Source organism: Bacteroides faecichinchillae JCM 17102 (assembly GCF_000614145.1).
Classification (GTDB): Bacteria; Bacteroidota; Bacteroidia; order Bacteroidales; family Bacteroidaceae; genus Bacteroides; species Bacteroides faecichinchillae.
Window position 1 is genome coordinate 1 of sequence record NZ_BAKK01000008.1, and the last position, 57,671, is coordinate 57,671.

The 57,671-nt window shown below is 37.8% G+C and carries 36 protein-coding genes and 5 pseudogenes (1 of these 41 running past the window's edge); 28 read left to right on the forward strand and 13 right to left on the reverse strand.

The genetic code is table 11. The annotated features are described in order from the left end of the window. Window positions 1-700 (forward strand): hypothetical protein (locus tag JCM17102_RS30615; RefSeq protein WP_033886573.1); only part of this gene is annotated, 700 nt, incomplete at its 5' end. 497 nt (window positions 701-1,197) lie between these two features. Here the strand turns inward: JCM17102_RS30615 and JCM17102_RS26385 are convergent. The 3 genes and pseudogenes from JCM17102_RS26385 to JCM17102_RS05825 all read right to left on the reverse strand — a co-directional run bounded on the left by JCM17102_RS26385 (window position 1,198) and on the right by JCM17102_RS05825 (window position 8,556). Continuing rightward, window positions 1,198-2,534, reverse strand: a pseudogene (locus JCM17102_RS26385) (RagB/SusD family nutrient uptake outer membrane protein). A 20-nt stretch (window positions 2,535-2,554) separates the two neighbouring features. Beyond that, window positions 2,555-5,888, reverse strand: a pseudogene (locus tag JCM17102_RS26390) (SusC/RagA family TonB-linked outer membrane protein). A gap of 31 nt (window positions 5,889-5,919) precedes the next feature. Beyond that, window positions 5,920-8,556, reverse strand: a complete 2,637-nt coding sequence (locus JCM17102_RS05825; protein ID WP_025074368.1) for a zinc-dependent metalloprotease — start codon at window positions 8,554-8,556, stop codon at window positions 5,920-5,922. A gap of 199 nt (window positions 8,557-8,755) precedes the next feature. On the opposite strand from JCM17102_RS05825, the pseudogene JCM17102_RS26395 reads away from it, so the two are divergent. From JCM17102_RS26395 to JCM17102_RS05855, 6 genes and pseudogenes are all read left to right on the forward strand, one after another. Then, window positions 8,756-10,407, forward strand: a pseudogene (locus JCM17102_RS26395) (M23 family metallopeptidase). Between the two features lie 25 nt (window positions 10,408-10,432). After that, window positions 10,433-12,073 (forward strand): C69 family dipeptidase, encoded by a 1,641-nt coding sequence (locus JCM17102_RS05835; RefSeq protein WP_025074369.1) that lies wholly within the window; start codon window positions 10,433-10,435, stop codon window positions 12,071-12,073. 274 nt (window positions 12,074-12,347) lie between these two features. Beyond that, window positions 12,348-13,811, forward strand: a complete 1,464-nt coding sequence (locus tag JCM17102_RS05840) for a tetratricopeptide repeat protein (protein WP_245798474.1) — start codon at window positions 12,348-12,350, stop codon at window positions 13,809-13,811. A 30-nt stretch (window positions 13,812-13,841) separates the two neighbouring features. Beyond that, a complete protein-coding gene (locus tag JCM17102_RS05845) occupies window positions 13,842-15,020 on the forward strand; it encodes a DUF4934 domain-containing protein (protein ID WP_025074371.1) in 1,179 nt (392 codons plus the stop codon). Window positions 15,021-15,022: 2 nt separating this feature from the next. Continuing rightward, a complete protein-coding gene (locus JCM17102_RS05850) occupies window positions 15,023-16,195 on the forward strand; it encodes a 6-bladed beta-propeller (RefSeq protein WP_025074372.1) in 1,173 nt (390 codons plus the stop codon). A 162-nt stretch (window positions 16,196-16,357) separates the two neighbouring features. Next, window positions 16,358-18,103: a phospho-sugar mutase gene (locus JCM17102_RS05855; RefSeq protein WP_025074373.1), complete on the forward strand. Its 1,746-nt coding sequence runs from the start codon at window positions 16,358-16,360 to the stop codon at window positions 18,101-18,103. 252 nt (window positions 18,104-18,355) lie between these two features. Here JCM17102_RS05855 and JCM17102_RS05860 read toward each other — a convergent pair whose 3' ends face one another. The 8 genes from JCM17102_RS05860 to cdd all read right to left on the reverse strand — a co-directional run bounded on the left by JCM17102_RS05860 (window position 18,356) and on the right by cdd (window position 28,683). Further along, window positions 18,356-19,360, reverse strand: coding sequence for a hypothetical protein (locus JCM17102_RS05860; RefSeq protein ID WP_025074374.1), 1,005 nt, complete (start codon window positions 19,358-19,360; stop codon window positions 18,356-18,358). 35 nt (window positions 19,361-19,395) lie between these two features. After that, on the reverse strand, window positions 19,396-21,978 hold the full coding sequence (locus JCM17102_RS05865) for a DUF4062 domain-containing protein (RefSeq protein ID WP_025074375.1): 2,583 nt from the start codon (window positions 21,976-21,978) through the stop codon (window positions 19,396-19,398). A 293-nt stretch (window positions 21,979-22,271) separates the two neighbouring features. Beyond that, window positions 22,272-23,069, reverse strand: coding sequence for an NAD(+) diphosphatase (gene nudC / locus JCM17102_RS05870; protein ID WP_025074376.1), 798 nt, complete (start codon window positions 23,067-23,069; stop codon window positions 22,272-22,274). Between the two features lie 119 nt (window positions 23,070-23,188). Then, the gene (locus tag JCM17102_RS05875) at window positions 23,189-24,814 is read right to left on the reverse strand and encodes an ABC-F family ATP-binding cassette domain-containing protein (RefSeq protein ID WP_025074377.1); all 1,626 of its coding nucleotides are present in this window, start codon (window positions 24,812-24,814) and stop codon (window positions 23,189-23,191) included. A 422-nt stretch (window positions 24,815-25,236) separates the two neighbouring features. Then, window positions 25,237-26,610: an FAD-dependent oxidoreductase gene (locus JCM17102_RS05880; protein WP_025074378.1), complete on the reverse strand. Its 1,374-nt coding sequence runs from the start codon at window positions 26,608-26,610 to the stop codon at window positions 25,237-25,239. A 78-nt stretch (window positions 26,611-26,688) separates the two neighbouring features. Beyond that, a complete protein-coding gene (locus tag JCM17102_RS05885) occupies window positions 26,689-27,270 on the reverse strand; it encodes a DUF417 family protein (RefSeq protein WP_025074379.1) in 582 nt (193 codons plus the stop codon). 88 nt (window positions 27,271-27,358) lie between these two features. Further along, a complete protein-coding gene (locus JCM17102_RS05890; protein WP_025074380.1) occupies window positions 27,359-28,198 on the reverse strand; it encodes an AraC family transcriptional regulator in 840 nt (279 codons plus the stop codon). Between the two features lie 2 nt (window positions 28,199-28,200). After that, a complete protein-coding gene (gene cdd / locus JCM17102_RS05895) occupies window positions 28,201-28,683 on the reverse strand; it encodes a cytidine deaminase (RefSeq protein WP_025074381.1) in 483 nt (160 codons plus the stop codon). A 111-nt stretch (window positions 28,684-28,794) separates the two neighbouring features. Between cdd and JCM17102_RS05900 the strand changes: the two genes are divergently transcribed. The 15 genes and pseudogenes from JCM17102_RS05900 to JCM17102_RS05975 all read left to right on the forward strand — a co-directional run bounded on the left by JCM17102_RS05900 (window position 28,795) and on the right by JCM17102_RS05975 (window position 49,240). After that, a complete protein-coding gene (locus JCM17102_RS05900; protein WP_025074382.1) occupies window positions 28,795-29,700 on the forward strand; it encodes a glucosaminidase domain-containing protein in 906 nt (301 codons plus the stop codon). Window positions 29,701-29,816: 116 nt separating this feature from the next. Continuing rightward, window positions 29,817-31,205 carry an NAD(P)/FAD-dependent oxidoreductase gene (locus JCM17102_RS05905; protein WP_025074383.1) on the forward strand — a complete coding sequence of 463 codons (1,389 nt, stop codon included), beginning with the start codon at window positions 29,817-29,819 and terminating at the stop codon, window positions 31,203-31,205. An 81-nt stretch (window positions 31,206-31,286) separates the two neighbouring features. Beyond that, window positions 31,287-33,899: a sensor histidine kinase gene (locus JCM17102_RS05910; protein WP_025074384.1), complete on the forward strand. Its 2,613-nt coding sequence runs from the start codon at window positions 31,287-31,289 to the stop codon at window positions 33,897-33,899. 82 nt (window positions 33,900-33,981) lie between these two features. Next, window positions 33,982-36,534 (forward strand): DUF5686 family protein, encoded by a 2,553-nt coding sequence (locus JCM17102_RS05915; RefSeq protein ID WP_025074385.1) that lies wholly within the window; start codon window positions 33,982-33,984, stop codon window positions 36,532-36,534. A gap of 108 nt (window positions 36,535-36,642) precedes the next feature. Further along, window positions 36,643-37,932 (forward strand): inositol-3-phosphate synthase, encoded by a 1,290-nt coding sequence (locus tag JCM17102_RS05920; RefSeq protein ID WP_025074386.1) that lies wholly within the window; start codon window positions 36,643-36,645, stop codon window positions 37,930-37,932. Window positions 37,933-38,189: 257 nt separating this feature from the next. Further along, window positions 38,190-38,669: a phosphatidylglycerophosphatase A family protein gene (locus JCM17102_RS05925; RefSeq protein WP_025074387.1), complete on the forward strand. Its 480-nt coding sequence runs from the start codon at window positions 38,190-38,192 to the stop codon at window positions 38,667-38,669. A gap of 14 nt (window positions 38,670-38,683) precedes the next feature. Next, a complete protein-coding gene (locus tag JCM17102_RS05930) occupies window positions 38,684-39,151 on the forward strand; it encodes a GtrA family protein (protein WP_025074388.1) in 468 nt (155 codons plus the stop codon). A 22-nt stretch (window positions 39,152-39,173) separates the two neighbouring features. Beyond that, a pseudogene (locus tag JCM17102_RS26400) lies at window positions 39,174-39,841 on the forward strand (CDP-alcohol phosphatidyltransferase family protein). Between the two features lie 2 nt (window positions 39,842-39,843). Next, the gene (locus JCM17102_RS05940; protein ID WP_025074389.1) at window positions 39,844-40,779 is read left to right on the forward strand and encodes a phosphoinositol dihydroceramide synthase; all 936 of its coding nucleotides are present in this window, start codon (window positions 39,844-39,846) and stop codon (window positions 40,777-40,779) included. A 33-nt stretch (window positions 40,780-40,812) separates the two neighbouring features. After that, window positions 40,813-41,814 (forward strand): lysylphosphatidylglycerol synthase transmembrane domain-containing protein, encoded by a 1,002-nt coding sequence (locus tag JCM17102_RS05945; RefSeq protein WP_025074390.1) that lies wholly within the window; start codon window positions 40,813-40,815, stop codon window positions 41,812-41,814. A 64-nt stretch (window positions 41,815-41,878) separates the two neighbouring features. Beyond that, the gene (locus tag JCM17102_RS05950; RefSeq protein ID WP_025074391.1) at window positions 41,879-43,051 is read left to right on the forward strand and encodes an iron-containing alcohol dehydrogenase; all 1,173 of its coding nucleotides are present in this window, start codon (window positions 41,879-41,881) and stop codon (window positions 43,049-43,051) included. A 507-nt stretch (window positions 43,052-43,558) separates the two neighbouring features. Further along, entirely contained in the window at window positions 43,559-44,497 is a 939-nt protein-coding gene (locus JCM17102_RS05955; protein WP_025074392.1) for a tyrosine-type recombinase/integrase, read from the forward strand. Between the two features lie 447 nt (window positions 44,498-44,944). Then, entirely contained in the window at window positions 44,945-46,039 is a 1,095-nt protein-coding gene (locus JCM17102_RS05965; RefSeq protein WP_025074394.1) for a hypothetical protein, read from the forward strand. Between the two features lie 56 nt (window positions 46,040-46,095). After that, window positions 46,096-48,006, forward strand: coding sequence for a hypothetical protein (locus JCM17102_RS05970; RefSeq protein ID WP_025074395.1), 1,911 nt, complete (start codon window positions 46,096-46,098; stop codon window positions 48,004-48,006). Window positions 48,007-48,148: 142 nt separating this feature from the next. Further along, window positions 48,149-49,240 (forward strand): OmpA family protein, encoded by a 1,092-nt coding sequence (locus JCM17102_RS05975; protein WP_025074396.1) that lies wholly within the window; start codon window positions 48,149-48,151, stop codon window positions 49,238-49,240. 192 nt (window positions 49,241-49,432) lie between these two features. On the opposite strand, the gene JCM17102_RS05980 is transcribed toward JCM17102_RS05975, so the two are convergent. Together JCM17102_RS05980 and JCM17102_RS05985 are read right to left on the reverse strand one after the other, a co-directional pair. Beyond that, window positions 49,433-51,007, reverse strand: a complete 1,575-nt coding sequence (locus JCM17102_RS05980) for an Rne/Rng family ribonuclease (protein WP_025074397.1) — start codon at window positions 51,005-51,007, stop codon at window positions 49,433-49,435. A gap of 287 nt (window positions 51,008-51,294) precedes the next feature. After that, window positions 51,295-51,570: an HU family DNA-binding protein gene (locus tag JCM17102_RS05985; protein ID WP_025074398.1), complete on the reverse strand. Its 276-nt coding sequence runs from the start codon at window positions 51,568-51,570 to the stop codon at window positions 51,295-51,297. A 768-nt stretch (window positions 51,571-52,338) separates the two neighbouring features. Here JCM17102_RS05985 and JCM17102_RS22295 point away from each other — a divergent pair. The 6 genes and pseudogenes from JCM17102_RS22295 to JCM17102_RS06025 all read left to right on the forward strand — a co-directional run. Then, complete coding sequence (locus tag JCM17102_RS22295) at window positions 52,339-53,088, forward strand: hypothetical protein (protein ID WP_139262173.1); 750 nt, start codon at window positions 52,339-52,341, stop codon at window positions 53,086-53,088. A gap of 13 nt (window positions 53,089-53,101) precedes the next feature. Beyond that, a complete protein-coding gene (locus tag JCM17102_RS06005) occupies window positions 53,102-53,866 on the forward strand; it encodes a hypothetical protein (RefSeq protein WP_136498278.1) in 765 nt (254 codons plus the stop codon). 217 nt (window positions 53,867-54,083) lie between these two features. Next, window positions 54,084-55,133 (forward strand): A/G-specific adenine glycosylase, encoded by a 1,050-nt coding sequence (mutY, locus tag JCM17102_RS06010; RefSeq protein ID WP_025074403.1) that lies wholly within the window; start codon window positions 54,084-54,086, stop codon window positions 55,131-55,133. 86 nt (window positions 55,134-55,219) lie between these two features. Next, window positions 55,220-55,684 (forward strand): single-stranded DNA-binding protein, encoded by a 465-nt coding sequence (locus tag JCM17102_RS06015; RefSeq protein WP_025074404.1) that lies wholly within the window; start codon window positions 55,220-55,222, stop codon window positions 55,682-55,684. A 77-nt stretch (window positions 55,685-55,761) separates the two neighbouring features. After that, window positions 55,762-57,107 (forward strand): annotated as a pseudogene (locus JCM17102_RS26405) (gliding motility-associated protein GldE). 1 nt (window position 57,108) lies between these two features. Continuing rightward, on the forward strand, window positions 57,109-57,671 hold the 5' portion of the coding sequence (locus tag JCM17102_RS06025; protein ID WP_025074405.1) for a 4'-phosphopantetheinyl transferase family protein. 70 nt of this gene lie beyond the right edge of the window; the window shows 563 of its 633 coding nt (coding positions 1-563); its start codon is at window positions 57,109-57,111; its stop codon lies off the right edge, out of view.

The following is a 57,671-nucleotide window of genomic DNA, read 5'->3' on the forward strand; positions in this document are numbered from 1 at the left end:
AGTAATGGGTAGAAAGAATCCTATTTTATTGAGTGTTATTATATTTATAAGTATAATATTTAATGCATGTTCTTCTGCAGAGGAATATGATTTGCCAGTGGATCAAGATTATCTTGATTTTGTCGATGATGATTTTTATGAAATGCAAATTGGTGTAATAGAAAAAGCAGCAGAACGTATGGATAAATATGTGCATTATCAGAATGGCCAGTATGTTATGGTATCTTGTGATCCAGTTCATCTTAATTTATCCCGTCGTTTATATGATTATATGATCACTTTAATGAAGCAACAAAATAAAGAACTTGATCGAAGTGATAATTTATATCAGATGAGTGAAAAGTCGTTTATGCGTATTGATAGTATTCCATTAGCTGTAACTAAGCTTAAGACAAGAAGCGAAACTATAAATGGTGGAATAAACAATGCTGTCGTCGAAATTACATGGTACGCAACATATGTACATATATATATATCTAACGATACATTGAGATATTCTTCATATTTATCAGGTGCTGCAGCTGCCATAGCCGCAGGCTGTCCTGATGGTACCGCAACTAAGGCTGTTGCCTTGGCATGTGGACTTGGATCTGTAGCATGCACTATATTAAAAGATGAATACCCTAATGGTGTAATTGTTTCTTTGATTCATCCATTACATTCTTCTGGCTGTATTCCTTATTCATTACAAAGTCAATAAGCTATGAAAAAAATATTATCTATAATTTATCTAATTACTGGATATCTTATTCTTGCATACGTTTTAAGGGAGATGAGTCTTGAGATTATATGTTTTAGTCTTTTAGGTATATTTTTTATTGCATCTGGTATTTTTTATGTTATCTCAGATTATAACATTCATCAATTATCTTGGTTTCATAAACGAACAGGGTTTCTGTATTTGTTATTTCTAATACCAGTACCAATTTTTATATTTCTATTCCGAACCCTATGACTTGTTTAACAAATTAGGAATTAAAAAAGAGTGTCTTTCCGAATTCCTTGAATTATATAATTGGGTGAATTCAGTAAATATTATTTTTAGCAAATCCATAAAGAGGGTGTCTGAAAGCTTTTCGGACACCCTCTTTTATATGAGTAAATTGATACCACCTGAATGATACAATTTCTATCGTGAGTTACTCAACACAACTATAATAACTAGATTATCTAAATAATCGTATATTAATTTTATACTCAATCCATTAAGTTAGGATTGGCACTGGTTGCACTTAGTGGGATTTGTATTGTATAGCGAACATCATCTTGTTGTAAAATGATAGTTTGTTCATTAAATACTTTCTTAATTTCTGGTCGCGTAGTACGACGTAAATCAAACCAGCGATGACCTTCGAAAGCCAATTCACGAGCACGTTCATTCAATATTTCCGTGATCAAATCAGCTTGATTCATATTGTTTACTTCAGTTTCTTTATGCTCGAATGCAGTTGGAGTATATCGTTTTTCCATTAGTTGTAACAAACGATTACGTGCTTCTGGTAACTTATTTAGATGAGCAGCAGCTTCTGCTGCATTCAGGTATAGCTCCGAAGTACGGAAACTGCATTTGTATTTACTAGTTCCATCATTTTTTATAATAGGATAATTACCATCTGCATTTACTACGTCAATATATTTTGCGAGACGAAGGTCACCCTCTTGGAACATTTGTACAAATGCTTCTGTAGCCTGTGAAGCTTTGAGTGTGCTATTATTGTATATGTTTTCATAAGCAGTAATAGATTCAATCGACTCATAAAGATTTGGCATTTTGAAATCGGGACTATTGTAATCTTCTAATGCCGATTTTTGTGCTAATAAACGTTCGGCTGTATCATAAGCAGTTTTCCAATCGCCTTTATAAAGGCACACTCGTGATTCAAAAGCGTCTACAGCTAAAGTAGTAAAACGATAATTATAACCTGTTTCCCATTCTGTCCGATTGATGAACTTACGTGCATTTTCAATATCGGAAAGAATGGATGTATATATCTGTTCTACTGTATTGCGGGTTGGTAACTCTTCTAAATCAAGTGTTAGTTTCAAAGGAATTGCTTTTGTTTCCGGTGCTCCCTCTTTGGTATATGGTTGCCCAAAAAGATTGACTAGTATAAAGTGCATATATCCTCTCATAAAATAAGCTTCTCCAACCAGTTGGTCAATATCCCCCTTGCTACCTTCTGTAATATCATTTTGCTTATTTATAATAGCATTGGCATAATAGATATTTTCATAATATGAAGACCAGCCAAATTCGGTTCCGGAAGGATTGTTGGCTACCCATCTCTCAATGTCTCTGTAGGTACTTTGATCAAATTCATCATTCCGGATTGTAATATCACCTGTACGCATGTCACAAAGACTTCTATCTATCAATCCATTAGAATAGACAGTAGTATGAGTGCTCTGTATTCTTCCAATGTATTGGGAATTACTTTCCCTGTGGGCTGTATGTCTAAAAAGTTACTGCATGAAGTTATAATAAGACTTCCGGCAAACATGAAGAATATATATAATTTTTGAATTTTATTCATATTCATGATTGTTTTTTAGTTTAAAAGTTAAGACTGAGATTGAATGTAAACGATTTAGCTATAGGAGTAGAATAAAGGTTTCCCATTGATTCTGGATCCATATAATTTTTGTAGCTGGAACCGAAAACAAACAGATTACGTCCTTCCAAAGCAACTGTTGCTCCATGAATGCTGAACTTACGTAACCATTCTTGTGGCAATGTGTATGCTAATCGTATGTTCTGAAGTCGTACGTAGCTAAGACGTTTTACCCATAAATCGAGGTTTCTGTAAAGTGCTCTCTCGTTTCCGAATAGATAATAGTCAGCTGAATAATTATTTCGGTTAAGTAAAGCGGGAAATTGTCCATTTTTGTTTTCTGGTGTCCATCTATTGAGAACATCTCGGTTTGCATTATGTCCCGGATCAAAATCAACAATATCATATGAAGGACTAGTACGAACGTGTGCTCCAAGATTATAAGCAAAGTTGAAACTTAACTCCCAATTACGGTAGTTGAAAGTATTGATAAATCCTCCGGTATATGGTGCTTCAGTTGTTCCAGCAGATGTGTATAAATCCCGTTGGAAATCAGCTCTTTCATTATATGAATAGTAGCCGATGCCACTTTCATCATACATATCGAAGAGCGTTTCAACATTGACTGGTTCGGAACTATCTTTTGGATAGATTAATATACGTCCTGTTTCAGGGTCTACTTTGCTTTTGATAGCGAAAATAGTACCTACTGGATATCCTTGCAGTCCTGGAGTTTTTTCATCTGAAGCGGTTAAGACTTTCAATACCTTATTATAATTATATGCGAAATTGAATGTAGTATACCACGAGAAATTGCGTGTAGTAATGTTACGTGTTTGCAAATTTACTTCTACACCTTTATTCTCCATGCTTGCCCAGTTGATTGTCATACTTTCAAAACCATTCTCCAGAGGTAGATTTTTTTGACCAATAAGATCTGTTCCTTTACGATAATAATAGTCTACACTAAGATTGATAGCAGAATTGAGTATGGAGAAATCAATTCCAGCATTGTACGAAGCTGTTTTTTCCCAGCGTAATTTGTCGTTAGGAGCGCCGGAAATTTCAATATTGGTTTCTGTATTGCCCGGTAGTATAGTTTGGTTTTTGTATATCCCTACAAGGAATGGAGAGGTGTTTTTGTCTATATTTCCTTGCAGTCCGTAGGATAATCGCAGTGACAAATTATCCATCCAATTCTTAGCAGATTCAAGGAATGATTCATTAGAAATACGCCATAAACCACTTATAGAATAAATAGGCAGGAATCTATATTTCTTGTCTACTCCAAAAAGATCAGAGCCATCCATACGGATACTTCCTCCTAATGTGTAACGTTTCATTAAAGTATATGAACCATTTGCATAAAAGGACGCAAAAGCGTTTTCAATATAACTTTTCGTATGTAATGGATAAGATTTGGCTTGGTCTTCATCTTTAAAGATGAGAGGTTTTGTTGTAAGTGTTTTTGGATCATAGCCGTATGCATTGGAGGTCAATGACTCATACCAGTTTTTTCGAATTTCGGAACCAGCCATAATCTGAACTTCATGAATATCTTTAAAGGTTTGATTCCATTCTCCTTGTACTTTCCACGTTACTTGTGATGTTGTAGAGTTAGTTGCTTTATGCATTCCTCCTTCAGGGATGACATATTTATATACCTGTTTACGTTATCCCAGTATTGGCTGCCTTCACGCAAATTACGAGTTGTAAATGTGTTGTTTCCGACATATTGTTCCAACCCTGCCTGTTCCCATTGCAGACCAACTTGAGATGATAGTTTCCAGTGGTCATTGAAGCGTAAATCTGCACTAAAGATTGCATTAATAGCAGTCGTTAGTGTTTCCTTACTTGTATTAGCTCTTTCTTCAAAAATGTTAAATCCTTGCTTAGGATTGGGAATATTACTGCTTGAAATATCATAATCATATAAATAGTTTCCATCTGAATCGAAAGGTTTCAGATATGGATTGGCTGTGCGAGCATAGTAGATAGGATTAGCATAGCCATATTTATCTGTTACATAATTTGTATTCTTTCGGCGGTTAGCAAAAAGGGACATACCAATTTTTAACATATTATTTGCTTGATAGGAGGTTTTGCTTGTCAAATTGAAACGACTCATACTTACTCCTGGGACATTACCATCTTCTTTTGAGTAGCCAAGTGAATTGTAGTATGTAACTTCTCGCTTCCACCTGAAATACTAAAATTATAATCTTGTGTGAAAGCGTCTCTAAACAAAATGTCATTCCAATCTGTATTGATTGTTTTTAATTGGTTAATCGCATTTTGTGCTTCAGCTGTTAAACCGTTCCAACCTTTTTCCTGATAGGTATCAAATAAATTATATTGTTTTAATATGGAAGCTACACCTCCTTTCTGATAGAAAGCTGGAATTCCTAGAATTGGATCTGCTGGTTCTTTCATTAATTCTAGCTCTAAGTCGATCTTCTCTTGTGAGTTAAGTAGGTTTAATCGGGAAGTATCAAGGTTTGGGCTATAAGTCAATCGCGTGTTGAAATTAATTACGGGTTTCCCTGTTTTTCCTCGTTTCGTAGTCACCACAATCACACCATTTGCAGCACGTGCACCATAGATAGCTGTGGCTGCTGCGTCTTTCAAAATAGTAATACTTTCAATATCGTTGGGGCTGAGTCCGGCGATTGAAGATTGTTTCATATCAACGATATTATTATCATTGTCTCCTAAGCTGGGAATATCCGTTCCTTCCAAAGGAATCCCATCTAATACCCACAAAGGATCTTGAGTTCCATTCAAAGAAGCAGTTCCACGAATACGAATACGTGCCGGAGATCCCGGAGCACCGGAAGTGTTGGTAACTGCCACACCGGCAATTTGTCCGGCTAATGCCTGATCGATACTTTTTGCAGAGCCTAACATGGCATCTGTTACGTCTACTTTAGAAATAGCAGCAGTTAATTTTCGGCGTTCCAATTCCTGATAACCTGTAACTACTACATCTCCTAATGTATGTGATGACGTTTGGAGTACAATGCGGTAATCGTTTTTTCCGGTTTGTAGTTTGATTACCTGCTCTTCGTATCCGATATAGCTACAATGAATATTTGTTATATTTTCGGGAACGGAAATAGAAAACTTTCCATCTAAATCAGTAATAGTACCTAAAGAGGTTTCAGAGGCACCGGCTTTTTGTAATTCGTCGGAGGGTACAAATATAGAAGCACCGATCAATGGTTGATCATCTTCACCAGATACTACGACACCTGTGATAGTGCGATTGTTGGCACCAGCCATTGCCAGCGCGTTTGCGAGAAAGCATATAAGTATGCACAAATGTTTTTTTTCCATTAATTGTAGATATGCTTAAGTTAATATTTTCTTATTTGATTCCCAGTGCAGTATTGATACGCAATATCATATCTTCGTAATGATATCGTGTTGCAGTATCAGAAGTGCTGAGACGGTTCTGCAAGAGTTTCTTGATACGTAATAATTCTCCGCGTTTTACAGAAATAGCATCTGAGATACGGTTAAGTTGGCTACCATAAAAATTCAATACTCGTGGAGCACCCATCCGGCTTTCTTCGTGCAGAGTACGCTGTTCGGCAGCATGGCAGCTACAAAAAGAAGTAGAATGATCGAGTAAGAAATGTTCGTCAGCCAGTTTCTTATTGATTTTAACCGCTTCGGGCTCTGCGGCTGCTGTAAGTAAAGCATCCAGAAAGTTTTTCTGTAAAGAGCGTTCCATCACATCTGGAGTTCCTCCCCGTTCGGTAACACCGAAAATGTTTTTGTGAAGCGCATCCATAAATTCTACTACTGTAAATGCTTTCTTGCCATTTACAGACTCATTTTCGATCATACGCATCAATCGATTGTTACCTAGCAGATCCCAAAGGATATATGCCTGCGCATTTTTCAATATTTGTGTAGGTGCGTTCTCTTGTTTACCAACCGGAGTCTTACGAAGTAAATATGTATATTGTCCAACTTCCGTATCAAACAACCATTTGGGATAAGTCAGTACTTCGTCCATCAGGAACTTCAATGAAGCTTGTTGTTTCTCTTTTTCCACAAATGTATATGTCTTAACGCCATCACCTACTGTCGTATTTTCAATATAGATACCACCAATATTAGTCAGTACATGATACAAGTAATTGTTCCATTGATTGATAACAGCGTAATATAATCGTGACGCGTCTTCATACGTTTGTCCTTTTTCTCCGGTAGTAGTCCATTGGAGAATTTGAGGAACGATACGTTTTAGATTTTCGATACCGAGTAGAGAAGAACGAACCGGATCATCTCCTAAATCTTCATTCTGCGCACGCGGATCAACAGCATCACGTATATCTTGTGCTTCACTATACTTGTAAAGGCGGTCTGTATGCTTACTCAGGAAATCGAACAGAAGATTTTTTTCTTCCTCCGGAGTATTTTTACCATACCAACGATACCCATATTCAATAGCAAATTGGTCATAAGGGCCAATATGTGGAGAAAGGACTTTAACTCCATCTCCCGGTTGAGCGATATAATTGAAACGGGCGTAATCCATGATCGATGAAGCGGTGGAGTTCATCTTGGATGTGAATGACTCAGAGCGCAGAGAATCTGTAGGGAATGCAGCTGATCCCATCATATTATGGCGCAGACCTAGAGAGTGGCCTACTTCGTGACAAGCCACAAAACGGATAGCGTCACCCATCAGAGAATCAGGTAATTGTACGCTACGTGCTGCCGGGCAGACTGTTCCGGTTTGTACAGTGATCCATTCGCGTACCATGGAGAGTACATTGTGCCACCACATGATGTCAGCTTCTAGAATTTCTCCTGAACGTGGATCAAGGATGGAAGGTCCCATAGCGTTCTTTTTTTCTGAAGCTGCGTACGTTATTACAGAGTAATTAACGTCATCCATATCAATTTGCATACTGTCGGTAATCTCCTTGGCAATAATTGCATTTTTGAACCCTGCTTTTTCAAAAGCGGCTTGCCAATCTTCGATTCCCTTTTTTATATAAGCACGCCATTGATAAGGTGTTGAGTTATCTATATAAAACACGATAGGTTTAGCCGGTTCTACGAGTTTCCCTTTTAGATATGCTTCCCGATCTTCCGGTTTAGGTTCTAGGCGCCAACGAGTGATATAGTGTTTGGTATCGGTACCTTGCTGTGTATCACTGAAACTTAATAGTGGATTAGTAAAGTATCCTACTTTCTGATTGTCGAAGCGTCCCATCATTGGAATCTCCGGTAACAAAAGGATAGATGAGCTGACCTCTACAGTTACATAAACACTAGTTGTTCCTTCTGTGACTTTAGTTGTCAATTCCGAAGTTGCTACTACATTGTTCGGGAAAGACTTCACAGAAAGAATACGTGAAAGGTTTTTGATGGCTGATGTTCCTAAATTAATATTTGTGAATACATTATTAATGCTGGTTTCTGTTCCATCATAGATATCATTTACTTTAATAACCAAAGCTGTAGAATCCTGATTAATTGCTTCAATTTTGAATGCAGCGATCAAGGGAGAGATAAAGTTATCTTTCACCGATTGATAGATAGCATCAGTTTTGGGAGCTAAAGGTAAAGGGCGTTGCTGACGAAACATTAGTTTTTTGCTGGCTTTGTCCCATTCAGCGCTGATCATTTGATTTTCATAATTTACCCCACGGTTTACACCAGCTTCATTCAGCTCTGCGGGTACACGTTGTAGCTTATTGACCACTAATAGGTCACGACCTAACAAAGAGGTAGGAACTTCGAAATAAAAATCATTTTCTTTCTGGTATACAGTAAACATTCCTTTGGAAATTTTACTGCCTTCTACCAACTTTTCATAGTCTGTTTTTGACTTTTCTTCCTGTTCGGGCTTCTTCTTTTTTTTCTTCTTGAACCAACTCGCTTGTTCTGCGACCGAGGATTCTGCTGATGCCATGTGGGGGCATACAACACCTAGCAGTACGCAGGCAACCACTGTTGCCATTACTCTCTCATAAATTCTCATTGTTTTTTTCGATTAATTAAAAATAAGAAACAGCCTACAAAAATACGAATATAATTCATATGTTACTTTCAAAATGAGAGATAAATACGAAAAATAAAAGAATTATTAACTAGTATTCGGTATATCATTCGCTTCGGGACATTTCGTAATCTACTTAAAATAGTGTACTTTTGTAGAGTTTTTAAAATGTATGTGTTATATGAAACAATATATTGCTGCCTTTTTGCTTGCTTGTTGCATTCAAGGGTATGCGCAAGAGAAAAAGCAAGTGACTTTTACGCCGCCTTTCGATTTCCCTCTCACTTTAAGCGGAAATTTTGGAGAAATCCGTACCAATCATTTCCATGGAGGATTAGATTTTAAGACGGGAGGAGTGATCGGTAAACCTGTACATGCCTTGGCTGATGGTTATATTTCGCGTATCCGCGTCACTAATGGTTCAGGATATGTACTTGATGTTTGCTATTATAATGGATATTCAACTATAAACCGACATCTAAGTGTTTTTCTTTCTCCTATTGCCGAAAGAGTGGAAAAGCTTCAGTATGAAAATGAGAATTGGGAAGTAGAGATTATTCCCGGACCAGAAGAATACCCTGTAAAAGCCGGACAACCGATCGCTTGGAGTGGGAATACAGGATATTCGTTCGGACCTCATCTCCATCTGGATGTATTCGAAACAGAATCGGGTGAATTTATTGATCCTATGCCTTTCTTCAGAACGAAAATAAAGGATACGCGTGCGCCTAAGGCGGATGGTATCATGTTATTCCTCAAGCGGGTAAAGGTGTAGTAGCGGGTAAGCAGGAGAACTTAACGATCCTACCGAATCATGAACAGCCTGTAGAAGCGTGGGGTATAATTGGTACAGGTATTAAAGCGTATGATTATATGGATGGCGTGAGCAATCATTATGGAGTATATTCCGTAGTACTTTCAGTAGATGGAAACGAAGTATTTCGTAGTACTGTAGATCGCTTTTCCCAAAATGAAAACAGAATGATTAATTCCTGGACTTATGGACAATATATGAAATCTTTTATTGATCCGGGAAATACTTTACGTATGCTAAAAGCTTCAAATGGAAATCGTGGTCTGATCACTATCGATGAAGAACGGGATTATCAATTCTTGTATACTTTGAAAGATGTTTTTGGTAATGCCTCCCGTTATCGTTTTACAGTACGTGGACGAAAACAACCGATTCAACCGTTGGAATATCAGGATAAATACTTCTTTGCATGGAATAAAACAAATTTTCTGCATGAACCGGGATTGAGTCTGGCTGTGCCGAAAGGGGCGTTGTATGATGATGTGAATCTTCATTATGAAGTAAAAGCGGATAGCGGGGCTATTGCACTAACTTATCAGTTGAATGATGAATCGACACCTCTTCATGCCGGTTGTGAATTACGAATTGGATTATTGAAGAAACCATTGGCAGACACTACAAAATATTATATAGCCTCAGTTACTCCCAAAGGAACAAGATACAGTGTGGGTGGTATATATGAAAATGGATATATGAAAACAAATATCCAGGAGTTAGGTACTTATACGGTAGATATTGATACTGTTCCGCCAGAGATTATTCCTATCAATAAGAATCAATGGGCAAAAAATAAAAAGATTGTTTATCGATTGAAAGATAAGGGTACGGGAGTCTGTTCTTATCGTGGAACGATTGATGGAAAGTATGCGCTTTTCGGACGTCCCAATATTGTTAAGTCTTATTGGGAATGTGAGCTCGATCCGAAATATATCAAGAAGGGAGGGAAGCATATTGTCGAATTTACCGTAACTGATAATTGTGGTAACAAGACCATTTCTCGGGAAAGTTTTATCTGGTAATTATTAAAAATGTGAATCATATATTATGAAAAGAAGAATTGTCTTTTGTGCTGTAGTATTCCTGACAGCTGTAGCGAATACTTTCGCCTGTACCAATCTGATTGTCGGAAAAAATGCTTCTACCGACGGATCAACTATAGTTTCTTATTCTGCTGATTCCTATGGATTGTTTGGTGAGCTTTATCACTATCCTGCCGCCACATATCCGAAAGGAACGATGTTGAAAGTGTACGAATGGGATACTGGTAAATATCTGGGAGAAATAGAGCAAGCGCGTCAGACTTATAATGTAAATGGTAACATGAATGAATATCAGGTGACTATTGGTGAAACAACTTTCGGTGGTCGTCCTGAATTGGCTGATTCTACCGGGATTATAGATTATGGGAGTTTGATTTATATCGGTCTGCAACGTTCGCGTACGGCGCGTGAAGCTATTAAGATAATGACTGATTTGGTACAACAATACGGTTATTATAGCGAAGGGGAATCTTTTACTATTGCCGATCCTAATGAGGTTTGGATTATGGAGATGATTGGTAAAGGTCCAGGTGTACGTGGAGCGGTTTGGGTAGCTGTACGAGTGCCGGATGATTGTATTTCAGCTCATGCTAATCAATCCCGTATTCATCAATTTGATATGAGCGACAAAGAAAACTGTTTGTATTCGCATGATGTTATTTCGTTTGCACGTGAGAAAGGTTATTTCAATGGAGTCAATAAAGACTTTAGTTTTGCCAATGCGTATGCACCGCTTGATTTTGGTGCCCGTCGATTCTGTGAGGCTCGTGTATGGAGCTATTTTAATAAGTTCACTGATCATGGAAAAGAATACCTTCCTTATATAGAAGGTAAGACAAACGATCCGATGCCTCTTTTCATTCGTCCGAAACAGAAGCTTTCTGTTCAGGATGTGAAAGATATGATGCGTGATCACTATGAAGGAACGCCTCTCGATATTTCTAATGATTTCGGAGCAGGTCCTTATAAAACTCCTTATCGCCTTTCTCCACTGAATTTTAAGGTTGGTGATAAAGAGTATTTCAACGAACGTCCTATTTCTACTCAGCAAAGCGGTTTTGTGTTTGTGGCACAGATGCGTGCGAATAAACCCGATGTGATTGGTGGTGTGCTTTGGTTTGGTGTAGATGATGCAAACATGACTGTATTTACTCCTGTTTATTGTTGTTCAACCCAAGCTCCATTATGCTATACACGCGTAGATGGAGCAGATTATATTACTTTCTCATGGAATTCTGCTTTTTGGATTTTCAATTGGGTGTCGAATATGGTATATCCTCGTTATAGCCTGATGATAGATGACGTTCGTGCTACTCAAAAAGAACTGGAAACGACTTTCAATCAAGCACAGGACGGTATTGAAGAAATGGCAGCTAAACTATTGGCAAAAGATAAGAATGCTGCAATCGAATTTCTGACAAATTATACTAATATGACTGCTCAAAGTACTTTTGATACATGGAAACAACTCGGAACTTTCCTTATCGTGAAGTATAACGACGGAGTGGTAAAACGTATGAAAGATGGAAAATTTGAACGTAACTCTATCGGTCAGCCTGCCGGCGTCATCCGTCCGGGATATCCGAAGGAGTTTCTCGAAGAATATGTAAAACAAACCGGAGAAAGATACATGGTTACGGAATAATTCTGTTATTATCGTCTTTTCTGTTTAAAATGTTGTCCACATCATTCAAATTATTTGAATGATGTGGATTTCTATTTTATTAATAATCAAATGAATACATGCGCTTAATTTGTCCATCTATAATATTTGCTTTCTTTCTAGATACTTCCTACATTTGCATAAACTAGTAAATCATGATAAGATGAAAATCACCTTACTTTTATATATGCTAATTTCGGGAATTTTCTTTTTCTCTTGTCAATCTTCGTCACAAGAGAAAAATATTCAAGAAGAAATGCATTTTTTATTTGAGAAAGGTGATAGTTGTAGGGAACATGGGGATGAAGAAAGTGCAGTAAATTTCTATAATCAATCCTTGAATTTAGTAAAGTGTGAAAATGATTCTTGGTTGGAGGCTACTCTTTATAGTCGGCTTGGTACTATATATATGTATCGCGAGATATATAGTGCTGCTTTAGAAATGTTTAAACTGGGTGCTTCTATATATGCGACTATTCCTCCTTGTGTGGAAAGAGCTATCACATTACGAAATATTGGCAGAGTCAATTTATTGCAGCATCAATCTGATAGTATTTTTTGTTATTATGATCAGGCATTGGAAGTTGCGATGCAGTTATCTGATGAGGAATTACAGCATAAAATATCATCAGAATTAGAGGCTATATATTCGAAAATAGGACTTTTTCATTTTTCTACCAGAATATTATTGAGATTTCTTGATAGTTTGGAAGATAAGGCTTCTACTTATTTGTTACTCGGAGAATATGAATCTTTTCAGAATCGAAAAGATGACGCGAGAAAATGGTTATTGAAGGCTACTCAAACGAATGATATGTATATTTGTTCGAATGCTTACTTGCAATTGTATAATTTGGAGAAAGAAGAACAATGTTGGGAAGCTGCAGTTCATTATGCTGATTCTTATAATCAATGTAGAGATTCTTTGGAACAGCAGTTATCTTACTCTTCTGATATTCGGGCTTTGGGACAAAAATATGAGAAGGAACGTCTTCAGAGCGAAAATCGAGAATTACAGAATGAGCAATTACGACGGAGAATGCACTATCTAATTGGCATATTGGTTGTTTGCTTTTTGTTTATAATCGTTTTGTTCTTTTATTATCGGGAGAAGAGGAAAAAAGAGGAAGAACTCTCTCGAATCATGCAGAGATTGAGAGAAAATGAACAACAAATCGGTGATTATACTTCTTTGTTACAAGAAAATAAACGAATGATTGCCAATTTGTTGAGTGACCAGAAAAAGAACTCTGTGTTGTTGGAGGAGAAGGGGATGGAATATGAAAACCTGAAAGAACGAAATAATCGATTATCGACGGAGCTCAGGACTTTACTTTCAGATAGAGAGGGTATATTACGCCGGCTTAATGTAGGGACTTTTGAAATGAACTTTTCTGAACAGTATATGGCTTATACCCATCTTTGCCAATTGAGGAGTGAACCTTACTATGGACTTCTTGAAACTCAGAAGGAATGGGATCAGTTATATGTAATAATAGACTTGTTGTATGGAGATATTTCCGGGAAGATTAGTAAATACGGATTACTGACAGAACAAGATAAAAGAGTTTGTTACTTGCTTCATATGGGTATTAATAATACGGATTTGGGTCGGCTTTTTAACATTGATTCTCGCTCTGTAACCAAGTCTAAACAACGAATCAAGAAGAAAATGAATCTTGCACCAGACGATTTATTGGAAGAGTTTTTATTAAAATAGTATTTGTTTCACCTTTAAAAATAAAAGACCATGAGAAAACTATTATTGGTATCATTTGCGCTGTGCATGGTGTTTAATACATCTGCACAGACTAAAAAACAACCCAAAAGTAAAGCTTTGCCGGTAATTGATGTTACGAAAGATTATCCGAAGAAGGAAATTACATTGAAAGACTATGTTACAACAGAATTTATTCCGTTGGAGACCACTGATGACGTACTGCTTGATAATCTCGTTTATTATAGAACTACTTTTACAGACCATTATATCGCGACCTGTAATAGACAAGATGGTACTATTTTTGTCTTTGATCGGGCGGGTAAAATTAAGCACCATTTTAATCGTAAAGGTCAGAGCGGGGAAGAGTATATTTATATATTCAGTCTGCGAATAGACGAAAAAGCAAAGGAATTATACTTATTGGATGGCAATAAAGTTTTGGTTTACTCTTTTGAGGGGAATTTTAAACGTCGTTTACCTGTCCCTAGAGATATTAGAATCAGTAAGATGTATATTTATGATGATCAATCGTTGATATGTTATGATAGTTACGATTTGGATAGGACGGGAAAGGTCCCGAATGATTGTCCCTATTTCTTGATGTCAAAGAAAGATGGTACTATTTCACGCCTTCCAATAACAATAAAGAATAGGATTGGTAATATGATTTATACTAAGGATACACCGGAAATGACCTCAACATATTCAATGACTGCTTCACCAATGGTTAGTAATGGAACAGAATTTATTCTTTCAGATTTGGCGGGAGATACCGTTTATCTTTTTAAAAATAAGAAAATTACTCCTTTGTTTGTTCGTACCCCGAAGTCGGCAGAAACCGATCCTCGTGTGATGTTCTATTGTGACTCGAAAGTGGGGAATTACCTCTTTATGTCGGCAATTCCGAAGAGGATGTACAAAGATTCAGAAAGAATTAAAGCAAAAACATTTGTATTCGATCTTTCAACAGGAGAAATATATGGAAGTTTGGAAATAATGAATGCTGATATTTCAAATAAACGTCCGTTTATGATTGACAATTGTGATGTCCAATTACCAGAAAATTGTACTCTTGAGTGTCATGATTCAGAACGTTTGCTCAAAGCTTATAAAGAAAGCAAGCTGACAGGTAAATTAAAAGAGATTGCTTCTAAAATGACTGAGGATGATAATCCTGTATTTGCATTGTCTAAATTCAATCTCAAATAATCATGAGGTTCGTATGGTTTCTTTTCTCACTTAGTCTGTTGGCAGGATGTAGCCGTCAATCGGTAACAGTTAATCCGGACTCTTCATTACCGGTACTGGATATCACCGCTGATTATCCGGAAAGAGAAATAGACTTGGTAGAAGAGGCTGAAATCGAATACATTCCTTTGCAACTTCAAGGAACGGAACGGTTGGAAACATTCGATCTGTTGCGTGGAACAATATCAGAAAATATGATATTCGCATATAACAAGAAAGGAACAGTTTTTGTATTCGATAGGGCAGGGAAACAACTACATCGATTCAATCATACTAGGGGAGAAAAGAAACAATACGACTATATTTTTTCGATTTATGGAGATGAAAAGAATCAAGAGATATTTATAAAGACTTCTCGTTATAGGATTCAGGTTTACTCCTTGGCTGGTGAATATAAAAGGAGTTTGATAGCTTCTTATCCAATATCATTCAATCAAGTTTTCGGGTATAATAAAGATTCTTTGGTTTTTAGTGATGGGATAAGCAAAATCAAAGATAGGTTTGATAATGGAATTTATTATTATAAATTATCCAAGAAAGACGCTGGGGTATCTCCTTTTCCGTTTTATGTGAAGCATCGGATTACGAATACTTTTACTTGTGAAGTACGGGAAGAGAAACAAATTAGTAGTTTGAGTTATACAATTACTATCGAGCCGATGATAAAAAATGGAAATGAAGTGATTCTTTCAGATTTCGCCTGTGATACTATTTTTTTATTTGATGGTGGAACAAAGAAGGCTTTGTTACGCCGAACTCCTGCCGTTCGTTCTACTTTTCCTCTGAAGTTGATAGGAGTCAGTATAAAGACTGATCGTTTTATTTTTATGGATATTATAGAAAAAGTATATATTCCCAATGAGAAAGGAGTAAAAAATAAATCATTATTATTTGATTTGAAGACACAAGAGGTTTCTGTTCCTATACTCATAAATAAAGAGTTTACTCCTCCGTTTCCTGTCAATGTGGGAAATAGCAATGGGAATTTTCCGAAAAATACTTGTATATCCGCAATACATTCGAAAAAACTACTTGAGTTATATAAATCAGGAAGATTATCCGGTAAAGCAAAAGAAGTGGCTTCTCGTTTGCGTATGGATGATACTCTCGTTTTAATCTTGTATCATTTCAAATAATAGTATGGGTAAAATCCCCTTTTAGGTGATTAAATTTAGGTAAAATGTAGGATTTATAAACTTATTCTTTTACATTTGTATGCTCAACTTGCTAGCTGGATTACTTCTAGCGGGACATTGTGTTGAGTTCTGACAAAAATATCAACTAATAATTAAATAGAAATGGAAAATCAAGAACTTATTAAACAGGTTACAGAGAAGGCTGAGAAATGGTTGACTCCGGCGTATGATGCCGAAACTCAGGCTGAAGTGAAACGTATGTTGGAAAACGAGGATAAGACAGAGTTGATCGAAGCGTTTTATAAAGATCTGGAATTTGGTACAGGTGGTTTACGTGGAATCATGGGGGTAGGAAGTAACCGCATGAATATATATACTGTGGGTGCTGCTACTCAAGGACTTTCCAACTATCTAAAGAAAAATTTCAAGGATCTTCCTCAAATATCTGTTGTAGTAGGTCACGATTGTCGTAACAATAGCCGCCTGTTTGCAGAAACTTCTGCTAACATTTTCTCTGCCAACGGTATCAAAGTATATTTGTTCGACGATATGCGCCCAACTCCTGAGATGTCTTTTGCTATTCGACATCTTGGTTGCCAAAGTGGTATTATTTTGACTGCTTCACACAATCCTAAAGAATATAACGGTTATAAGGCATATTGGGATGATGGAGCACAAGTATTGGCTCCGCATGATAAAGGTATTATTGACGAAGTAAATAATATCGCTTCAGCTGCTGATATCAAGTTCGAAGGAAATCCGGATCTGATTCAGATTATCGGTGAAGATATAGATAAGGTTTATCTGGATATGGTGAAAACAGTATCTATTGATCCGGAAGCTATTGCTCGTCATAAAGATATGAAGATCGTTTATACTCCGATCCATGGTACAGGTATGATGTTGATTCCACGTGCATTGAAGATGTGGGGATTTGAAAATGTGTTTACTGTCCCCGAACAAATGATTAAGGATGGTAACTTCCCGACTGTTGTTTCTCCGAATCCGGAAAATGCTGAGGCTTTAACAATGGCAATCAATTTGGCAAAAGAAATTGACGCTGACCTTGTGATGGCTTCCGATCCGGACGCTGACCGCGTAGGTATCGCTTGTAAGGACGATAAAGGTGAGTGGATATTGATTAACGGTAATCAGACTTGTATGATGTACCTTTATTATATCTTGACTCAATACAAGCAATTGGGTAAGATTAAGGGTAATGAATTTTGTGTAAAGACAATTGTAACAACAGAATTGATCAAGAAGATTGCCGATAAGAATCATATTGAAATGCTGGATTGCTACACCGGTTTTAAATGGATTGCCCGCGAAATTCGTTTGCGTGAAGGCAAGAAGAAATATATCGGTGGTGGTGAAGAAAGCTACGGATTCCTTGCTGAAGACTTTGTTCGTGATAAAGATGCCGTATCTGCATGCTGTCTGATCGCTGAAGTTGCTGCATGGGCTAAAGACAATGGTAAATCATTGTATCAGTTGTTGTTGGATATCTATGTTGAGTATGGATTTTCTAAAGAATTCACTGTGAATGTAGTGAAACCAGGAAAGAGTGGGGCAGAAGAGATTAAAGCAATGATGGAAAATTTCCGTTCTAATCCTCCGAAAGAATTGGGTGGCTCGAAAGTTATTCTGAGCAAAGACTATAAGACTTTGAAACAAACAGATGCTCAAGGTAATGTTATTTCAATTGATATGCCGGAACCGTCTAATGTTCTGCAATATTTCACAGAAGATGGTAGTAAAGTTTCCGTTCGCCCATCAGGTACTGAACCAAAGATTAAGTTCTACATGGAAGTGCAAGGTGAAATGGGTTGTCGTAACTGTTATGCTTCTGCCGAGTCGGATGCAATGGAAAAAATTGAAGCAGTGAAGAAATCATTAGGTATTTGATTGAATTCAGATACTTTTATTGATAAATAGTAAAAGAGGCTTTTGGGAAAGCCTTGTCCTATAAGATTTAGGCAATGTGTTAAAATCCACTTTTCAACGAATCACCCTCAATACAACTACTTGTAGCGAGGGTGATTCCTATTTATGAGGTTTTTGATGCTCTCTCTTTCTATATCATTAGTGACTTTTGTGTAGCCTTTTTTATCATATCTCCCTCATTTAACGATAGAAATGAGTGAAAGATAGTTATACTTATTCTTTTTTTTCAAAAACTGCTAAAATGTTATCAGCCCATTTTATGTTTTCCGGATTGGAGTGTACGCCATTCTCTTTGAGCATTGTTAAGACTTGTTTCGCTGAAAGTGCAGCATGGTAACATCTTTCATAGTCTTTTAAATGAAAGCAGGTATGTGAAAAATAAAGATAAATCTCTGCCATAAGTGAGAAGAAAGGAACAGTATTGGCTTTCTTTACCAATTCATTTACGTGATTAATCGCTTCTCCAAATTCTTGTTGAGCGGATTGATAGTTTTCAAGTCGCAGATAACTTTTTCCGGTAGCTTTTAGTGCATTAACCAGACTACTTTGCCATTGTTTACGGCTTGGATTGTTTTCATACAATTCAGCAGCATGCCTTTTGTATTCCTGATAGGAGCTTAATGCTGTGTCATATCTATTGTTTTTGAAGGCAAAGTCTCCTAGAACGCGGGAAATACTTAGTATTCTCATCTTGCCATCTTCAAAATCGGGATTGTGCATATGTATCTCTTTTGCCAATCTTTGTGCCTCTAAATAAGTTGAGAGTGCTATATCGTCCTCTTGCGCTTTTTCGTATAATAAACCGGTAGCCTGAAGAGATAAGATGTATTCGGCAATATCTTCTAAACTCCCAGAGTCTACGCATATTGATCTATACAAAGTACAGGATTCTTGTTGGCAGGCTATTGCTAATTGTTTGTGCATTGGTAATATAACTTTTGCAATATTTTCCATAAATAGAGCCAGGATGGGTACTCTTGCTTCCCAGATGGTAAGAGTTCTTAGATATTCTTCAGAATATTTTTTCTCATGCTTTCCATTAATAATATCCTCCATAAATGCATTATACAACTCTTCAAAGTTTTTTTTATCTTCCATATTTGGATTCTTTAAAGTATAATGTAGCAAGAGTAAACCAAGATAAGCTCTTTCATCTAGCCAATCTGCTTCCCATTTGTCCGGTAATTCCTTATCAATGATTTCGATAGTATCTTGCACAATTTGATTATGATCCTCATTTTCTAACGTGTTGTTTAGTTAGAAAGATCCATAAAGAGGTTGCGGGAGAAATCAAGAGAAGAGATTTCTGTGAGTTCCTTGTATTTTTCGTTATAATATTCTTTTAGTTTTATGTTGTAGCAATGTTCATAGATGTTCCTTAAATTTTTATATGCATTGGGAAGTAAAATCTCCTTTACTACTAAATCATCCATATCCTCCTCCATCATAGGAATAATGATCTGAAGGATTTTTTCGTTCATTTCTTCCTTACCAATAAACATCAGGTGGTTAGACATCGTTCTCACTATGCGGTCGTACATATGACGCGACTGACAAGTATTGTTTTGATATTTGTCTAGAATGTTATCATTATCAGTTGTATTTTGGCTTTCATTCAAATGCTGCGATAAATACTCCTGTGCCTTTTTCCAAGTCTCTTTATTTTCTTGATTACCTCGATATAATTCCTGAATTTCCTCGCAAAACATTTCGAATAATTGCGGATTATTCTCAAATTCATCCACAAGGGTCAATGTTCCGATTTGTATTGCTATGGGGAGGCGGCAGGAATATGTATAGTGGAATAAGAGAAATTCTTTTGCTTTAGCAGCATGATACATTAGCTCTTTGATACGTATGGGATCATCCGGTTTCAGGTTATTTAGATGTCGTAATATTGTTTGGTGAGTATCGCATAGATTCTCTTTATTGAGCTCATTCAGTCTGTTTCTCAATAACTGGTGGGAGATGTTCCATTGTTTATCAATACCATTTTCTATAAAATAAGGACGGAACCAACGGCGTAAGATAGAGAATGTGAGTTCATTCCATTCTTCTTTAAGTAATACGGATAAATCAGATTCACGAAGTCCATAACGTGAAGCTGTCAAATAATACATGACCTGATAAACAAACTTATCTCCAAGATTTTCAGCTGCCCGTTTTAGTAAATAAAGAAACATATCGCCTGGTGTATTTGGAAATTCATTGATAAGTTTGAGCATGTATTGTTCTATTTTCACTTCATTGTCTTCCTCTTCTCTTTCGCGAATGGCTTCGAAATCTGAGATATCGAGTGTAAACAGGGCATGGGTAGCCATTTTCAACCATAAGGGAGAATAGTGTGAAAGATACTTGGAAGTACCATGTTGCAATAGTGCATTGACCACACTGGAATGAACCTCTTTACAATTATAGGTACAAAGAGAAGTGATCATGTCGCGAGTATCTGATTCATCGAATGAGGGAACTTCTATGATAAAACTTTGAGGTATTTTTTGTAGTTCTTCTATTGAATCAGGGATTGTACTTATTAAAGTTGATACGTTGAGCAGAGATAACCATTGTAATGATATTAATTGCGAATGTTTGTTGAAACAGTCATAAGCGTCAATCAGTAATGTTAAATGTATTCCTGCCTTAGTAGCATGATTAACCAACTTCTCGAAATTGTGAAGAACAATCTGATCATGAGACATATAATTAACTTTCTCCTGCCCAATAACATTGAATGTGCTTACCCAACTGGAAAATGCTTTAAATTCTTCTCCTGACATTTCCGCTCCTTCTTCTACGGGTTCGTACGTTTGATTTAAGATAGTTGCTATTTGATGACAGAAACATTCCAGCATATTGCTAACGGATGAAGCATTACCTGAAACGGATGCGCTGTGAAATAGAAGCAAATGTTTCGGATCGTCTTCCCATTCTATTTGTATTTCATTGGCCAGCTGACACATAATCGAACTCTTTCCGGAACCGGATTCTCCTGAAAACAGAATGATAGGGTACTCTGCCTTCTCTAAATTATTTTTAAGCTCTGAAAGAATAGATTCACGTCCTATAAACGAGCGGGTATTCTGTTGGATAAACCCAACTTGTTCTGCAATGTCTTTTTCTATCCAATTCTCATAATTCAGTTGCCTTTCTCCTACATCTTCTAAAATACATTTTTTTAATAGCTCATAGAGTTTTGTGTCGAATTCGTCCAGATTTTCAAAATTTCTTCCGTTCCATGTGGGCGAATAATTCATTAATAATTCATCCATATCATTCCGATGGAAGTACTTAGTAATAATTTCCTTGAGATTGTTGAGTTCAGGTTTATGTTGTGTTTCGATATATTTCTTTTGATATTCTTCGGGAATTTCGTGATTAGCCTCTTCGTTGCGAATACATACGATGCTTCGATTCAGATGATTTTTTTCAAATAAACCGTAATAAAATTCTAATGCAGTTACACTGATTTCGTCAGTTTGTAGCAAATTGCAGCAACGGTCTATATCTAACTGTGGGAGTGAACGTTTGATACGAATATTACCCGGCACCCATCCATAACGTGAACCAAGTAACCCAATAAAGAAAGGACGGCTTCTGTCTATCTCTTCCATACATACTTTCAGTATCTTTGCGTCACGGTCAATTAGACTCTTGTCATCAGTAGTATTTACTCCCCAGCGTAAGTCAATGATTCGAATTGCTACGTGTAGAGGATTGAAGAACTCTTCTAGTTGAGGGATTACTATTCGGCGGATATGATCTCTTTCTGCATCCATGTCTGCAAATGTGCTACTGATAAAGAGTGTTACTGTGGTCCATTCGTCGTTTTGCTTCATAGTTGAATTTTTTCGGTTCGTAATTCACAAATATAAGAAAGTTGGGCGGATATCCAATGAATAATCTCTTTGTTAGTTTCATTTCCTTTGCATTCTTTAAGTTCCCTTTCTAATCCTTCTGCCCTGAATCTTGTTCTATCTGCAACATCTCAATTTAAACATGCAGGCTACGGGGGCACAAGGTTTTTGTTGATGCTTTAGAGTGGATGCGTTTCGTTTCATTCTCATAAGTTGTTCGTTTGTAGTTTGTGTGTACTTCGTAGCCTGTTCTTGTTGTACTAGAATACGATTGATTATATTGCTTCAGAGGTAGGATTTTCTATCCACCAATCAATCATCTTTCTAGCCAAACTCAGTTTATGTGGAAGCTCTGGCAAATTGTCTCTCCTGTAAAAGGCTCCCGAATTCAGTTCCTCTTTTTGTAACTTGATTTCTCCTCCGGCATAATCGGCAATAAAGCCGACCATTAATCCGCTGGGATAAGGCCATGGCTGATTGCCAAAATAAGTGATATGATTTACATCTAGTCCTGTTTCCTCTTTTACTTCACGTGCTACACATTCTTCCAGTGTCTCTCCTGTTTCCAAAAATCCGGCAACAAGGCTATTGAATGTTCCTTTAAAATTATGGGCATGGACGAGCAAGATAGAATCCTCTTTGCGTACCAAAACCAAGATAGCGGTAGAAATAGCCGGATACACTTCTTGTCCGCACTTAGGACAACGCTTCATAATTGTTTCTTTTTGTTCCAGAGGAGTTCCACAAGCAGAACAGAAACGGTTGTTTCTGTCCCAATGTAATATTTCATATGCTTTTCCCGCTGTCTGATAATGAACTACTGATAAATATTCGTACGAAGCACGAAGTCCGACCATTACAAATTGTTCCGATTCTTCGACAGGAGATGTGATGGAAAAGGATTTACAAATACTATTTCCCAGTATGGTAATATCGTGTATTGTAGTTTTCTCTTTGATATTAATAGGAGGTACTTCTCTATAAGGAATAGTGAATGTCCCATTTTCATTCTTTTCAAGTAGTAGCTGGTCTTTATAAAAGATGAACCACCAAAGTCGCATTGTTTGACTCATTTTCTTCTAAGGTTTTTTCGCGGTATTTTCCACAAATGTTTTCGTGGATATTCTTTCACGCAGCGAAGTTATAAAAAACTGATTTGATATTTAAACTTGTGGAGTAAATTATCAGTGGATTATTCTAATAATATTCGTTGTTTTATTCCAATCTCCTTGATAAAATAACTATCATGGGAAATAGCGATAATAGTTCCTGCATAGTTCTTAATCGTTGAAGTAATGATATCGATACTTTGTATATCCAAATTATTGGTCGGTTCATCCAAGATAAACATATCCGGTGTATGGTTATTAATCATTAAGGAACAAAAAGCAAGTCTCATTTTCTCTCCACCACTAAGTTTTTTGCAAGGTTTCTCCCAAACCGTTGCAGGAAATAGATACCGATTTAGAATAGTTTTTAATTCATGCTCTGGAAGATTACGGGTATTAAAGGTATATGCTTGTTCTAAAATACTTTTACGGTCATCAATAATAGAATATTCCTGATTCAGGTAGATATATGTAAACTCGGCTTTGATCAGACTTCCCGTAAGCGGTTGAAGTTGTTTGGTAATTAATTTTAATAGAGTTGTTTTTCCGCTTCCATTATTACCTTCGATCGTAATACGGTCACCGCTTCTTATTTGGAAGCTGATGGGAGAGTGCCAGAGAAAATTCTTAGTTTGATTCGACTCAGGGTAATTATCGGCATTTTGATAACTGAAGTTGATTTCTTTTGCTGTTACTAATATTTTTCCTGTATGTAAGGAAGAACTGCTGAAATCTGTCTTCAATGTTGTAACAGGTGAGAGCGAGTTCTGAAGTTGATTACGTTCATTTGCTATTTTTTCGGTTTTCTCCTGATGGATATTACTCAGTTTGCTTGTACTTTGTTCAGACTTACTTTTAAGAGCATTTAGCATGATGCGCGGGACACCTTTTTTAATGTTGGCTTTTTCACCACGTACATTCTGTTTATCTCTTCGTTCGGCTGTCTCACGCGAAATCTTTTGTGCTAATTTGAGTGCTTTATCTTTTTCTTCAATACGCTGTTGCAAAGCTTGTTGCATGATCATTTTCTGCTTTTTGTAAAACTCATAATTCCCTCCGTAGTAAGTAATCTGATGTTTTTCTAATTCGCAGATTTCCGGAAGAAGATTAAGTAACGTACGATCGTGACTTACTACTAGCAGAGTAGAACGGCATTTTTCTACCCAACTGTATAAACGTTGTCTACCTGATAAATCAAGATGGTTGGTTGGTTCATCCATTAGTATCAAAGATGGATTATGAATAGTTGTTCCTGCTAGAAATACGCGTGTCTTTTCTCCGCCACTAAGCAGATATATTGGATAAGATAAAGTAAACTCTCCTAATCCCCATGTGTTCAGTGCGGCCATAGAACGTTCTTCAATATTCCAGTCATCGTTTAAGATCCTGAAATTTTCGTTAGAAGTATCTCCAGCTAAGATAACCTGTAATGCTTGTTGTTTTTGGTCTATCCGAAGTGCTTGAGCAATGGTTAGTGAATCATACTGTCCGAAATGTTGCGGAATATAATAAATGTCATCTGGGCGGACCACAGTACCGCTGGATGGAGATAGTTGTCCGGCAATGATTTGCAGTAGGGTAGATTTTCCACAACCGTTATTGCCAACAAGTCCTAATCTTTGTCCTTTTCTGATTGAAAAATTGAGATCGCTGAATAATATTTCTTTATCCGGATGGATATAACTAATTTGTTGAATACTGATAGGCATAATATAAACTATTGAGTTTGAAGTTGGAAAACTAGTGAAAACGAATCACAAAAAAGAAGGGAATGACAAACACAATATAGGCTATACAACACGAATTTCGTGATGCTTAACGATGAAAAAGCATGTTAAAAAAGTGATGTTTAAAGAAAGTGTTGTCTTACTTAGATATTCTCATGGGAGTAATTATGAAGTTTAATTTGTGTGCAAAGATAATATTTTCCATCAATATACTCGTGTTTTTTATCAAAAATATAAGTGTGTCCAGATTAAAAGACAAATCTTCAGAATATTGAGCTAGGAAGAGTGAATAAGTAATATTAAAAAATCAAACAGAGGTTGAGCTTGAAATAAACGTACCCTCTGTTCTCCTCATTTACAATTTCTGTTTTCTAAACTATGTAGTTTTTATATATAAATTGACCTTACACATCAAACAACTCATTTAATCCTTCACTCATACTTGGATGTGTGAAGATAAAGTCGCGAAGGAAAGTATAATGCTGCCCAGTTTTCATTGCTATTGCCACGATATTGATTATTTCCGATGCATCCACGCAAAACAAAGTACATCCCATTATCTTTCCATTATGGTTGTTTACAATTGCTTTCAACATACCATCTATCTGTTGTAAAGTACGTGAACGTACCACAGCTGTTGCTGGTAATCGTGAAACCTTGATAGAGTAACCTCTCTTTAGTGCTTCCTCTTCAGTGAGTCCGATATGTGCCAATGGTGGATCAATAAATACTGCGTAAGGAACAGGAGTTCTATCACCAATATCCCGTTTTTTATCTCCAAAAAGCTGATCACGAATAATCCGGAAATCATCCAAGGAGAGGTAAGTAAATTGCGCTCCTCCTTTTACATCACCCATTGCCCATATATGAGGAACATTGGTACGGAGTTGGTCACTGACAGTAATAGCCCCATGAGCATCTACTGTCACGCCTGCTGCCGAGAGGTTCAGGTCTTTAATCATCGGTTTGCGTCCCGTTGCTATCAGGATAGCGTCCCCATCTATAAAATAAGGAGTGCCGTCAGAAACATCGGAATACGTTAGCGTTACTCCGTCATTCGTGTCATGAATGGATTGCGCACGCGAATTCAAGCGGATTTCAATTCCTTTCCTTTTCATGACATCTTTCACACTGTTGGCAATATCACGATCTTCATTAGGCATAAACTTATTTCCTCCTTCAAGTATTGTAACTTTACTGCCGAATCCTGCATACATAGAAGCGAATTCCAGTCTGATATATCCTCCACCAACGATAATTAAATGTTTAGGTAATAAATCTACTTCCAGCATTGTTGCACTTGTGTACACTTTCTGGCTTTGTTTGATTCCATCTATTGCTGGAATTATAGGTGTAGAACCAGTGTTGATAAAAATCTCTTTACCCTGCAGTTCAATATCTCCGTCAGGTAGAGCAACTTTAATCGTATTGGCCGATGTGAATGAACCTACACCTGTATAAATCGTAACATTAGGACGTTTACTCAGCTTTTCGTAGTTGCTATCCCGTAAGAACGAAGTTAGTTTATTCTTGCGGGATATTGCTTGTTTATACATATTTGCCTGTTTAGGATAGTCTTCATGAAAAAACAGACTGGAAATATCAGCTTCATGTATCAGAGCCTTCGTAGGAATACAAGCTATATTGGGGCAACTTCCTCCGTACATCGTCTTGGAACGCTCTACGATGGCAACTTTCCATCCCCGGTTTGAAAGTTCGGCAGCAAGAACTTTGCCTGCTTTTCCGAACCCTATAATAATAGCATCATATTGTTTCATAAATTATTCGCTTTAACTGTTTATACTCAGCCATATAAACAGCAGAAGAGAATATTTGTTTATGTTGTGAAAGGCTGCTTATACGTTTTTAAGTGTTTTGAGTACGCGTTGTGACGAATTGGAAAGTAATACGACTGCTCCGGCAAGAATTACGATATCTTTAATCACCAATCTACCGGCACCGGACAGTAACGGGAAACCGAATTCATCACCCCCAAGATTAGGTACCCAGACTTCCGGTGTAGTGACAAGAAAGGAAAGTGTACCAAGCGTCATAATAATAGCTAGTGTATCACCTATCAGTCCAATTTTCGGGAAGAAAATACCTAGAAAAACAAGAACACCGATACTCATAATTAGTGCTCCTAATCCATAAGAGAAGATATAAGTATGATTGGTTTCATGCCATGCTCTGTGTTCTGGAACAAAAGCTCCTTCCGGATTCTTAAACTCTTTGTATTCGGGTGCCTCCTTGGCATAGAAAAAGCTCATAAATGGGCTGTTGGCAACAAACGGTACAATACCGTCAGCTTCATAATGGAAATACTTTAATCCGCCGATCCAAACAAATACAACCAAAATAGCGATACGGATAAACTTGATCCCGAAATTCTGAAGACCTGAAGTAAAGGTAAGTAATGTGATAAATTTTTCTTTCATCTTAATTGAGTTTTTATGAGTTTAACCTACCCTGCAAAGATCGTGCTTTCCTCATAACTGCTCAATGGCAATACTTCCGTTTTACTTATCAATTCTTCCTTTCAGTCTCATTTCTGAACTGTACAGCACTCTGTCCTGTCATATTTTTGAAAAAACGACTAAAAGAAGCTTGGTCTTCAAACCCTAGAATATCAGCAATTTCCTTGGCACTTTTGTTACTGTAAAGCAGTAGACGTTTGGCTTCTGCTTCCACTCTTTCGTGGATAACTCTCAGTGGAGATGGCAGTTTGCAAGTCGAAAATATGTTGGAAAGCGTCTTGGGAGACTTATGCAACATATCTGCATAATCTTGTACCTGTTTTTTAGTCCGGTAATGCTCATCTACCAAATTATAGTATTGGCGTACTATCTCGAAACTGGATTCTTTCTCTCGCGTGATATCTAACCGTTGCCGAGCAATGCGGGTACATTGGATGATAAACCGTTTCAGCAGGATACGTAACATTTCTTCCTGAAGACTGTCGGAAACTGTGAATTCACTTTCCATAGCCTTAGTGATGTCATTCAACTGCTGGCGTTCTTTTTCATTCAAAGTAAAACGGATAAGATGTGAAGAGCCGTTGAAAAGAAAACCGCTGCACGATACTTCATGATCATTGCCGTAGATACAATAGAAATTACTATTGAATAATAAAGTCAGATATTCTCCGTCAATAGATTTGAATTCGAGATGTTGCAGGTGAGTCAATGAAATTACGTCATTTTCTGAGATTAATATCTCTTGGTGGTCAATTTCCACAGTGATACTTCCTTTACGTACCCAGATGAACTTATAAAGCCCTTTTTCTTTTTGAAGAGCTTTTTCCATCAAATAAGAATCTGTGAGTGCGAGTGTTCCTTTTAGTTTGGTGTGATACTGTTGTAGCATATTTATTCCTCCATAGCTGATGCGTCAAATGATAATGGAAGTAAGTCGCAAATACTTTTTACTTCGTAGATACATTCTTTACCATATAGCAACATACGGATGGGTTGCCCGTAACGTTTTTCTGTTTCCAGAATTACCTGTCGGCAAGCACCACATGGCGGAATCGGTGTTTGGATAAAGTCTTTCTCTGTTTTAGCGGCAATGGCAAGTACTTTTACCGCTTGGTCAGGATATTGTGAATTAGCGTAAAACAGGGTAGTACGTTCTGCACATAACCCCGAAGGATATGCGGCATTCTCCTGATTGGTTCCAGTTATTATTGTTCCGTTATTCAGCAATGCCGCTGCTCCCACTGAAAAATGGGAGTAGGGAACATAACTGCGGGCAGTTGCTTCCATAGCTGTTTTTATTAGCTTTTGGTCGTCTGTATTTAGTTCATCGAACTGATATACTCTGATAATAGCGGTTATTTGAAGCTCTTTCATATCGACTGGAGAATTAGTTTCTACAATTAATGTTACAAAGTTAGAAAAGAGATTGGTAATCCCAATTATTTTTCAGATTTTTGTGCCTTATAATTCACTATTAGAATAAAAATGGAGAATAAACTGTATAGACTTGTTTTTTTAACGGTTATTTTATTCTTTGCCATAGGAGTACAGGCACAACGACGAAATTCCCGTTATGTAGAATATATAAATAAATATAGCGATTTGGCTGTGGAGCAGATGAAACTCCATAAGATTCCTGCTAGTATCACATTGGCACAAGGGCTTTTGGAAAGTGGAGCCGGATATAGTGAGCTTGCCCGTAAAAGTAACAACCATTTTGGAATTAAGTGCGGTAGTAGTTGGCGAGGACGTTCGGTTCGTCACGATGATGATGCACGTAATGAATGTTTTCGTGCGTATAAGCATCCGCGTGATTCTTATGAAGACCATTCCGATTTCTTAAGACGCGGAGCCCGTTATGCTTTTCTTTTCAAACTTAATATAACAGATTATAGAGGCTGGGCTCGAGGACTGAAGAAGGCGGGATATGCGACCGATCCTTCTTATGCTAACCGTTTGATAACCATCATCGAAGACTATGCCTTGTACAAATACGATACTAAGGGAGTCTATTCGGTGCGTAAATTGAAAAAAGAGCCTTGGTTGTTGAACCCGCATCAGGTGTATATTGCAAATGGCATTGCTTATATTATAGCACGTAATGGTGATACATTTAAGAGCTTGGATAAAGAGTTTGATATCAGTTGGCGTAAACTTGTGAAGTATAATGATCTGCAGCGTGATTATACATTGATGGAAGGGGATATTATTTACTTAAAAAGTAAAAAGAAGAAAGCTTCCAAACCATATACTGTATATATAGTAAAAGACGGTGATTCTATGCATGGCATTTCTCAGAAATTTGCTATTCGTCTGAAGAATCTGTATAAGATGAATCGTAAGGATGGTGAATATATTCCTGAGGTAGGAGATCGTCTACGCCTTCGTTAATGTAACGTGTATTATTAGAGAAAGTGATGCCTTGAGTGAGACAAAAATATTCATGATTTATAAGTAAACTAAAAGTATACCTTATTTGTTATTAAGAGAATAAACATGCTTAAGGTATGAGTCTCAACATTGCAAAAACAGATAAGAAACGCGTTGTTATAGTAGGCGGTGGTTTCGGTGGCCTGAAATTAGCTAATAAGCTTAGAAAATCAGGCTTTCAGGTCGTATTGATTGATAAGAATAACTATCATCAATTTCCTCCATTAATCTATCAGGTAGCTTCGGCTGGTATGGAACCTACTTCCATCTCTTTTCCTTTCCGCAAGATATTCCAACATCGGAAAGATTTTTATTTCCGTATGGCAGAGGTTCGTGCTATTTATCCTGAGCGAAATATGATACAAACTTCTATCGGGAAAGCGGAGTACGACTATCTGGTACTTGCCGCAGGTACTACTACTAATTTTTTTGATAATAAACATATCGAAGAAGAAGCTATGCCGATGAAAAATGTATCTGAAGCGATGGGCTTGCGAAATGCTTTGTTGGCTAATTTGGAGCGTGCTGTTACCTGCTCAAATAAGCAAGAACAACAAGAATTATTGAATATCGTTGTGGTAGGAGGTGGAGCTACCGGAGTAGAAATAGCGGGTGTACTTTCTGAAATGAAAAGGTTTGTACTTCCGAATGACTATCCGGATATGCCCAGTAGCTTGATGCACATCTATCTGATTGAGGCAGGACCACGTCTGTTAGCCGGAATGTCCGAAGATTCATCAGCTCATGCAGAACAATTTCTCCGTAAGATGGGAGTGAACATTTTTCTAAATAAACGAGTTGTTGATTATCGCGATCATAAAGTCATACTCGAAGATGGAAGTGAAATTGCTACACGTACATTTATTTGGGTGAGCGGTGTTACCGGAGTTGCTATCGGTAATATGGATACCTCAATAATCGGTCGTGGTGGTAGAATTAAAGTAGATGCATTTAACCGGGTGGAAGGAATGAAAAATGTGTTTGCTATTGGTGATCAATGTGTACAATTTGCTGATAAAAACTATCCGAACGGGCATCCTCAATTGGCACAGGTAGCCATCCAACAGGGAGAACTGTTAGCTAAGAATCTGATTCGTCGGGAAAAAGGAAAGGAGATGAAACCTTTTCATTACCGGAATTTAGGAGCAATGGCAACTGTTGGACGTAATCGTGCTGTGGCGGAATTCAATAAAGTGAAGATGCAAGGTTGGTTTGCTTGGGTGATGTGGCTGGTAGTTCATTTGCGTTCTATCCTTGGAGTTCGTAATAAAGTGGTAGTATTACTCAATTGGGTATGGAACTACTTTACCTATGATCAATCCATGCGTATGATTGTGTATGCACGTAAAGCTAAAGAAATTCGCGACAGAGAAACTGTTGAAGCAACGACTCATTGGGGAAACGATTTGAATCCGACCTCAGAGGTATCTAAAGGACTACGAACACAGCTACCGGGCAAGGAATAAAAAATAAATGTCTATTTGCATCGTTTTCAATATAATAACGTATATTTGCATGCACAATATTGAAAACATGCAGTTTTGCTTATGAACCGACGATATTATTGTTTGTTTGTAGTTTTGCTCTTTATTATTATTTTTAATCGAGTTATAGCTGCAGAAAACACATATAAGATATTATTTATTCAATCATATACATCCCAGACTCCATGGCATGCTGATCTTACAAGCGGTTTGGCCAAAGGATTTAAGGATAGTGGATTGAAAGTGGAAATTACGACAGAATATTTAGATGCTGATTTCTGGACTTTCAATTCGGAAAAGGTAATAATGCGTCGTTTCTGCCAACGTGCTCGTGAAAGGCGAACAGATTTGATAATAACTTCTAGCGATGAGGCTTTTTATACACTGTTTTCATGTGGTGATTCCTTACCGATGCAGCTCCCAGTTGTGTTTTTCGGAATTAAATATCCTGATGACCGATTAATATCGAATTATCCTAATGTGTGTGGATATACTTCTAATCCAGATTTTGCAGTTATGTTGCGTCAGGCGAAAAAGATATTTCCACAACGTAAGGACGTTGTTTGCGTGATAGATAATAGTTTCCTTAGCAACAAGGGGCGTGAGGATTTTAAGGACGAATGGGAGATTTTCCATCAAGAGAATCCAGATTATAAGATGAAAATCTATAATACTCAGCAGGAAACTACTAATCATATCATTGCTGCCATTTGTTACCCTCGGAATAGTTATAACAGTGTCGTAATAGCTCCTAAATGGTCCCCTTTTCTATCTTTTGTGGGAAAGAACTCTAAGGCACCGGTCTTTTCTTGCCAGAATGTAGGACTCACAAATGGAGTATTTGTGGCTTATGATACGGATGCTTTTGCATCTGCGCATCTGGCTGCTCAGAGAGCTTCTCAAGTGTTGCAAGGAACATCTCCTTCTGCATTGGGAATATCAAAACTTGATCAGGAATTTATCTATGATTATCGTCAGTTGGAATATTTTCATGTCAATCAAAGTAGAATTCCTGCTGGTGGAATTATAGTCAATCAACCTTATTGGGAGAAGTATAAATTCTTATTTATTCTATTTTATTCATCTATTCTGGTCTTATTGATTGGTTCGGTAGTATGGTTGGTACGTGTAAATCGCCGGGAGTCCAAACGAAGAATACATGCTCAGACACGCTTATTAGTACAGAATAAGATGGTGGAACAGCGTAATGAGTTTGATAACATCTTCCATTCCATTCGTGATGGTGTTATTACTTATGATATCAATTTGAATATTCATTTCACAAATCGATCTTTGTTAAAGATGCTTCATTTGCCATACGATACTCCTGCACGTCCTTACGAAGGAATGCCGGCTGGAAGTATTTTTAAGATATTTTACAATGGTGAGGAGATATTACGTGACATGTTGAATGAGGTAGCAACTACTGGAAATAGGGTTGTGATCCCTAAGGGAGCTTTTATGAAGGAAGTACATAGTGAAAACTACTTTCCTGTTTCCGGCGAAATAGTTCCGATTCATTCAAAGGGGCAAATAACAGGTATGGCTTTATCAGCGCGTAATGTTTCTGATGAAGAGATGCAGAAACGTTTCTTTGATATGGCGCTAGAGGAAAGTTTTATTTATCCTTGGCAGTTTGATGTGGCAATCAATTCTTTCATTTTTCCTCAAGGATTTCTTGTGCATTTTGGTTATGATGAATCTATTACTACTATCTCCCGTGATGAAATGGATCAGATGATTCATCCGGATGATTTGGTAGAAATGAGTCGTATCTTTGATAAAGCCTTGACTGGAGATGAGAGTTGTGCTCGATTGAATTTCCGTCAGCGTAATGCAACAGGAGAATATGAGTGGTGGGAGTACCGTTCATCCGTTATAACAGGATTAACCAGTGATTCATTATATAATATCCTTGGTGTATGTCAAAGTATTCAGCGATATAAAACTGCGGAACAGGAAATGAGAGAGGCGCGTGACAAGGCACTACAGGCAGATAAACTGAAGTCAGCTTTCCTTGCCAATATGAGTCATGAAATACGTACTCCGTTGAATGCTATTGTTGGATTCTCTGATTTACTGAGTGACACAAGTGCTTTCACTGTGGAGGAAGTCGCTCAGTTTATTGCTACTATTAATAAGAATTGTGGATTGTTGTTAGCGTTAATAAATGATATTCTTGACTTATCTCGTATCGAATCGGGAACAATGGAATTCCAGTTTGCAAGTCATAATCTGTCTTTATTGCTCAAGACTGTTCATGATTCTCAGCGGCTTAATATGCCTCAGGGAGTAGAATTGGTATTGTGTGTACCTGAAGGAGATAAGAAATATTTGGTGACAGACAATGTTCGGTTACAACAAGTGATTAATAACCTGATTAACAATGCTGCTAAATTTACGACATCCGGATTCATTACTTTCGGCTATGAAGATGATAAAGATCCTAATTATACACTTCTTTTTGTAGAAGATACGGGTGTCGGTATTACTCAGGAGGGAATTGAGCACATTTTCGAACGTTTCTATAAAGTCGATAACTTTACTCAGGGAGCCGGATTAGGGCTAAGTATTTGTCAGACTATTGTCGAACGTTTGCGAGGAACAATTTCAGTTTCTTCGGAAGTTGGTAAAGGAACACGTTTCACTGTACGCGTTCCCAATTCCTGCGAATAAGAACAGTTATTCCGATAAAAAGATCTTTTTTGGTTCTAAAATCCCCTCTAACTTTGCCCGTTCAATTCAATAGGACGTAGGTATGAGATTAATAGTTAAGGGGGTATTAGCGATCTTTCTTATAATGTTTGTCAGCATTTCATTGAGTGCTCAATATATAGTACAAGGTATAGTGACAGATTCGCTGACAAAGGAACCTTTACCTTATGTATCAGTACGCCTGAAAGGTACGACAGAAGGTACGACTACCGGAAGTGACGGGCGTTTCTACTTTAAGACTCATCGTACAGAAGCTGTGCTTATTATATCTGCCATCGGTTATAACGAATACAATAGCCAGATTCATCCCTCTCGTGGAACCTCTTATAAAATTGCGTTATCAACAACGACCTATGCAATCAAAGAAATAACTGTAAAGCCCAAACGCGAACATTACCGTAAAAAAGATAATCCCGCTGTAGAGTTTGTCCGTCAAATGATAGAACATCGAGACGATCACTCTCCTGACGAAAAAGACTTCTGGCAACGTGAACGTTATGAAAAGACCACCTTTGCATTAAACAATTTCGATGAAGAAAAACAAAAGAAATGGCTATACCGTAAATTTGATTTCTTATCGAATTATGTAGATACTTCCGCTGTAACAGGTAAACCGATATTGACTGTCTCTGCAAGAGAGCTACTTGCTGTGGATTATTATCGCAAATCTCCCCGTACAGAAAAGCAACGGGTGAAAGGCCGTAAGCAAGCGGGTGTAGATGAGCTTCTTTCCCGTCAGGGAATGCAAGCAGCCATTAATGAGGTATTCAAAGACGTAAATATATATGATAATAATATCTCGCTCTTCACCAATAAGTTTGTTAGTCCATTATCACGTATCGGTACAGGATTTTATAAATACTATCTAATGGACACGTTGCAAATAGCCGGAGAGTCTTGTGCGGACCTGACCTTTGTACCCTTCAATTCTGAATCTTTCGGTTTTACGGGGCATTTATATGTAACCCTTGATTCCACCTATTTTGTTAAACGTGCCGTATTCAATTTCCCGAAAAAGATTAATTTGAACTTCGTTGATTATATGTTGCTTGAACAAGAATTTAAACGGGCAGAAGACGGTACACGTCTGCTTGACCATGAGAGCATTACAGTTGAGTTTAAACTAGCAGAAGGACAGGATGGTATTTTTGCTCGTCGTGTGGCAGATTACAACAACTATACCTTTGAACCGACTGCCGAAGCAGATAAAGCATTTAATTGTCCAGAACGCATTATAGAAGAAACAGAAGCCTTATCACGTTCTGAAAACTATTGGGCAGAGAATCGTCCTCAGTCTGCCATCTCCAAACAAGAGGACTCAGTAGACCGGTTGATGGAGCAATTACGAGGCTACCCGGTCTATTATTGGACGGAGAAAGTACTCTCCATTCTTTTTACGGGTTATATTCCCACTTCTAAAGAAGCACCACTTTTCTATATGGGGCCGATGAATGCAACTATCAGTGGTAATACACTCGAAGGACCCCGTATTCGCGCCGGGGGAATGACAACAGCTTGGCTTAATCCACATTTATTTGGTAAAGGATACATAGCCTATGGTTTCAAAGATGAACGACTGAAAGGACTTGCTGAAGTGGAATACTCTTTCAAAAAGAAAAAAGAATATGCTAACGAATTTCCGATTCATTCTTTAAAAGTGCGTTATGAATCGGACGTTAATCAATATGGTCAGAACTATTTGTATACAAGTAAAGATAATGTATTTCTGGCTTTGAAACGTGAAAAGGATGATCGCATTGGTTACTACCAACAAGCTGAAATGACCTATACCAATGAGTTTTATTCCGGCTTCTCATTCCAATTGACAGCCCGGAGAAGAACCGACGAATCATCTTATCTGATCCCTTTTATAAAGAAAGAGAATGATGGTTATTTCCCAGTGAAGAGATTCTCGATGAGTGCTGCCGAGGTGAAACTGCGTTATGCCCCGAATGAGAAATTCTTTCAGACTCAGTGGAATCGCTTTCCCGTTTCTTTAGATGCTCCGGTGTTCACCCTGTCTCATACTATTGCTGGTAAAGGTGTATTAGGGAGTAATTATACCTACAACCATACGGAAGCTGGTATTCAGAAACGCTTTTGGTTTTCTGCCTTTGGTTATACGGATGTTATCCTGAAAGCAGGGAAAGTATGGGATAAAGTACCATTTCCCTTGCTTATTATGCCCAATGCAAACCTTTCGTATACCATTCAGCCAGAGTCTTATTCATTAATGAATGCGATGGAGTTTATGAATGATGAATATTTCTCATGGGATGTTACTTATTTTCTCAACGGATGGTTATTCAACCGAATTCCGTTGCTGAAAAAACTGAAATGGAGAGAAGTACTTTCGTGCCGCGGAATATATGGTCATCTGAGTGATAAAAACAATCCGGAGATGAGTGACGGACTCTTTACTTTTCCAATAGCAGACACTCGTTCAATGGGGAAAACGCCTTATGTAGAAGCCGGAATTGGCATAGAGAATATATTTAAAGTTCTACGTCTGGACTATGTCTGGCGGCTAACGTACAAGGATTCACCTAATATTGACAAGTCAGGTTTGAGAATTAGTCTCCACATGACCTTTTAAAAGTTAAATCCTGCTAATTGCAATGTATATATGACAAATAAAAACCGTTTTAGTAATTAATTAATCTTATTTTTGCAACAATTTTAGTTTAATTTTAATAGAATAGAAATGAAACAAGAAATTAAACCCGCTACTGGACGTCTTGGCGTATTGGTTGTCGGAGTCGGTGGTGCGGTTGCTACCACAATGATTACAGGTACACTGGCCTCTCGTAAGGGACTGGCAAAACCGATAGGATCTATTTCACAGCTTGCTACAATGCGTATGGAAAACAACGAAGAGAAGCTCATCAAAGACGTTGTGCCTTTGACTGATTTGAAAGATATTGTTTTCGGTGGATGGGATATCTTCCCAGATAACGCATATGAAGCTGCCATGTATGCAGAGGTCTTGAAGGAAAAAGATCTGAATGGAGTAAAAGAAGAGTTGGAAGCTATTAAGCCGATGCCAGCTGCTTTCGATCACAACTGGGCAAAACGTCTGAACGGAACACACATTAAGAAAGCTGCTACCCGTTGGGAAATGGTAAAGCAACTCCGTCAAGATATTCGCGACTTTAAAGTTGCTAATAAGTGTGATCGTGTTGCTGTGCTTTGGGCTGCAAGTACTGAGATTTACATTCCTTTGTCAGACGAGCATAAGTCACTTGCTGCTTTAGAAAAAGCAATGAAAGACAACAATACAACTGTGATCTCTCCAAGTATGTGCTATGCTTACGCTGCTATTGCAGAAGGTGCGCCGTTTATTATGGGGGCTCCTAACTTGTGCGTAGATACTCCGGCAATGTGGGAATTCTCTAAGAAGATGAATGTTCCTATCTCCGGTAAAGACTTTAAGAGCGGTCAGACATTAATGAAGACAGTATTAGCACCGATGTTCAAAACTCGTATGCTGGGTGTGAGCGGTTGGTTCTCTACTAATATTTTGGGTAATCGTGACGGCGAGGTACTCGATGATCCGGACAACTTCAAGACAAAAGAAGTCAGCAAACTTTCTGTAATCGATACTATTTTCGAGCCGGAAAAATATCCGGATCTTTACGGTGATGTTTACCATAAAGTACGTATCAATTACTATCCTCCTCGTAAAGATAATAAAGAAGCATGGGATAACATCGACATCTTCGGATGGATGGGCTATCCGATGGAAATCAAGGTAAACTTCCTTTGTCGTGACTCTATCCTTGCTGCTCCTATTGCTCTTGACCTGGTATTGTTCAGTGACTTGGCTTTGCGTGCAGGTATGTGTGGTATCCAGACATGGTTGTCATTCTTCTGCAAGAGTCCGATGCACGATTTCGAACATCAGCCGGAGCACGATTTGTTTACTCAATGGAGAATGGTAAAACAAACATTGCGTAACATGATCGGTGAAAAAGAACCTGATTATTTAGCATAATAAGAGATCAATATAACCAAGTTGAGATTGAGATTTGCCCTGTTGTAAGGCAGGGCAGATACTCAACCTCAACTTTTGGTTTTAATCATAACCCTCAGATTGCTGTCTTCAATCAAAGCATACATCAATTGATGAAACCCCGTATAAGTAACTGACAACTATTGATTTATATTTTCTGCACTGTTGTTAGGTATTTTATGCTCGTTGATCGGTGATTAGTAATAAGTGAATAATTTGTAATTAGTAATTTGTAATTAATGAAGACCCCTCCCTTTTTGCCTGTTTTGATAGGTACAGGCTTTGGCTCAGGATTCTCTCCCGTAGCTCCCGGTACAGCTGGGGCATTATTGGCTTCTATTATCTGGATTGTCCTTTATTTCTTACTACCTTTTTCTATTTTGCTGTGGGTAACTGCTGCTTTGGTCATCTTTTTTACTTTTGCAGGTATTTGGGCTGCCAATAAGCTGGAAAGCTATTGGGGTGAAGACCCTTCACGCATAGTAGTGGATGAGATGGTAGGTGCATGGATTCCGTTATTGGCTGTTCCTGCTAATGAACAGTGGTTCTGGTATGTGATCGGTGCCTTTTGTCTTTTCCGGATCTTCGATATAGTTAAACCTTTGGGGATACGCAGAATGGAAAGTTTACAAGGAGGAGTAGGGGTAATGATGGACGATATCTTGGCAGGTATATACAGTTTTATTTTATTAATAGGAGTAAGATGGGTGATTGGCTGAGAAAATTTGCGCGAATGGTTTCCCAGAAAGGTGGTATTTTCATGTTTCTGAGGGCACAGCTTTCTGCCCAGATGGCAACTATCGCGGACTTTCTCGTGACTATCTTGTTAGTTAAACTATTCGAAGTATATTATGTCTATGCTACATTGGCAGGGGCAGTCTACGGAGGAATAGTCAATTGCGTTATTAATTATAAGTGGACTTTTAAATCAGATGGAAAGAAAATACACGTTGCTGTAAAATTTATAATCGTATGGTTTTGCAGTATTTGGTTGAATACGTGGGGGACGTATACACTGACTGAATCTCTTGGGAGAATTCCTTGGGTGCGCGATACGCTCAGTCAGCATTTCGGTGACTTTTTTATCATCCCTAAGATTGTAGTGTCAATCATAGTTGCGTTATTTTGGAACTACAATATGCAGCGTTATTTTGTGTACCGGAATTTGGACATTAAAGGTTTTTTTAAAAAACAGCATTGAATATAAACAGAAGAATTAGGATATGAATTACAGAGATTATTTACAAAAATTGATTTATAAGATCATTAATCCCGTAGTGCATGGAATGATTAAGATTGGGATCACTCCTAATTTTATCACTACTACCGGATTTCTACTGAATGTAGTTGCTGCAGGTGTGTTGATATATGCTTGCATGTACTGTGAATATGGTGAACTTGCATATTTGGGATGGGCAGGAGGTATTATCCTGTTTGCTGGTTTGTTCGATATGATGGACGGTCGTGTGGCACGTGTTGGAATATGAGTTCCACATTCGGTGCGCTTTACGACTCGGTTCTCGACCGTTACAGTGAGCTGATTACTTTTTTTGGTATTTGTTATTACTTGCTGATAAAAGGTTATTTTCTCTATTCCGTTATTGCTTTCGTTGCGTTAATCGGTTCGTTGATGGTAAGCTATGTGCGTGCTCGTGCTGAAGGTTTGGGGATAGAATGTAAAGTGGGCTTCATGCAACGTCCGGAACGAGTAGTGCTGACTAGTTTGGGAGCTTTGTTTTGCGGAATCTTTAAAGATGTCACTCTTTTCGATCCGATTCTGATATTAGTCTTTCCTTTAGCATTCGTTGCTCTATTTTCCAATATTACGGCCTTTATGCGTGTAAACCATTGCCGGAGAGTAATGATGCAGAACGAACCAAAGAAATATTAATCATGATAAAATCTGCCAAAATTCCATCAAAAAAAGAGGTTTGGACAGTAATCTGTGCATTAGCTCTTTTTCTTTTGCTGACAGGTCTGTTTATCGGACTTCGTATCGAACACTTGTTGATGGCAGCGATCTACTTAGTATTATTCTTTGTGGGATTACCTACCCGTAAACTAGCGGTGGCATTGTTACCATTCTTTATATTCGGTATTTCATATGACTGGATGCGTATATGTCCTAACTATCAGGTGAATCCGATTGACGTGGCAGGGCTGTATAATGCAGAGAAATCTTTGTTCGGAGTGATGGATGGCGGAGTGCTTGTTACTCCCTGTGAATACTTTGCAGCTCACCATTGGGTAATAGCTGATATTTTTGCTGGAATCTTTTATCTCTGTTGGGTACCTGTACCCATTGCATTTGGAATCTGGCTATATCTGTCGAAGTCGAGAAACATTTACCTGCGCTTTGCTATGGTTTTTCTGCTAGTCAATCTGATAGGTTTTGTCGGCTATTACATTCATCCGGCTGCTCCACCTTGGTATGCTATCAATTATGGTTTCGAACCGATCTTGAATACTCCGGGTAATGTAGCGGGGCTTAGTCGTTTTGATGCGCTTACAGGACTGACGGTTTTCGATTCTATCTATGGACGTAACGCTAATGTGTTTGCAGCAGTGCCTTCACTGCATGCGGCTTACATGGTAGTAGCATTAGCTTATGCCATCGTACACAGATGTAAATGGTATGTAATTACCCTTTTCTCCATTATCATGGTCGGTATTTGGGGAACAGCAGTATATTCTTGTCATCATTACATCATTGACGTGTTACTTGGCATATCTTGTGCTTTACTCGGCATTCTGATCTTTGAGAAAGGATTGATGAAATTAGGCGGCTTCCGTCGTTTCTTTGACAGATATTATAATTACATTAAATAATAATCTGTGGTGAAGCCACCTATTGACCCATAGATGAAGAATAAATACCGTAATTTGTTTCTCGTTTTCGGCATAACTGCTGTCCTGATAATGATTCTCACTTTTGACATGAATTATCAGGAGTTATGGGAAAACGTGAAATGTGCGGGGATTTATTTACCTCTGATCTTGTTGCTGTGGTCATTTATCTATTTAGTAAATACTTTATCGTGGTACATCATCATTCGTAGCGGTGGTAAGTTGGGACTTTCTTTTCCCCGGCTTTACAAGTTTACCGTTACCGGATTTGCACTTAATTATGTAACCCCTGTTGGATTGATGGGTGGCGAGCCATATCGTATCATGGAACTCACTCCATATATTGGAGTAGAGCGTGCCACATCTTCTGTGATTCTTTACGTGATGATGCACATCTTTTCTCATTTCTGCTTTTGGCTGAGTTCCGTTATGCTCTATGTATGCCTTTATCCGGTGGGGTGGGCAATGAGTATTTTACTTGGGGCAATCACTGTATTTTGTCTGCTGATTGTCATACTGTTTGTGAAAGGTTATCAACATGGTATGGCAGTAGCTTGCATTCGTATGGGGAGCCGTTTGCCTTTTTTGAAACATCGGGTTATCCGTTTTGCCGAAAAACATCACGAACAACTGGTAAATATTGACCGACAAATAGCTTTTTTGCATCAACAAAAGAAACGTACTTTCTATACAGCCCTTTTGCTGGAATATATGGCACGTGTAGTCAGTTGTCTGGAAATATGGCTTATCCTGAATGTCTTGACAACCAATGTCAGCTTTATCAGTTGCATCCTGATTGCGGCTTTTTCTTCATTGCTTGCCAATCTTCTATTCTTTATGCCGATGCAACTTGGCGGTCGTGAAGGAGGCTTTGCCCTTGCTGTAAGTGGTCTAGCCCTTTCCGGAGCTTATGGAGTATACACTGCTCTTATCACCCGTTTGCGTGAGATCTTTTGGATCGTAATCGGACTTGTACTAATGAAAATAGGAAATAAAAGTGATAATAAATCATTTTAAGCTCCAAGTTTCCTCTTTATTTTATCTAATTTTTTAAATTTGTCAGGCTTATAATATGTAGACAATGAATAATTTTATCTTTTACAGTCCTACCGAATTTGTATTCGGAAGAGGTGCGGAAGTTCAGACCGGAACGTTGGTAAAAAAATATGGTGCACATAAAGTAATGGTGGTTTATGGCGGGGGCTCTGTGGTTCGTAACGGACTTTTGGCGTGTGTGGAAAAATCCTTGCAGGAAGCAGGTATCGCTTATTGTATGCTTGGTGGTGTACAGCCCAATCCGGTTGATACGAAAGTGTATGAAGGGATAGAGCTTTGCCGTAAAGAACAGGTAGATATGATGCTTGCTGTAGGAGGAGGTTCGGTGATTGATACAGCAAAAGCCATTGCTGCCGGAGTTCCTTATGACGGTGACTTCTGGGATTTCTATATTGGGAAATCTACCGTAACGGAAGCCTTGAAAGTGGCTGTCGTACTAACTATTCCTGCTGCCGGAAGCGAAGGTTCCGGTAATACAGTCATAACCAAGGTAGCCGGTTTACAGAAACTCAGTCTTCGTGTCCCTGGTTTGCTTCGTCCTGTTTTTGCGGTGATGAATCCGGAATTGACATATACACTTCCTCCTTTCCAAACTGCCTGTGGCATTGCCGATATGATGGCGCACATTATGGAACGTTACTTTACTAATACTCAAGAGGTAGAAATAGGCGACCGTCTATGTGAAGGAACTTTGCTTGCTATCATCAAAGAAGCCGCTACTGTGATGAAAGAACCACAAAACTATGGTGCTCGAGCCAACTTGATGTGGTGTGGAACAATCGCTCATAACGGTACGTGTGGAGTTGGTTGTGAAGAAGACTGGGCTTCTCATTTTCTGGAACATGAAATGAGTGCTATTTATAATGTGACGCATGGAGCCGGATTATCGGTTATTTTCCCAGCTTGGATGACGTGGATGGTTGATCATCATGTTGATAAAATTGTCCAATATGCAATACGTGTATGGGGAGTGCCAGAATCAGAAGATAAGAAATCTGTTGCATTTGAAGGAATCTCCCGCTTGAAAGCCTTTTTCAAATCTATTGGATTGCCTATAACCTTTGCGGAATTAGGTATTGAAAATCCTGATATTGATCGATTAGTTGATAGCTTGCATCGTAACAAAGGTGAGTTGGTTGGTAATTATGTTAAACTTACCCGAAAAGATAGTGGAGAGATTTATAGATTGGCATTGTGAATAAACTCATATCATTGTTTTGTCTATTGGATACTGTAGGGTTATTTAGTGAGAATATTTATATAAATACTATTTGATTTTATTGTCATTGGTAGCTTGTCGAAATGATTGTCTTTTAAATTAGATAAAATAAAGTAGAATCTGTTCGTGAAATAGAAGATAATCTGAAAGTGTTTTTTTACTCCTTTAGCATTTCACATAGAACTGCGCTCATAAGGTTTGTTATCAAACTTGAGGTGTGCAGTTTAATGTTTTTTAGTAGTCTGTAATCCAGAGTCGGTACCAATCTTATGTCAAATACACTCATATATACTCTTGATTTAATGTTTGAAAACGTTTTGCCTTCTATGTTCTGAAAACAACTATACTTCTTATTTGTTATTGCCTACCCGGCGAAAAACTGTTCTGCCGGGTGATTGAATCAATAACAAAATATATGTCTATCGAAAAAGTTTGAGAACGGGATATGATATATATTTATGGTCTAATTCTTTAATGAGTAGTAAAATAATGAAGTTAGCGACATTTATGAAGCAAGTAGCCGATAGGCTCCAAATGGGGGGAAACTTTGGAACTGCACACGTATATCGGAGTAGTCTCAATGCCATTATTGCTTTTCATGGGAATGAGGATTTGGCTTTTCGGGAGGTGACTCCGGAATGGCTGAAAGGTTTTGAAATTCATCTTCGTAGCCGAGGATGCAGTTGGAATACGGTTTCCACTTATTTGCGTACTTTACGAGCGGTTTACAATCGAGCAGTGGATAGTCGTAAGGCTCCTTATGTGCCTTATTTGTTCCGCTCGGTCTATACCGGAACAAAAGCGGACCACCGTAGGGCATTGAACGACGAAGACATAAAGAAGGTATTTACTAAGTTACCGGGTACTTTTGCCAATATTCCTGTATTACGGCGTACCCAAGATTTATTTGTTTTGATGTTTTTACTTCGTGGGCTGCCTTTTGTCGATCTAGCCTATCTTCGCAAAAGTGATTTACGTGATAATGTTTTGACTTACCGTAGACGTAAAACGGGGCGTCCTTTGTCGGTAACATTAACTCCGGAAGCAATGTCGATCTTGAATAGATATGTAAATAGGAACAGCACTTCACCGTATCTATTTCCGCTTTTGACAAGTCGTGAAGGTACTCGGGAAGCGTATCGTGAATACCAAATGGCTCTTCGCAGTTTCAACCGGCAACTCATGTTATTGGGTGAAATACTGGGATTAGGTGATAGGCTGAGTTCATATAGTGCCCGCCATACTTGGGCCACAACTGCCTATTATTGCGAGATTCATCCGGGAATCATTTCCGAAGCTATGGGACATTCTTCAATCACTGTTACCGAGACTTACCTAAAACCTTTCAGGAATAAAAAAATAGACGAGGCAAATAAACGTGTAATAGATTATGTAAAACGCTTTGTGTCAGGTCTAATATGTTGAACTCTAGTCTGTTACTTCGTAGGTAACGGAGCTTAATAGCGGTGCAAATATGGAGATATTTTGGAAAACAACCAAACAAAAATGATATTTTTTCTGATAAACTACTAAAAAAAGAAAATAGCACAATAAAACTGCGGATTTCTTTGTATCAGTACTTTTGTTACCTTCCAATACATAACAAAGATTTTCCTCCCCTCTGCTCTCTTTCGAAAGCAGGGGTAAATATGTTTCAATGTAGTTTTGCCTGGTTTTTCGTTTAGATGGCTCTCTGAGAGCTGGTACAAAGGTGTTCCCGTTACCTACGAAGTAACGGGATAAATTCATTATCATCAAATGAATAATTCAGAGACTATATGAAAATGAATGAGACAAGGTCGGAGGTTTTCAATTAGACAACTAGAGACTATATTTTATTTTTTTTAATTTATAAATTAAAAGTTTTTTATTATGAACAAAAAGTTTTTAAGTGTAGCCCTGTTTGGAGCGCTGTTGGCGGTTTCATCAGGCACATTTACGTCTTGTAAAGACTATGATGACGACATCGACAGTTTGAGTGAACGTGTGGATGCAAATCAGGCAACATTGGACGCGAAGGTTAAAGAACTTCAGAATGCATTGGACGCTACTAAGCAAGAAATTGCTTCAGCTAAAAAAGCCGCAGAGGATGCACAAACAAGTGCAGAGAAAGCTGAGGCTGCCGCAAAAGAAGCTGCTGCAACTGCTAAAGCTGAAGCTATTGAAGAAGCACAAAAATTAGTTAATGAGCTGAGGGGTTCGATGGATCAGTATGATGAAAAGATAGCAGTGATTGAAGCTACTCTTAATTCTATCAATGGTCAGTTGGATAAGTTAGCTACCAAAGAACAATTAGCCGCTGCTGAAACTGCTCTTAAAACACAGATCTCAGCATTGGAAAGTTTCAAAGCTGCCATTGAGAAACTGAATTTAGGAACTGAACTTCCAGAAATGAAGTCACAGTTGAGTACATTACTCGGTGAAATGGCTGAATTGAAAACAAAAGTAAGTAGTAATGCAGAAAGCATTAGTAATCTGAAATCTGAATTATCAGCTCTTTCTACTGAGGTTAGCAATTTCCAGACAGGATTGAACACGTTGAATGATTTACTTTCTCAACGTCTCACTGCCTTGACATTTGCACCATCTCAGTTTATTAATGGTATTGAAGTTGTCAATTTTGCAACTTTGAGATATACTCCTTGGAACAATCTGCTGACTGACAAGGCTGATGGAAAAAAAGAAACTTCTATCAATGACGGAAAAACTACTGCTTATTATTATGCTAACCCGAGTAGTGTTAAAAAGTCAAGTATCAAGGGGCTTACCGTAATTACTAATGATGCTACTAATGAAATCAAGACCAGATCTGGTGAAAAGATTTCTGCTACTATTGCTGATATTAGTGCTACCGGTAAGGTAACTGTAAACTTGAAGAAATTGAGTGAGGGTTCATTCAATCAGGCTTCTGATAAGGAAAATGTAGAGAAATTTGCTATGATGCTATTCAGGCCGAAATTGCACTGACTCCTGAAGAAGAACAACAAGGTATTTCACCGGTTGTAACTTCTGACTGGGCACGTTTGGCCGAAACTTCTGCTATTCCGTTTATCCATAATAAGGAAGCTGCAACAGAGAAAGATGCAGATTTTGCTCATTTCTGGAATTATTCAACTATTCATGATGCTGCTAACGCAACTGACGTATGTACTACAGAAGGACAGTTTATCCTGAAACATCTGGCATATACTGACAATACTTTGAATCTGAATTCATTGGTTGAAGTTTGCGATAAAGAAGGAAATAAATACAATGCTGCAGACTACGGATTGGCTTTCGAATTTAACTTAATAGATTATTTGTTGAAAGACAATGCAGAGCAGTCTACTAACCAGAAGGAATTTGCTACAATCAGCGAAGAGGGTGTTATCTCTTCTCGTTCTCGTAATGGAGAAGCTCTGAATAGAGATGCTATTGGTCGCGAACCTCTGGTACAGGTAATTTTGAGAAATACTGCTAATAAGGAAGTGGTAGATGTACGTTACTTCAAGATTGCTTGGACAAGTGAAAGAGTAAATAAGGATTTGGGAGAATTAATCGCAACATTTACTCCGAATAACAAGTTTGCTTGCAATACTTCTTATGTAGGTATCGTAGGTACAGCTGAAATGAATGATAAGATTTACACTGTAGCTAAACAAAACGGTATTAGCAAGGAAGAATTCCACGAATTGTACAAGCTGGATGGTAATGTATATGCAAGTCTGGACGCTGCTAAGGCCGGTACTCCTGCTGTTACTACACTGGGTACTATTCAGGAAGTTCCTGCAGCTGGATCTGTTACAACATTCAACTTGCAGTGGGATATTGCTAATATTCAATTGACTAAGGAAGAATATGATGCAGGTAAAGCTGTAAGAACAGTATACGGACGTTATATCAGAAAGAGCGATGACGCTGAAACTTATACATTCAAGATTGTATTGACATTGACTGTTGATAAGATGGCATTTGTTGCCGGTTATATACAGACATACTGGAATACTGCTGATTTGACTACTAGCAACATTAATAAGGCATTCCAGGTTAATCCAGCTTTGACTGACGATGCTGTTTATGGTATCAGCAAATTCTATGATTGTCAGTTGATTGCTGATATGTTGAAGGGCTACAATAAGAATTCTGGTATTACAGAGGTTGTTGATCTGGTTTCTAATGCAGATGACGCAGAATTCCAATTTGATGAAGCACGCGTTAAAGTTCTTCTTGGTAATGAATGGAGCGTACGTCTCAATGGTACTATCTTGTACAAAAACAACGTAAAAGCTGCTGAAATTAATGGTAGTATCATCCGTTTGTATGAAGAGACTCCTTCTGTTGGCGCTCACAGTTTTGCAACTTCAGCTGCTCAGGAATTGTTAGGAAAGAATGTTCCGGTGAAACTTGTTGCTACTAACTGTGCAAATATCACTGTTGAACTTGATCACTTCTTGGTTAATTTCATTAATCCGTTGGCTATGACATTGGATGAAGTTAAGGAATCATTCAAAGACTTGCTGACTGGTGGTTCTACTATCAGCGTTGAAAAGATCGCTACTATCACAGAAACCTTCGGTTTGAAACGTACAGTTTGGGCTGACGGTAAAGAATTTGAACCTGCTAATAAGTTAGTTCAGTGGTACAACGTAGGTGGTGTAACTTGGGATTTGACTAACGCAACTACAAACTTGAAGAAACAAGGAGAAAGCATTGTTATCTCTCCGGATGTTAAAGCAAGCAAATGGAGTGACTTTAAAGATAAATATGTATTGGAAGCTACTCCGTCTGAAGCAGGTGCAAAATCTCTGACATTCAAGAATAATAGTGGTGCTCATATCCAACAGGCATTCCAGATTGCAGTTCCTGTATATGTAAACACTAAGTGGTCTCCGACATTGGCTGACCCGGAAATGACAATCGTAGTATTGACTGTTAATTCTGGTGAAACTAAATAATTGAAATCTTATTAGGAGAATTTCAATGAAATCTAAAAAGGAAGGCGTTCTCTTTTGAAAGAGAGAATGCCTTCTTTCTTAAAAAATAATATATAAGATGGATTGAAGAAATTTGCAGAACTTTATTATTAACTGTAGACTTATGAAGAAAAATATTTTAATCAGCTTAGTAGTATTACTCTGTACTACAATGACTTTTGCACAAGAACGGCAGGTAAAAGAACCAGCTAAGGTTATCTTTCATCCTCATTGGTTCATACAGGCACAAGCAGGAGCTGCTCATACCATCGGTGAAGCAAAATTAGTCGATCTTATCTCTCCGGCTGCGGCTTTCAATGTCGGATATAAATTTGCTCCGGCATTTGGGGCACGTATTGGAGTCAGCGGATGGCAAGCCAAAGGTGGTTGGGTTAGTCCGAAGCAAGATTATCAATATAAATATTTGCAGGGAAATGTCGATATCATGACAGACCTCAGTTCTTTGTTTTGTGGATTCAATCCGAAACGTGTCTTTAATGGTTATTTCTTTGCTGGAGTGGGTTTGAATCATGCATTTGATAATGACGAAGCAAATGCACTGGATACGAAAACCTATGAAATGGAATATCTTTGGAAAAATAGTAAAAATTTGGTTGCCGGACGTTTGGGATTAGGTTGTGACCTCCGTTTAAATGATCGTCTGGCTATTAACATTGAAGCAAATGCAAATTTATTATCAGATAAATTTAATTCGAAGAAAGCTGGAAACTGTGATTGGCAAATCAATGCTTTAGTCGGTTTGAGTATTAAACTTGGAAAGAGTTATAAAAAGATAGCTCCGGTATATTATGAACCGCAAACTGTGGTAACAGAACAACCGAAACCTACTCCCGTAGTGGAACAACCGAAACCAAAGGCGGAAGTTGCTACTGTTGAACCTATGAAACAAAGTATCTTCTTTGCTCTGAATTCTGCACGAATTCGAAATGATCAACAAGCTAAGATTGCTTTATTAGTCGAATATCTGGAAAAATATCCCGCTTCAAGAGTGACTGTAACCGGTTATGCTGATGCGAATACCGGAAATGCAAGAATTAATTCTAAACTTTCGGAAATGCGTGCGAAGAATGTGGCAGAAGCATTGAAAGCGAAAGGGATTGCAGCGGGAAGAATTGCGATCGATTTTAAAGGTGATACTGTACAACCTTATGATACTCCCGAAGAAAATCGCGTTAGTATTTGTATTGCAAAATAATATCTATCAAGACCCCTTTCTTCATAATGATTGTGTGAAGAAAATAATAAGGTGTAGAGAAGCAGAAGATTGTGCTTGTGAAAGTATATTCTTTGAAACCTACTCCTGTAGAGGATGCCCACTATAATGTTCCCCATTGGCATCCTCTTTTATAACAAAAGGCGGCTCGGTCTGTTCGAGTCGCCTTTTCTGTTATTTGATTTCGATTTCTTCCTTCATATCGATTTCCTCCCTATGTATATCATAGAACACATATTGAAGAAAAGCAAGTTTCTGATTAGGAATGATCTTGATACCGAATCCGTACTTCATTTGCCATTTACGCTTCAGAGACATGAGTCCCTGATTGATGTAAGCGGCCACATACGGATGGACGTGTAGCGAGAATTTCTTCACCTTCAGTTTATTGACCAGATAATCAATTTTACTCTCGAGAGTGTCCGTAAAGAGGATGGACGACTTGATGGTACCTTTTCCAAAGCAAGTAGGGCAAGTTTCGGACGTGTTTACGTCCATGGCTGGACGCACACGTTGGCGCGTAATCTGCATCAGTCCGAATTTGCTGAGAGGCAGAATATTATGACGTGCCCTGTCTTTTTGCATATTGGCACACATACGTTCGTAAAGCTTCTGACGGTTTTCAGCTTCATTCATGTCGATGAAGTCTACGACAATGATACCACCCATATCTCTCAATCTCAATTGGCGAGCCAGTTCGTCAGCGGCTCCCAAGTTTACTTCGAGTGCGTTACCTTCCTGCCCGTTGGCATTCTTGGTGCGGTTACCGCTGTTCACGTCTACTACGTGAAGCGCCTCAGTGTGCTCAATAATCAGGTAGGCACCACTCTTGTAAGAGATTGTTTTACCAAACGACGATTTAATTTGTTTGGTGATACCGAAATTGTCATAAATGGGAAGTTGTCCTTTGTACAGTTTCACAATGTTGGCGCGATCAGGTGCGATCAACGTAACATAGTCCTTGATTTCATTGTACACAGCCTCGTCATTGACGTATATATTCTCAAAAGAAGGATTGAAGAGGTCACGTAGCAAACCTACAGCGCGGCTTGTCTCTTCATAAATCAACGTCGGATACTTGGTGGCTTTTTGCACTTTGGTCATTGCATCTTCCCAATGTTTGACTAGGACTCTAAGCTCTCCGTCGAGTTCCGCTACACGTTTACCTTCGGCTACCGTTCGCACAATGACACCAAAATTTTTCGGCTTGATGCTCATCAGCAGTTGTTTCAGGCGGGCGCGTTCTTCGCTCGATTTAATTTTTTGGGAAACAGATACCTTATCGTTGAAGGGAATCAATACCAAATAGCGTCCGGCAAAAGAAATTTCGGACGTTAATCGGGGACCCTTGGTCGAAATAGGCTCTTTAACAATTTGCACCACTACTTCTTGTCCGACCTTTAATGTATTGGCTACAGTGCCATCCTTGTCAAGGTCAGGAAGTATGGTTGCTTTGCTGATGGAGTTCAGCTTCTTTCTGTCGCTTAGAGTTTGCTTTACAAACTTTTCGAGTGAGTTAAATTGAGGTCCCAGGTCTAAATAATGAAGGAAAGCGTCTTTCTCGTAACCGACGTCCACAAAGCACGCATTCAGTCCCGGCATCAATTTCTTGATACGTCCCAAATACATATTACCCACAGAGAAAGAAATGTTTGTTCCTTCGCTTTGAAGTTCCACCAGACTTTTATCTTCGAGAAGGGCGATGGAGACCTCTTTGGGTTGTACGTCTACTACTAGTTCACTTGTCACAGTTTCCTTTCCTTAAGTTATATTAGTTGAATCTCAATACAATGAACAACTTTTTTTACATTTTGTTCATTAAGGTCAGCTACTTAAACAAAGAACAAACTTGAAAGACATAAGCTTCGCAAGTTTGTTCTTTATTCTGTTTTGACTCAGACTTAAAAATTATTTTTTGCTTTTATGTCTGTTCTTTCTTAGTCTTTTTTTACGCTTGTGCGTAGACATTTTATGTCTTTTTTTCTTTTTTCCGCTAGGCATAGCTTCACAATTTTATTGGTTAATACTCTTGTTTATTATTTCTTCACTGAGATTGTAAATGTCTTAGCCGGTTTGAACGCCGGAATGTTGTGTTCCGGAATGATGATGGTAGTGTTCTTTGAAATATTACGAGCTGTCTTTTGTGCTCTTTTCTTCACTACGAAGCTACCAAATCCGCGAAGATATACATTTTCATCTTTTGACAAAGAATCTTTCACAGCATCCATGAATGCTTCCACTGTTGTAAGAACTGTAACCTTGTCAATTCCGGTTTTCTTTGTAATCTCGTTTACAATATCTGCTTTAGTCATTTTTTTTAAAAAAAAAAATTATTACTCTGTTATTGCTAATTTTTTGGACTGCAAATATATAGCTTTTTAGTGGCTCTAAAAAATATATTTCGGACTATTTTTAGAAAAAGTCGTGAGATTATATGTTATTAAGCTGATTATGAGATGTTCTTTGTTATTCGAAATCGAATTTTTCTGGAAGGTATAGAGAACTCATCTATATATAATAGGTATAAAGTTTCAATTGACATTATAGGAAGCCGGCATGTTAACAGATGATTAGAGAAATAAGAATTAGAACCTTTTCTGTTTTTTGAAAAACAGGTTGTGGAGTATGATTGAACAACTCATGAGGTTGGATAAAAATATTATTTGGGAAGGAAACAAATTTTGTCGTCACTAAATCGTTAGTTTTCGTGTTTTACAATCGTTTTTACTTGGAAATATATAACTAAAATAGTATAAGTGTCATATTTTTAAGCACAAATATCATTTTTGAGAGTTGTTTTACTAAAAAAATATCTAGGTTTGCTAAAAAAAAGATATACATTCATTTTTATTAATTTTATACAGTTGGATCTAAAAAACGGGTAAGTTAATTGTTTGTAGTGCATTGCCCCAATCAAAAAGAACAAAGTTATAGTGCTGTAAATATGAATATGATTAAATATTGAAAAGTGATACATTAACCGATAAATTAAATGAATATGAAAAAGTTGTTTTATTTTTATTGTGTTTTGTTTGTTTCGATAAGTATTAGTTCTTGTGTACAGGATCAAATGTTCGAGAATGAAAGTGAGAAACAATTGGAATTGGCAAACTATAATTATGTTTGTAATTCGAAAAATAAATGTATTCCTACTGTTAGTATCAGTGGTAATAGGAAGGATAGCGAATGTGCATTTATCTTGTGTAAATCATGATAATGATCATGAATTCACATTTAGATGTTGGGGGAAAAATGGATTTATATACAAAGAAGAAAATTTTCTTTCTGCCAATAGTTCGTTTACTATTGGTTTTCCACCATCATCTACTAATAAGGCCTATGATGTTTCGTATAGCCTTTCTTGTCGTAGTTGCTATCAATGTAGTACTTCAGGTGTGATTCGGATAAATCCAGATGAGACCATAGATGCAGGTTCTATAAATGATTGTTTTAAAGATTATTTGAGCTATTCTGTTATGTTAAATTACGGATACTCAAATAGTGTAATTATAGAAACACAAGATTATAACCATTTTCATGATGAAGCAAATTATATGGACGTTAATAAGATACGGGTATATATTATAGATACGTATGGACAAAAAAGATTGTATCCTTCTCCTGTATCCATAGAGTTATTATCACCTTACCGACTTAGAATATATGGTCTTCCTACGTCTAATAATACTCTTTCTATGAAAAGTTGTCAAGTTGAATTGTACAATGAGAAATGTAAAGGTAACTTTGAACACTATTTGTACTTTATTTATACAAGTCATGGAGATATACGTTTAGGACAGTATGTTTTACAGAATCATAAAGAACATTAAATAAATGATTAGAATGAAACGAATAATTTTATCAATGATTTCTATGGCTCTGTTCATAGGATGTGCAAGTAGGAAGTATAGCGTTTTCGCCTCTTTTTATAAAGTAGAAAAAACGGATTCTGTACGGATTGACAGTCATTCAATTGATTTGGACAGTATGCGTGTACTAATTGTAAGTATGCAAGATACGATTGCAAAGGATTTGAATATCAGTCAGCAGAAAAAAACGACTGTAGAGTATGAATCTCCGTACAATCGATATAAATGGTATAATCCGAATCAGGCAAACTATTCTTTTTCGCGCTGGCAGGGAAGTGTGGAATATCAATTTTTCAATAATATAATTGCACGTAGGGTGACTGAACTCTTGAAAGCTAAAACACCCACTGCTTTAGTGGAGAGTACGAGAAAAATATTCGATGAGCAGGAAGTGGAGGATATCAACAAACGGTTTAATGCCGGATTGGTTGCTGTCATACGTGATATAAATTTTACTTTTGATTCTAAAAACGAATTTAGTAGCTATAAATCTTCTCCTGCTTTTCCTCATACCTATTCTTGGGGAGGAGATAATGTTTCGCAATCACAAGGAACAATGGTATGTTATCAGTCCGTTTGGGATTTGTTTTGGTTGGACACTTCTGGTTATCAAGTATTGCGTAAACAGACTATTGTACAGACAGGCAGATATTACGCCGGAGATGATGGAGAACCACTGGAAAAAGTGTTATCATGTGCCTTAAAAGCAGGTGATGATTTTATTAACTTGTTTAAGTGAGGACTGGATAATTTTCAAAATAATGATTGATCTAATTTCGATTTATTGATATTCAGTGGCTATCCTGAATACGTGTTTTTGAGTTCTTGGGAATATATTCTGCACATTTTCTAAAAAAGTGGAGGCATTAAGTTTTCTTAGAGTCAAAAGAGTTACTTTTGTGTGTCTTTTGAATAGCATATACAAGATAATTGTTAGACGAATCCTTTAGTGTGGAATGAATGAATTTACAAGAACGATCGTAGAGTGGTATAATGAGTATAAACGAGATTTGCCTTGGAGAGAATCATCGGACCCTTATTTGATATGGATTTCCGAGATTATTCTTCAGCAGACACGTGTAGCGCAGGGATATGATTACTATCTCCGTTTTATTAGACGTTTTCCCAATGTGCAGGCATTGGCAGACGCTGACGAAGATGAAGTGATGAAGTATTGGCAGGGACTGGGATATTACTCTCGTGCCCGTAATCTTCATGCTGCTGCCAGAAGTATGAATGGCGTTTTTCCGAAAACGTATCAGGAGGTGTTATCATTGAAAGGAGTGGGGGAGTATACAGCAGCAGCTATTTGTTCTTTCGCTTATGGAATGCCTTATGCAGTGGTAGATGGTAATGTATACCGGGTTCTTTCGCGTTACTTTGGGATAGATACGCCGATTGATTCGACAGAAGGGAAAAAGCTTTTTGCTACTTTGGCGAATGAAATGCTGGATAAGAAACATCCGGCGTTATACAATCAGGGAATTATGGATTTCGGTGCGATACAGTGTACTCCACAGTCGCCCAACTGTTTGTTTTGTCCGTTGGCGGAAAGTTGTTCGGCTTTGGCTATGGGACGTGTGGCATTACTTCCGGTCAAGCAGCATAAAACGAAAACGACCAATCGCTATTTTAATTATATTTATGTACGTTCGGGCGTGTACACATATATAAATAAACGTACGGCAGATGATATCTGGAAGAATCTGTTTGAGCTTCCTTTGATTGAAACTCCTGTCTCTGTGACTGAAGAAGAGTTTCTGGCTTTGCCGGAGTTTCAATCATTGATTGCCGAGGAAGAGAAGCCACTGGTACGTACTGTTTGTAGGGATGTGAAGCACATCTTGTCTCATCGGGTAATTTATGCTAATTTCTATGAAGTAACGTTGCCCGAAGATTCGGTTTCCTTCACTAATTATCAGAAAATAAAAATGGACGAACTGGGGCGGTATGCAGTTCCTAAGCTAGTACATGCTTTTATTGAGAAGTATGTCGGTTTGAAATAAAAGTAACAACAATTCTTGCATTCTATTGTTATTCTGTTTAATTTTGGCAGCAGATTTAATTTTTGAATAATAATCCCGATACATATATGTCAGTAAATAAAGTGATATTATTAGGAAATGTAGGACAAGATCCGAAAGTGAAATACTTTGATACGGGATCGGCTGTGGCTACTTTCCCTTTGGCTACAACAGATCGTGCTTATACGTTGGCAAATGGAACTCAGGTTCCCGAAAGAACAGAATGGCATAATATCGTAGCTTCGAACCGTTTAGCCGAAATTGTAGATAAATATGTGCATAAAGGTGATAAGTTATATCTGGAAGGAAAGATAAGGACTCGTTCTTATAGTGACCAGTCAGGAGCGATGCGTTATATCACCGAGGTTTATGTAGATAATATGGAAATGTTGAGCCCTAAAGGTGCTAACCCGGGTATGGGAACTTCTGCCGGACAACAAGCTGCTTCGGCGCAATCTAATCCTGTGCAACAGGCGCAACTTTCTCAGACACAATCCGCACAAGGTGGTTCGGCGGATGATTTACCGTTCTAAAATACTGTGATAATGTGTCAATAAGTTGCATAAACTCATTGGCACATTATTTTTTGTTTAATTAAAATATATATTCTTTGGACTCAGATGGTTATTTAAGCCAATTGGCTGACATTTTTAACGGTATTACCGTACACACTCCTTCTATCTCTGCTATTATAGCCATAGTGCTGGCAGGTATTCTTCTGCTTGCTTCTGGCTTTGCTTCGGCTTCTGAAATAGCTTTTTTCTCTCTTGGTCCTTCAGATCTGAATGATATTGAAGACCACAATCATCCTTCCGACAATAAGATCAGTGCACTTTTGAGTGATTCGGAACGTTTGTTGGCAACTATCTTGATTACGAACAACTTTGTGAACGTAACGATTATTATGCTCTGCAACTTTTTCTTCATGAATGTGTTTTCTTTCCATTCTCCTTTTGCAGAGTTTTTGATATTGACTGTCATTCTTACATTCTTGTTATTGTTGTTTGGTGAGATTATGCCGAAAATTTATTCGGCACAGAAAACGTTGGCTTTCTGTCGTTTCTCTGCACCGGGAATTTATTTCCTTGAAAAGGTATTTCGTCTGGTTGCTTCTGTTTTGGTGCAGTCTACCACTTTTCTAAATAAACATTTCGCAAAGAAGAATCATAATATTTCTGTCGATGAGCTTTCTCATGCTTTGGAACTTACGGATAAGGCCGAAATCTCGGAAGAAAACAATATTTTGGAAGGGATTATACGTTTTGGAGGTGAGACTGTAAAAGAGGTGATGACATCGCGTTTGGATATGTCGATTTGGATATTCGTACACCTTTTAAGGAGGTGATGCAATGTATCATTGAGAATGCTTATTCGCGTATTCCTGTTTATTCCGGCTCAAGGGATAATATCAAGGGAGTACTTTATATAAAAGACCTTTTGCCACATGTTAATAAGGGAGATAATTTCCGTTGGCAGTCGTTGATTCGTCCGGCTTATTTTGTTCCTGAAACGAAGATGATCGATGATCTTTTACGTGATTTTCAGGCTAATAAGATTCATATTGCTATTGTTGTAGATGAGTTTGGAGGAACTTCCGGTCTGGTGACGATGGAAGATATTATTGAGGAAATTGTTGGTGAGATCCACGATGAATATGATGACGAAGAACGTACCTATGTGAAGTTGAATGATCATACTTGGGTGTTTGAGGCAAAGACTCAGCTGACAGACTTCTATAAAATTGCAAAAGTAGACGAGGATGAATTTGAAAAGGTAGTAGGGGATGCGGATACATTGGCTGGTATGTTGCTTGAAATTAAGGGAGAGTTTCCTGCACTGCATGAAAAAGTAACGTATCATCATTACGAGTTTGAAGTGTTGGAAATGGATAGTCGGCGTATCTTGAAAGTCAAATTCACGATCAATCCAGTAGAGAGTCAGAAGTCGAAAGAGTAGGATGGCTTTATTTCTGCAACATAAGGAACGCTCTTGTCAGTGGGCAGTCTGGAAGATGGACGAAGGTATAGAGGAATTATTGAATCTTTTGCCTGTTTCGTTAAAAACAGAATATGAAAAAGAGATCCAACAGTTTACGTCTGAGCATCGGAGACAGGAATGGCTATCGGTTCGTGTTTTGTTATTTACCCTCCTGGAAGAGAAGAAGGAAATTGGATATAAATCCAGTGGTAAACCTTTTTTGGTAGACGGTTCCTTTTATATTAGTATTTCTCATACCAAAGGGTATGTAGCAGTCATCCTAAGTTCGGAAGTACTGGTGGGAATTGATATTGAACAGTATGGAAAACGTATTCACAAAGTCATCGATCGTTTTATACGTCCAGATGAACAGGTTGGTTCTTATCAAGGGGATATTACGTGGGGATTATTATTACATTGGTCAGCTAAAGAAACAGTTTTTAAATACATGAAAGATCCCGATGCTGACTTGCGGAAACTTTGTTTATCTCCTTTTATCCTCCAAAAGGAAGGACAGTTTCAGCTTCGGGAATATGTCACAGA

Bases quoted from the DNA above. Each gene is read 5' to 3' on its own strand.
- JCM17102_RS05910 (WP_025074384.1), top strand. From the start codon at position 31,287: ATGAACCGACGATATTATTGTTTGTTTGTAGTTTTGCTCTTTATTATT.
- JCM17102_RS06015 (WP_025074404.1), top strand. From the start codon at position 55,220: ATGTCAGTAAATAAAGTGATATTATTAGGAAATGTAGGACAAGATCCG.
- JCM17102_RS05885 (WP_025074379.1), bottom strand. From the start codon at position 27,270: ATGAAAGAAAAATTTATCACATTACTTACCTTTACTTCAGGTCTTCAG.
- JCM17102_RS05900 (WP_025074382.1), top strand. From the start codon at position 28,795: ATGGAGAATAAACTGTATAGACTTGTTTTTTTAACGGTTATTTTATTC.
- JCM17102_RS05965 (WP_025074394.1), top strand. From the start codon at position 44,945: ATGAACAAAAAGTTTTTAAGTGTAGCCCTGTTTGGAGCGCTGTTGGCG.
- JCM17102_RS05905 (WP_025074383.1), top strand. From the start codon at position 29,817: ATGAGTCTCAACATTGCAAAAACAGATAAGAAACGCGTTGTTATAGTA.
- mutY (WP_025074403.1), top strand. From the start codon at position 54,084: ATGAATGAATTTACAAGAACGATCGTAGAGTGGTATAATGAGTATAAA.
- JCM17102_RS05850 (WP_025074372.1), top strand. From the start codon at position 15,023: ATGAGGTTCGTATGGTTTCTTTTCTCACTTAGTCTGTTGGCAGGATGT.
- JCM17102_RS05940 (WP_025074389.1), top strand. From the start codon at position 39,844: ATGATAAAATCTGCCAAAATTCCATCAAAAAAAGAGGTTTGGACAGTA.
- JCM17102_RS05925 (WP_025074387.1), top strand. From the start codon at position 38,190: ATGAAGACCCCTCCCTTTTTGCCTGTTTTGATAGGTACAGGCTTTGGC.
- JCM17102_RS05890 (WP_025074380.1), bottom strand. From the start codon at position 28,198: ATGCTACAACAGTATCACACCAAACTAAAAGGAACACTCGCACTCACA.
- JCM17102_RS05845 (WP_025074371.1), top strand. From the start codon at position 13,842: ATGAGAAAACTATTATTGGTATCATTTGCGCTGTGCATGGTGTTTAAT.
- JCM17102_RS05915 (WP_025074385.1), top strand. From the start codon at position 33,982: ATGAGATTAATAGTTAAGGGGGTATTAGCGATCTTTCTTATAATGTTT.
- JCM17102_RS05880 (WP_025074378.1), bottom strand. From the start codon at position 26,610: ATGAAACAATATGATGCTATTATTATAGGGTTCGGAAAAGCAGGCAAA.
- JCM17102_RS05920 (WP_025074386.1), top strand. From the start codon at position 36,643: ATGAAACAAGAAATTAAACCCGCTACTGGACGTCTTGGCGTATTGGTT.
- JCM17102_RS06005 (WP_136498278.1), top strand. From the start codon at position 53,102: ATGAAACGAATAATTTTATCAATGATTTCTATGGCTCTGTTCATAGGA.
- JCM17102_RS05855 (WP_025074373.1), top strand. From the start codon at position 16,358: ATGGAAAATCAAGAACTTATTAAACAGGTTACAGAGAAGGCTGAGAAA.
- JCM17102_RS05865 (WP_025074375.1), bottom strand. From the start codon at position 21,978: ATGAAGCAAAACGACGAATGGACCACAGTAACACTCTTTATCAGTAGC.
- cdd (WP_025074381.1), bottom strand. From the start codon at position 28,683: ATGAAAGAGCTTCAAATAACCGCTATTATCAGAGTATATCAGTTCGAT.
- JCM17102_RS05840 (WP_245798474.1), top strand. From the start codon at position 12,348: ATGCATTTTTTATTTGAGAAAGGTGATAGTTGTAGGGAACATGGGGAT.
- JCM17102_RS22295 (WP_139262173.1), top strand. From the start codon at position 52,339: ATGAAAGTGAGAAACAATTGGAATTGGCAAACTATAATTATGTTTGTA.
- JCM17102_RS05825 (WP_025074368.1), bottom strand. From the start codon at position 8,556: ATGAGAATTTATGAGAGAGTAATGGCAACAGTGGTTGCCTGCGTACTG.
- JCM17102_RS05930 (WP_025074388.1), top strand. From the start codon at position 38,684: ATGGTTTCCCAGAAAGGTGGTATTTTCATGTTTCTGAGGGCACAGCTT.
- JCM17102_RS05875 (WP_025074377.1), bottom strand. From the start codon at position 24,814: ATGCCTATCAGTATTCAACAAATTAGTTATATCCATCCGGATAAAGAA.
- JCM17102_RS05835 (WP_025074369.1), top strand. From the start codon at position 10,433: ATGAAAAGAAGAATTGTCTTTTGTGCTGTAGTATTCCTGACAGCTGTA.
- JCM17102_RS05950 (WP_025074391.1), top strand. From the start codon at position 41,879: ATGAATAATTTTATCTTTTACAGTCCTACCGAATTTGTATTCGGAAGA.
- JCM17102_RS05985 (WP_025074398.1), bottom strand. From the start codon at position 51,570: ATGACTAAAGCAGATATTGTAAACGAGATTACAAAGAAAACCGGAATT.
- nudC (WP_025074376.1), bottom strand. From the start codon at position 23,069: ATGAGTCAAACAATGCGACTTTGGTGGTTCATCTTTTATAAAGACCAG.
- JCM17102_RS05945 (WP_025074390.1), top strand. From the start codon at position 40,813: ATGAAGAATAAATACCGTAATTTGTTTCTCGTTTTCGGCATAACTGCT.
- JCM17102_RS05975 (WP_025074396.1), top strand. From the start codon at position 48,149: ATGAAGAAAAATATTTTAATCAGCTTAGTAGTATTACTCTGTACTACA.